This window comes from Gaetbulibacter aestuarii, assembly GCF_039537665.1.
Classification (GTDB): Bacteria; Bacteroidota; Bacteroidia; order Flavobacteriales; family Flavobacteriaceae; genus Gaetbulibacter_A; species Gaetbulibacter_A aestuarii.
In genome coordinates this window covers 288,357-346,027 of sequence record NZ_BAABAY010000002.1, presented here as the reverse complement: position 1 = coordinate 346,027, position 57,671 = coordinate 288,357, and the positions used below count along the sequence as shown (strand labels likewise).

Genomic DNA, 57,671 nt, shown 5'->3' with positions numbered 1-57,671 from the left:
ATCATCTTTACAGCATCATCCATAGAATCTACCGTACCAATGATACATTTCATTTCTAAGAATTCTTCAAACCAGATGGAGCGATTCTCAATCTGTTTATCATCAATTAGTACTTTATGTGTAGTTTCATCAACTAAAACCTTAACGCCATTGGTTTTAAGCACATTATCAAGATCTCGAAGTTTATCTTCATAATCCTCGATATTTTTATTGATCAGAATTTTATCCAGGGCGTTACAAGCAGAAATTTTATCTGTTTTGGCATTCAATATAACATTGATGGTTTTCTTCCAATCGGTATTTTCATCGATGTATAAAAAATTGTTACCACGACCACTCACAAGTACAGCGCATTCAGCGTGATCCTTCACAAATTTGATCAGGCGTTCTCCTCCTCTGGGAACGATAAGGTCGAGCTGTTCGGTTGGATTTTTTAGGAATTCCTGAGTTTCCGCACGACTTAACTCGAGCATTTTTATATAATCCGTACTCAAGCCATTTTCTTCAAGGGCCTTATGCCAGAGTTTTACAATAGCTCTATTACTGTGTACCGCTTCCTTACCGCCTTTTAACAAGATCTTGTTATTGGCTTTAAAAGCTAAAACGGTAGCTTCAACAGTAACATCGGGTCTGGATTCATAAATGATCATAATGGTTCCAAATGGTGCTGTTTTATTCACCACTTTAAGACCACTATTCAATTCATTTTGGCTAATGATCTTATTCACAGGATCATCCTGCACTTTAACATCATTAATAGCTTTGATCATACCTCGAACTTTCTTTTCATTCAAGATCAAGCGATCGTACATCGCCTGATCATCCCGATCAAAAGCCTCTATATCTTTTTTATTAGCGTCTAAGATTTCCTTTTCGTTTAAATTAATAAGGGCAATCATAGACTCTAAAACATCATTCTTTTTATTTTCTGGTAATAATTTCATTGTTCTTTCTTTCTTTTTAAAGTGATACTTTAGTTCCTACTGCTTTACCATCTATAATATCGATAATGGTATTATCTTTTTTTCCATTGGCGATGAACGTTGGGATATTTTTAGCAGCTGCCTGTTGGGCATAATCTAATTTTGATCCCATACCGCCACGGCCTTCTTCTTCGGCCTTGTTGTTATCCTTAATGAATTTGTCTAGATCATCATCGGGATTTACATTTTTAATCAAATCACTGTCTGATTCTTCAGGATGACCCGTATAAAGACCATCAATATCTGTTAAAATAATGAGCTTATCTGCATCAAGCAGCTGGGCGATCAAACTCGCCAACTCGTCATTATCTGAGAACATCGACATGGTTACCGAAACAGCATCATCCTCATTAGCAATTGGAATAACGCCTTCAGATAATAAGCCTTCACAGCAATTAATCATGTTTTGTCGGTGTAAGCCCGGGCTAAAATCTCGTTTAGTAGGCAACACCTGGGCACATTTCATTCCAAAATCATGAAATATGTTATAGTACAAACGCATCATTCGAGGTTGGCCTATGGCCGAATATACCTGACGACGTTGCGTTCTATCTTTAATTTTCGATTTTCCCAGAACTTCCTTTCCTGCGATCACGGAACCTGACGACACTAAAATGGTCATGATATCCCGTTCATAAAGTTCTGCAATTTGTTTTACCAGTCTTCTTAATACCGGTCTTACGATACGATTATCGCGGTTGGTCATTACATTTGTTCCAACTTTGATAACGATTCTTTGTTTTGACATGTTAGTATTCTTTTCCTAATTCTACTGCACGTCCAAATGCAGCAAAAGCAGCTTCTTTAATTAATTCGTTTACTTTGTTGTCTTGCATGGAGTCTAATGCGGCGCGGGTGGTTCCACCTTTTGAGGCCACTTTGTCCATCCAGGAGTTTGGTGTTAAATTATTTTGATTGAAGAGTTCCACAGCACCGGTGAACGTTTGACTTACGAGAACTGTAGAATCTTGTTTTGAAAAGCCCATTTCAAGTGCAGCTTCCATCATACTTTGCATAAAGTAGAATACATAAGCCGGACCACTACCGGAAATTCCCGTAGAAGCATCAATGAACTTTTCGCTGGAAACACGCACTGATTTACCAGTGGTATCCAAAAGACTTTCAACAGTTAGCATCTCAACTCTTGAAACGTCTTCTGACGTTACATAAGAAGTTAAGCCCTTACCTATTTGTGCCGGTAAATTTGGCATGGCTCGAACCACTTTTTTCAATCCGGTAATATCTCTAATCTTGGCTATGGTTACACCTGCCATGATCGAAATAATAATTTGCTGAGGCTTCACCAGCGTTCTTATTGTTTTGAAAACCCCCTCTGCATGATAGGGCTTTACGGCCACAACGATAATATCGGCCTTTGGAACGCATTCATCTAATTCCTTAAAGGCATCGAAATGCGCTATTTGATTGAGTTCTTCTAATTTTTCCTCGGATTTGTCCACGACCATAATGTTCCTCTTTTTGAGGAGTTTCGATTTGGACATCCCTTGAGCATATGTAAGGCCCATGTTACCGGCACCTATTACTAATACTTTCATTTATTGGTTTTTAAGAGTTAATGGTGTTTTGCTTCTTTTAAATACTAAACAAATAGCATACAGTCTTTACTATCCTTAACTTCACCATAATAAGTTTCACGATACTTGTGAAGTGTTTTAACAGGCAAACCTAAAACGTGTTTTTTAATATACGTCACTTTGGTTGTTAATTCACCCATCCTTATGGTGTGTCTTTTTTCTACTATTGTTTTTCGTCTTACTGAGATAATTTTCATTCTTAAATGTTATATATAATTAATTCAATTTTTTGATCGTTTTAGCGCTCTAAACGCATTTCTATATTTCGGGATTTGAATCCTTGTTTTTCAAATAATTTTTTTACCGGATCGTCTATACTGACATGGGTTGCAATATCCCCTTTACAATATCGAACGGTGTGTTTAATTAACTTTTTGGCTATACCTTTTTGTCTGAATCCTTTCTTTACAGCGAGGTATACCAAAATATTCTCTGATAAATACTCGTTCATTCCCGTTCTGTTTACTACAACAGCGCCAATCACCTCTCCTTTTTCCTCCATGATAAAAACATAACCACCAAGTCCCGGCATCTCCTTGGCCGCATACATAATAGATTTTCGAATAGCACTTTTCTTATCTTTAAACTCACCTAAATTGGCATGTAAAAAGTTGGTTATTCGGTTGATATCCATTATGGATAATCTGGTAAAGGCATCAAATGTTTTAATTGTCATGTGTTGGTGGCGTCTAAATTTTAAGTAATTTCTTACAAAAATAATTTTCCTGATTTCAATAGAAATCACGGAAGTCCTTAAATCTCAAATAAAATTAAAGGCACTAAGAGAGATAGGGGTATAGGAACAGTGTTATACTGCTGGTGGAATAAATTTTTTAGATTGGTTTCTAAACACTAAAAAATTAAAGCTGAAGATTCTATGATTTTGGATCACACCCATTTTCGTTCCCATTTTTGCAAAGATAGGAAATGAAGCCGCTTTTCACAAGTTACAGATGTTAAGATAATTACAATTTTTAATAAGAAAAGTCCTATAATTTCTTAGCTTCCTCCCAAAAAACATCCATTTCTGCAAGGGTCATTTCCTTAAGAGGTTTGTTTAAACTTTGGGCTTTAGACTCCAGATATTGGAATCGTTTTGAAAATTTTTTGTTGGTTCGCTCTAAAGCATTTTCCGGATTGATATTCAGAAAACGTGCGTAGTTTATTAAGGAGAAAAGGACATCGCCAAATTCACTTTCAATAGCATCCTGATTCTTGGTTTTTACCTCCGCTTGAAATTCATGTAACTCCTCCTGAACTTTTTCCCAAACCTGATGAGGCGCCTCCCAATCAAAACCAACACCTGCTACCTTATCCTGAATTCTATTGGCTTTTACCAAAGCAGGTAGGCTTCTTGGAACACCTTCCAATACACTTTTTTTGCCTTCTTTCAACTTTAAATTTTCCCAGTTGCGTTTTACATCTTCCTCATTTTCTACCTTAACATCACCATAAATATGCGGATGTCTCGCAACCAATTTATTACAGATACTATGGCATACATCTGCGATATCAAAATCTTTCGTTTCACTTCCAATTTTTGCATAGAATACAATATGCAACAAAACATCACCTAATTCCTTTTTAACCTCTTCCAAATCATGATCCAAAATAGCATCACCTAGCTCATAGGTTTCTTCAATGGTTAAATGCCTTAAGGTTTCCATGGTTTGCTTTTTATCCCAGGGACATTGGGCACGTAGCTCATCCATAATGGTTAATAATCGGTCGAAGGCTTTTAATTGATCTTGTCTGGAATTCATTTTGAGGTATTTTTATAAAAATACAATTATTAGGATTTAAATAAATTATACTGAAACAAAAAATCCAGCAAAGGCGCTGGATTTTTCGATATTCAAGTTTCGTAATTAATTACGCGTTTTGTTTTTTGATTAAGTTCAAAGCAGAACCCTCTTTGTACCATTTGATTTGAGCATCATTGTAGGTGTGTTCTACTTTAATTTCATCTTTAGAACCATTACTATGAACCACTTCAATAGTTAACGGTGTATCAGGAGCGAACTTATTCAAATCTAAAAAGTTGAACGTATCATCTTCCTGAATCAGATCATAATCATTTTCATTCTTAAAGGTCAAGGCTAACATACCTTGTTTCTTAAGGTTCGTTTCGTGAATACGCGCGAACGATTTTACGATCACCGCTGCAACACCAAGATGTCTTGGTTGCATAGCTGCGTGCTCGCGTGAAGACCCTTCACCATAATTATGATCACCAACGACTACTGTTTTGATACCGGCTTTCTTATATTCTCTTTGAACATCCGGAACACCACCATATTCTCCAGTAAGTTGATTTTTTACAAAATTGGTCTTTTTATTGAAGGCATTCACAGCACCAATCAAGGTGTTATTGGAAATATTATCTAGATGACCTCTGAAACGTAACCACGGACCAGCCATTGAAATGTGATCTGTTGTACATTTTCCAAAGGCTTTAATCAATAATTTAGCACCTTCAATATGATCCCCAATAGGTTCAAAAGGTGTTAATAATTGTAAACGCTCGGAGTTGTTTGCTACCTTCACTTCAACACTACTTCCATCTTCTCTTGGTTCGATGTATCCATTATCCTTAACCTCGAAACCTTTTGGAGGTAATTCCCATCCTGTTGGTTCCTCAAGCATCACTTCCTGGCCATCTTCATTAATCAATTTATCCGTCATCGGATTAAAATCCAAACGACCGGCAATAGCAATGGCAGCAACAATTTCAGGAGAGGCTACAAAAGCATGCGTGTTCGGGTTTCCATCGGCACGTTTCGCAAAGTTTCGGTTAAATGAGTGTACAATACTATTCTTAGGAGCGTTCTTAGGATCACTATAACGTGCCCACTGACCAATACATGGTCCGCAAGCATTCGTAAATATCTTGGCATCCAGTTTTTCAAAAACTTCTAATATACCATCACGCTCCGTTGTATAACGTACTTTTTCAGAACCCGGGTTAATACCAAATTCAGATTTTGTTTTTAAATTTTTATCCAGAGCTTGTTGCGCGATTGATGCAGCACGGGATAAATCTTCATAAGATGAGTTGGTACAAGAACCTATCAAGCCCCACTCTACCTTCACCGGCCAATCATTTTTCTTTGCTTTTTCAGTCATATCAGAACCAACTTCTGTAGATAAATCAGGAGTAAAAGGTCCGTTAAGCATTGGTTTTAATTCAGAAAGATTAATATCAATCACCTGATCGAAATAATCTTCGGGGTTGGCATAAACCTCATCATCTGCTGTTAAGTACGATCTGATTTCATTAGCAGCATCAGCTACTTCTTCTCTTTCGGTGGCTCGTAAGTAACGCTCCATAGAATCGTCATAACCAAACGTAGATGTGGTTGCACCAATTTCAGCACCCATGTTACAAATCGTACCTTTTCCTGTGCAGGACATTGATTTTGCACCAGGACCAAAATATTCTACAATGGCTCCTGTACCCCCTTTTACGGTAAGAATCTCAGCTACTTTTAGAATCACGTCTTTAGGAGCTGTCCAACCTGATAATTTACCGGTTAATCTTACTCCGATCAATTTTGGAAATTTTAATTCCCACGCCATTCCGGCCATGACATCTACAGCATCAGCACCGCCAACACCAATTGCAACCATACCTAATCCACCGGCGTTTACGGTATGCGAATCAGTACCGATCATCATTCCTCCCGGAAAAGCATAATTCTCTAAAACTACCTGGTGAATAATTCCGGCTCCTGGTTTCCAGAAACCAATTCCATATTTATTTGAAACCGACTCCAGAAAATCGAATACTTCACTACTCACATCATTAGCATGTCTTAAATCGTTCGCAGCACCATCTTTAGCCTGGATCAAGTGATCACAGTGCACTGTTGTTGGAACAGCAACTTTAGGTTTTCCTGCCTGCATAAATTGTAACAAAGCCATTTGTGCGGTAGCATCCTGACACGCAATGCGGTCTGGAGCAAATTCTACATAATCTTTTCCGCGGACAAAAGCTTTATCGGGATTACCATCCCATAAATGTGAGTATAATATTTTTTCTGAAAGTGTAAGAGGTTTTCCCACAATGTCTCGAGCCTTATCTACACGCTCTGCCATTTTGGAATAAACATCTTTTATCATGTCGATATCAAATGCCATATAGTTTGATTTTAAAGGTTATTCTAAGGTTTCGCAAAATTACGAAATATATATAAAGATGTGAAAATTATACCAATATTATCCGATGAAAAGATATTATTTAATTATGGCGTTATTGGTCATAAATATACCTTCGGAAAAAGAGATAAAAAAGCCGGGGGTTTGGGCTTTTAAAATAAACTTTGAATGATCTGAATTTCGGAAATACCTTCAGCTTCAGCTTTGTAGTTTTTAATAATTCTGTGACGTAAAATACTTGGAGCAACGGCCTGAACATCTTCCATATCTGGTGAAAATTTACCTCGCGTAGCCGCATAGGTCTTAGCCGCTAAGATCAGGTTTTGCGACGCTCTTGGTCCCGCACCCCAATCCACATAAGTTTTTACTAAATCTGTAGCCGCTTCACTTTCCGGTCTGGTTTTACCAACTATGGAAACGGCGTATTCTACAACATTATCAGGTACAGGAATACGGCGGATAAGATGTTGGAAATCGATGATCTGTTGTGCAGTGAACAGCGGATTGATGGTTGCCTGCACATCATTGGTTGTAGCTTTTACAACCTGAACTTCTTCTTTAAAGGAAGGATAATCCAAATTTATAGCAAACATGAATCGGTCTAATTGTGCTTCCGGCAAAGGATACGTTCCCTCCTGCTCAATGGGGTTTTGAGTGGCAAGCACAAAATAAGGCAAATTTAATTTGTAGTGATGTCCTGCAACCGTAACAGCGCGTTCCTGCATAGCCTCCAGCAAGGCAGCTTGTGTTTTTGGCGGTGTTCTGTTGATCTCATCCGCCAAAATAATATTGGCGAAAACGGGCCCTTTTATGAATTTAAAATGGCGATTTTCATCCAGAACTTCACTTCCCAAAATATCACTGGGCATAAGGTCGGGTGTAAACTGAATACGCTTAAAATCGAGTCCTAAAGCCTGGGCGATCGTATTCACCATTAACGTTTTAGCCAAACCGGGAACACCTATTAATAAGGAATGTCCACCGGAAAAAATTGAGATCAGGATCTGGTTTACAACATCATCCTGTCCAATAATTACTTTCGCAATTTCATTTTTTAGATCCTGGTATTGTTTAACCAGTTGTTTAATGGCTGCAACGTCCGACATACTTATTTTTTTAACCAGTTGCTTGAGAATTCGCAATTACGATAATCACCGTTAATTTTTATGTAAGTATCATTAATTTTTTCCTTTTGCCACTCCTCGATGGTCTTCAATTTCTTTTCCTCGAGCGCCAGATCTTTAATCTTGAGATAATCCCGAGCAAAATCGGCTTTATGCTCATCAATTCTTCCGGTAACCATTAAAATTTTGAATTTTGGTTTTCCGGTACGATCCTGCTCCGTAAAGATCTGACTAACTTCACCATCTTTCAAATTTTGAATTTGCGTATACAACTCTGTATCCATTCGGGTTAGTTCGAAATTGTAATCCTGCGTTTGCGGGTTGATCAACTGACCGCCATCCGCGCGCGTTTCTTTTTCGTCACTAGCCTCTCTCGCTGCGTCAGCAAATGAAATATCGCCATCAACAATACGCTTTCTTATTTTTTCCAGACGTTCTCGGGCTTCATCGATCTCTTTTTGAGATGGTTTTGGAATCAATAATATATGACTCACATCGTATTCCTGACCACGAATTTTATCAACCTTCAGAATATGGTATCCAAATTCAGTTTCAAATGGATCGGAGACCTCTCCTTCCTGCATTGAAAACGCCACCTGACGGAATTCTTTCGCCATTCGAGGTTGTTTTTTGTTCAAGGTATAACGTCCACCACGACTTGCAGAACCCGGGTCTTCAGAATACAACACTGCTTTAGAACGGAAACTGGCACCATTTTCAACAATATCTTCTTTAAATTCCTTCAAGCGATTAATGACGCGTTGTTTTTCTTCCTCAGAAATCTTTGGAATGGCTACAATTTGAGCAACTTTCAGTTCAGTACCAAACGTTGGTCGCTGATCTTTCGGGATTTTATTAAAAAATATACGAACTTCTTCCGGTGTAATTTCTAGATCTTTAATAATATTTTCCTGCTCTTTCGCAGAAAGTTCATTGCTTTTATTAATTTCAAACATTTCATCACGCAGTGACTTCTCGTCTTCTTTTCCGTAAAGCTTTAGTAATCGCTCCATAGAACCGTCTACTTGCTGCAAGAATTGCTCAATTTGATAATCCACTTTACTGCGTATCTCCGCATCCGAGACTACAATACTATCCTGAACGGCCTGGTGCGCATACAGCTTATCTTCGAGCAATTTACCAAACAGCTGACAACGGGTAATTTCTTTGGTATTCACACCTTGAGCTTCTAACTGACGGAACGCTCGATTAACATCGGAATCAAGTACAATATAATCACCAACCACAGCAGCCACACCATCCACTTTTCTTGCTTGATAAGCAGCTGTAGAATCCTTCATTTTAGTGGTCTCCACTACCGTACTATCAGAAGGCGTTGGCTCATCTTCAATAATTTCCTGAGCAACGCTTAAATGTACATTTACCAGCAATAAACCTAGGAAGGTTAAATATTTAAGATTAGTTATAAATTTCAAATTGTTTGTTTTTAATTGCATCCTTTGTAATATCCTTTTCTAATTGTTTTATCAATTCAAGTTTTCGTTTGTTGATAACGATTTGCCTGATGGTAGGCTTCACGTATTCCAGCGGCGCAGTATCGTTCCTTAATAAAACATCGTTAATTTGCATCAAATATACTCCTAATGAATCTTTGAGTTGTATAAAATTAGATTTTTTTAACAGTTGATCTTTATTTTCAGCCGTGATCGCTGGAATTTTTTCAATAGCCTGACTTACCTTAATCCAAATGGAATCATTTAGAGAATATGATTTGAATTGAATTGACAGTGAATCCAGAGTCTTTTTATCCTCGTTATCAAACCGTTTGAACATTTTCTCGATGTCGTTGTAATTGTTCATCTTTTCATCAACATGAACATAGCGAAACTTTATCAATGGCTCATTAAGTTTGAAGGCTTCCTTGTTATTCTCGTAATAATCGGTCATGGCCTGAGGCGCTATCGTAGTATCAATATTCTTTTTTACCAAAGCTTCAAGATAAGCCTTAGTATATAGGTCGGTTTTATATTGATCCACAAGTTTGTTGAACTCTTCTTGCTTGTCTTCACCCAGATTGAGCAATGCTCCGTCTAGAAGCAGTTGCTTTGTAGCCCATTTGGTAATGAAATTTTGAACACGCAGGGTACTGTCATCTTTAGAATTGGCATCTGAAACGAGCTCTTTGATATCGCTTTCATAAAGATATGAGTCGTTAACGCGTGCAATAGGAACCTTATCGACATCTTTTTTGAAGAACTGACAAGATTGCGCCAGCAGTATTATGAAGCATCCAAATATGATAGAACTGTTACGCATTTATTGTGATTGTAATTGTGTTTTAACCGCTTGTAAAACGTCTTGATTAATAGATACTTTATATTTTTTCTTGAGGGATTCTAACCATTCCTTTTCTTTCACTGCCTGAAAATCACTTTGAACTAAACCTCGAACTTCATCAAATGGCTTTTGAGTCTCCGGTTTTACTTCATTTATTTTAAAAATAAAAAATGATTCGTCTTTCTTAAATATCTTAGATATACCTGGATTCATTTTTAAGTTTTCGGGAAATATTGGATCATCTTTAGAGAACAGACCAGTTTTAAATATAACATCCGGTGTATTTGGGTTACTGGTTAAGGCTTTCACGTGTTCCAAATCCATCCCGGATTTCCATAATCGCACCACCTTTTTCAATACCGTTGTGTTTGTAGATTGGGCCATTGTGGCATCGATCTGTTCAGGCGTTCTGTACTTGTCCAAATGCTTTTCATAATAAGCCTTCATTTCAGTAGAATCAGAACTTGATAGATTCCATATTTTTTTATCCATCAAATCGAATAATAATAATCCATCTCTGTACTCCTGCAGAATAGCAGCATACTCCGGATTAATATGTTCTAAATTTGACTTATGATAAGCTACTAATTTAGTGTTTAAAAATTTATCATAAAATTCCTGAATAAAAGGCGTTGCATCTTGCGTATTCTCCGGAATCAGAGCATAGGTTTCCAAATACATACCAAAATCACGGTAGGTATAGGTTCTGTCTCCCAGAGTGAATAAGGGTTTTACCTTAATATAATTGTCCGGCAACACAACCTTTTTACTGTTTGAAGGTTTTATCAATTTCGAAAAATATTGAACGGCAACAGGGTTATTATCCACATCGTATTGCTTTCGAAGTTTGGCGTATAAGGCATCATCAATTAACTTGGAACGACTATCACGTTTGATCTTTTCCACGAGTTCCGGTTTCATACTCTCAAAAGGTTCTACAGGCTCTTTTCGAATTAATTTAATAATATGCCAACCGAATTTTGATTTTACAGGTTCGGAAATATCCCCCGGATTTTTAAGTGCGAAGGCAGCATCTTCAAATTTAGGAACGCTAAGTTGTCCGCTTGTGAATTCTGCTAGCTTTCCGCCATTAGCAGCCGTATTTTTATCTTCGGAATATTGTTTGGCCAATGCATCAAACGACGCTCCATTTGTAAGTTTTTTATAGATATCATTGATCTTCAATTCCTGAACAGCCGAAACTGAATCGTTATCTTTCGTAAGCAGCATAATGTGGGCCACGGTTACTTTACCACGAGCCGGACGTTTATCCAGAACCTTTAAAATATGGTAACCGAATTGTGTTCTGAACGGTTGAGAAATATTGCCCACGGGCGTATTATAGGCAACCGTTTCAAAAGGATACACCATTTTAAAGCCTGAAAAATATCCTAAGGCTTCACCATAAATAGTCTTTCCATTATGAACTTCTTTGCGTACCTTATCAAAACCTTCTTTGAGCGTACGGTCACGGATGTCCATTATTTTATTGTAAGCGGCCAAGGTATCCTGTGGACTGGCGTCTTCTGCGAGACGGACCAAAATATGATCCACATTAACTTCCTGAGAGACCCGATCGTAAGCTTCTTTCACAAGAGCATCGGTTACTTTAGAATCCGTGATGTAATTTTTTGCTAATTGTTCAGTATAGGTTCGTAATTCCCTTAAATAACTTGTCTTTTTATCAAGACCCTCTGTTTTTGCTTCCTGAAGTTTCAGTTTATAATCGATAAATCGCTGCAGGTAATTTTCGACCTCTTTTTCCGATTCATCCTGAACCAGATTCAAATTCTTATTGTACAATCTAATAAATTCTGACGCCTTAACGGGTGTGGAATCGATGGTGAAAAGAATAGCTTCATTTGAAACCTGCGCCGTGGCACTAAAAAAGAAAACACTAAAAATTAATACAAAGAATAACCTAACACTCATTAAAAATCAATTATGGAATTGGACAAAAATACTAATATAAAGCTACAATGCAAGCTGGTTTAACAAACGTTTAATTTTATACAATATTACCTTAAATTAGATGAAAATTACAGTATCTTTCAATCGATTTAATGGCTATGATATGCGAAAAATAAAATTGATCTGGGACTTTAGGGGTCCGGATGCCCAAAAAATTGCCGAACATCACGAAATTCATCTCAAAGATTATATGTTGCGGGAAAAACTCGGTGATCTTACTACAGGAGTAGAAGCGCTAAATGACCATCATGTTTTAGCCTTTTTGGTTGTTAATGAAGATCAAATGATCTCTGTGAGAGATGCTTTAAAACCTCATCGTGGCGTTTTTACGGATTAACAAATTTCCTTTCATTGGTTACAATTATTTGGAAAATTTCTCACAAAACATTAGTTTAGAGCGATTTACACCACCAACCAATGAAAAAATACAAAACCCTATACCTGTGGATGTTTATCCCCATGGCGTTCATGCAACTGGGTATATTCCGCGACTATTGGGGAGATTTTACTGATAACGCCTGGTCTGTTCACGTGCATTACTGGACCGGAACCGTTTGGTATTTATACCTTATTATTCAACCTTATTTAGCCACCCACGGTAAACTTGAACAACACAGAACCAATGGTATTATAGGCATGTTTTTGGCCGGTGGTGTTTGCCTTACCGCTTTGAGTATGATGTATCGCGATCTTAACACAGCTCATTTAGCCATGGAAAATGTTGAGCGCTTCGGTCCATTCCAACCTTACTTTTTCTACGGTGTAGCCGCCATTGAGATACCCTTGATGTTAGCCTTTGGTTTTGCGGTGATTAAAAGTATTATTCATCGAAAGGAATTGGAAAATCACGCGTGGTGGCTTATTTCAACGGTTTTTATTATCATGTTTCCAGCCGTTGGACGGGGTGTTCAAAACACCTATATTGGTATGCACGCCTCGGAATGGCCGAATATTGATATTATTTTTCCAACCTACCTCGGGGTTGGATTCATCATTTTACTCTTATTTCTTGCGGCCTGGAAATATAAAAAACTAAAACACCCGGCAACCTATCTGGCTGCGGGTGCTAATCTTTATGTTTGTTTTATGGAACCCCTTGGGAAATCTGAAACCGTTCAAGCTTTCTTAGAAACCTTTATAAAGGGTTAAAATATTATCGAGAATAGTTCGGAGACTCTTTCGTGATCGTTACATCATGAGGGTGACTTTCATGAATACCACTGGATGTTATTTTCACAAACTTCGCGTTTTCCTTCAGACTTTGGATGTCTTTGGCTCCGCAATACCCCATTCCGGCACGAAGACCACCAATAAACTGATGGATACTTTCGTATAAATCGCCTTTGTAAGGAACGCGACCTACGATACCTTCAGGAACCAGTTTTTTAATGTCGTCTTCCACATCTTGAAAATAGCGATCTTTACTACCCTGTTTCATAGCTTCAACGGAACCCATGCCACGGTAGGTTTTAAATTTACGTCCTTCGTAAATAATGGTTTCACCCGGGGATTCTTTGGTTCCTGCCAAAAGTGAGCCCAGCATCACTGAATCTGCTCCGGCTGCAATAGCTTTTGGAATATCTCCGGTATACCGTATCCCACCATCAGCAATCACAGGAACACCTGAACCTTTAATAGCAGCGGCAACCTCTAATACAGCAGAGAATTGCGGGAATCCAACACCGGCGATCACACGGGTAGTGCAAATAGACCCGGGACCAATACCCACTTTTACGGCATCAGCACCGGCTTTTACTAAATATTTTGCGGCCTCGGCTGTTGCAATATTACCTACGATAACATCTAAATCCGGAAATTTTGCTTTAACGTCCTTTAAAACTTTTACTACGCCTTGTGTATGTCCGTGTGCTGTATCGATAACCACGGCATCGACACCGGCATTTACCAGGGCTTCTGCTCGTTCCACGGCATCAGCGGTAACACCAAGAGCTGCTGCAACACGCAAACGACCATATTCGTCTTTATTAGCAATAGGTTTCTGACTTAACTTCGTGATATCTCTAAAGGTAATTAAACCTGAAAGTTTGTAATTATCGTCTACAATGAGGAGTTTCTCAATTTTGTGCTGCTGAAGAATTTTTTCAGCATCCTGAAGCGATGTTCCAACACCGGCCGTTACCAAATTATCTTTGGTCATTACCTCTGAAATCGGTTTGGAATTTTGTTTTTCAAAACGCAAATCACGATTCGTTACGATTCCTTTTAGAATACCTTTGTCATCCACAATAGGAATGCCGCCAATACTATGCTCTGCCATATTTTGTTTGGCATCTAGAACAGTAGCGTTTAGAGGAAGAGTAACCGGATCGATGATCATACCACTTTCCGCACGTTTTACACGCCTCACTTTTAGGGCCTGTTCTTCGATGGTCATGTTCTTGTGAAGCACGCCAATACCACCTTCCTGAGCCATAGCAATAGCCATTTTACTTTCGGTAACGGTATCCATAGCCGCCGAAATAATAGGCACATTAATAGTAATGTTTCGTGTAAATTTTGTTTGAATGTTTACTTCTCTGGGTAGTACTTCTGAATAGGCTGGTACCAGTAGGACATCATCGTAAGTTAGCCCTTCTCCCAGAATTTTGTTTTGATGTGCAGTCATAGTGCAATTACGATTATAATTGCGTGCAAATATACAACTTAATTAGGAATTACGTACTATGGTGTTGCGGCGATTTTAATTTGAAAAAAAGCCGGGATTTCACTTTTAATTTCCTGGCTTTTGAAAGAGCTGAACAAAAATAATAAAGGTAGCAGCCACAAAGGAAAGCGTCATAAGCATACCGGAGATCATTACGATATAGGTCATCCAGGTGATGCCTGTCCACAACAAATAGAGTCCGCCGAACGTCGTGATCACCGAAACAAAGGGTTCAAAAATCAGAAAGCGTTTCAGTTTTTTATTCAGTCTTGTTATGGAAACCAAACCGCCAACCAAAAAGAAAATTAGGGCCATAGACAGGATATGGTTATGAACTAAGGTGAGCATTTCCTGATCACTTTTTTTGAAATGCATGACCTCAGCATTTTCATCATCCTCATTGCCGAGATATTGTTGTTCAATACCGCTGGGCTTTGCTGAAGAGGTCTCTCCTACAAACAGCAAACCTGTGTAGAACCCAACACTTAAAACAATAACAAAAGCACCGATAAGGATTTTAAGTTCTTTTGGAAGGGTTTGTATCAGGCCGTTGATTTGCATTTATAGTACGTTATTGGTGTGTAATATTTTTACAGATTCCAGAAGATCTTCCATAGCGTTGGTCATGGAACGAACGGAAATGGTTGCCCCGGAAATGGCTGACACATTATCCCCGTATTTTAGATCGTCGCCCGGTTTTTTACCAATAAATTGTTTTAGCCAACGGGTACTTCCAATTTCACCACCGTATTCTTCGCGGTAAATGAGCACTTTAGAGCCCGCTACCGTTAGATCCGGATTTAACAGCACCAAATAATCGAACTGTGCTGTTTTACTGGGTGCTTGCGCTACATATGCATAGCAGATAAGCTTTTCTCCGGATTGAATTTTAAAAAGATTATCGTTGTTGAATTTTGAAGGGACTTGTTTTTGAAGTTCCGCTGAAATGGTAATCTCAGACATATCAAATTTTTCAATTTCGAAGGTTTTCTCAATTTCTTTATCCACCCGTTTTTGAATGTATTTGGGTAAGCCATTGAACATGAATGTGACGGCTAAAGTGAGAATGTAAAGTTGTTTTAAAATCATACTACAAAAGTATTGGTTTTTTTATTAAGTGCTACTTTAAAACCCATTGGGCAAACAACAACCTTTTATGGAAGCCATCTGCCCATTGGGATGTGCGTTAGGCCTGCCTGCCGGCAGGCAGGGATTGGAGCAAGCTACCGTGTAGCGCGGAAAGCCCGACCCGTAGGGTAACGCCCAAATTATTTTAGAACCAAACGCCGATACCGAAGTTTAACTGGTTTGGCACATCAACGCCCGATTGTGCATTGTCGCGGAACTGGTAATCGCCTTTAACCACAACACCAGGTGCAATGTGATAACTTAAACCTGTGGTAAGTACCGTACGATTGTATGCGTCGTTCTCGGCTAAATTCCCGGCAGTTTCTGCATGGGTATCGTATTGCGAGTAGCGGGCGAAGGCGAACAAACGTTGCGCATTACCCTGAGGTAATAAATTGTAGGCACCTTCGATGTAGTACCCTTGTAAAACACTTCCAAGATCGCGACCGGTTAAATCGTTATAAGCATCGGTACCTGATAAATTTCCGCGTACAAATTGTCCGCGTGCTGTGAAACGCTGGTAAAGGTAACGGGCATCCAAAGCGAACATTGAAACACCAACGGTTGCTCCGGGAATATCTTCAATTTGATCTTCTGATTGGGTATCGCCGAAATAACCTGATAAACCTAAACGAAGACCCGGAATACCGTAGTAATCGAACTTCACAGATAGATTTGGACTGCTTACGGTAGACTCGATACCTTTTTGACGTCCGCCCCGTAATGCTGAAGCACCGCCCAAATTACCGTCGATACCACCCTGACCGTCTAAAGCGGTAGATTTAAATCCGTTGAAAACGTAGGCCTGATACCCTAAAGATAAGCTGTTGAAACGACCTGTTACACCGAAACCAAGCTCACGCCAGGTTGTTGGGACGATAGCACCATCCATAGCGGGACGATCTACACCATTAAAGGTTGTTGGTTCGTGAAACTCGTTGATGATTCCGAATGGCACTAACATAAGTCCACCACGAAGGTTTACATTAGGAGCCACATTATAGTTTACAAAGGCCTGCTCTACATATACTTCTTCAACGTGTTCGAACTCGATCTCTGTTACAAACTGTGTTTTATCATTGAATTTATAACCAAAAAGTAAAACGATTCGGTGTACATCCAATTGGCCATTTAAAGCCTCTGGCTGATTGTAAGTTAACTCACCATATGCTCCAACGGTAACTGATTTTCCGTAATTACCGGAAAGGATACGTTGTGCCGCGTTTAATTGTTTCTGCGGATCGAATGTAATGGAGTCTTGAACAGTTTGTGCACTGACTACAGTACCGATGAATAGAGCAAAGATTAAAGATAATTTTTTCATTACTAAGTGTTGATTTCTATTTTTATTTAGACTTATTATAAATAAACAATTGTTTGAGGTGGCAAATATAAAACACAAAATTGTTTGTCCAAAGTTTATTTAGATTAAATTTAAATAAACTTTTTAACAGGTTTTTAACGTCTTGTTTTTTAGCTGATTACAGACTAAAAAATTTAATGATAAACGGAGAAAATTTTTGAGGCTTCATTGTAAGCGCTTTCAAAACTAAGGGCATTGAGGCCGTTCGCTTTCTGTGTAGTGAAGTAAGATAATAACTTTTCAGTTGGCATATTCCCTACCAATTCATCCTTGGCCATAGGACAGCCTCCAAAACCTTGAATGGCGCCATCGAATCGTTTACAACCGGCTTTGTAGGCCGCGTCGATCTTTTCGAACCAGGATGACGGTGTGGTGTGTAAATGTGCTCCAAATTCAACGTCAGGGTATTTCGGAATTAAATTTGAAAACAAATACGTAATATTCTCCGGATTGGAAGTCCCAACAGTATCACTTAATGATAGGATCTTTACGCCCATATTAGCTAGTTTTTCGGTCCACTCCCCTACGATCTCCACATTCCAGGGATCGCCATAAGGGTTTCCAAAGCCCATGGAAATATATACGACAACTTCTTTATTGGCTTTGTCGGCAATATTCAGGATTTCCGAAAGGGTTTCTACCGATTGTGCAATGGTTTTGTGTGTATTACGCATCTGAAAGTTTTCAGAAATAGAAAAGGGATACCCCAGGTAGTCGATTTCCGGATGTTTACCGGCATCTTCTGCACCACGGATATTAGCAATGATAGCTAATAGTTTACTACTTGTTTTGCTCAAATCAAGTTGCGACAAAACCTCAGCAGTATCCACCATTTGCGGAATGGCTTTGGGCGATACAAAACTCCCGAAATCGATGGTATCAAAACCAACCCGCAACAGCGACTGAATATACTGCACTTTTTTCGCGGTAGGAATAAAGGTTTTTATTCCCTGCATCGCATCACGAGGACATTCTATGATTTTTACCGGGTTTGACATGCGTTTCGTTTGTGCTTAAAAATACTATTAATTTTTGTAAGCGCCGTAACTGTGAATTGTAATTTGGTTCAGGATTTGCTACTTAATTGGTTTTGTTTAAAATAGCTTTATTGATTGCTTTAATAAGTTTCGGACCTTCATAAATGAATCCGGTATAGATCTGAACCAGATCGGCTCCTGCTTCAAGTTTTTCAAGGGCATCTTCTGCAGAATGAATACCTCCTACACCAATGATTGGGAACGCTTTTCCACTTTTTTCTGAAAGGTATTTAATAACACGGGTGCTTCTTGCTTTGATCGGCTGACCACTTAAACCACCTTTTCCGATCGCATCAAGCTGCTCTTTTGAAGCCTTAAGTCCATCACGAAATACAGAAGTATTGCTGGCAATAACCCCATCCAGTTTCGTGGTTTTTACTAGATCGACGATCTCATCTAACTGACCATCGTTTAGATCTGGTGCGATTTTGAGTAGAATTGGTTTTTGTTTATCGAACTTTTTATTGGCTTTTTGAACGGCCGAAATGAGTTCTTGCAAATAATCCTTGTCATTTAATTTCGCGTGACTATTCACATTCGGACAGCTTACATTAAGTACAAAATAATCCACAAAAGGATGTAGCGCATTAAAACATGTTAGATAATCATCTGTATACCCTTCTTGCGGTGTTTCAGTATTTTTACCAATGTTACCGCCAATAATAATATTTCCTTTATTTTTTTTGAGTTGTTCTATGGCCGCTTGAACACCTTCATTATTAAAACCCATCCGGTTGATGATACCTTGATCATCCTTAAGTCTGAATAAACGTTTTTTCGGATTCCCTTGCTGAGCTTTTGGTGTAACTGTGCCTATTTCAATAAAACCAAATCCAAACGACGCCAATTCATTATATAACAAAGCATTCTTATCGAAGCCGGCTGCGAGCCCTACGGGATTTTTAAAGGTAAGTCCGAACAATTTCCGCTCCAGACGTTTATCTTCAACATCGTAAATGGCGCGCATTGAAGCTTTAAATCCGGGTATCTTCGAGAAAAATTTAATTAAGGAAAAAGTGAAATGATGAATCTTTTCGGGGTCGAATAAAAAGAATATTGGACGAAGAAGTGATTTGTACATCTGTTTGATTTGTGCAAAAGTACTTCGAAATAAAAAATTGAGCAATTCAAATGAAAAAAATCTCAATAGTTGTAACTTTAGAGCAAAATAAGCTATTAAAAACTACCTTATGATTTCGAAAGATCACCTTATAAAACGCTTCATCAGTTATGTAACCGTTGACACCCAATCCGATCCTAAATCTGAAACCACGCCAAGTACTGAAAAACAATGGGATTTAGCCCGAAAACTAGCAAAGGAATTAGAGACTATTGGTATGGAAGATGTGAGTATTGATGACAATGCTTATATCATGGCAACCTTACCAAGTAATGTGGATAAAGAGGTTCCTACGATTGGTTTCATCTCGCATTTTGATACCTCTCCTGATTTTAGCGGTAAAGATGTAAAACCACAAATTCATGAGAATTATTTAGGTGGCGATCTTTTGTTGAATAAAAAAGAAAACATTGTATTATCACCTGATTATTTTGAAGATTTGAGACAATATACCGGTCAGACCTTAATAACTACTGATGGTACTACCCTTCTGGGAGCAGATGACAAAGCCGGGGTTTGTGAAATTGTAACGGCTATGGAATACCTGATCCAGCATCCTGAAATTAAACACGGAAAAATTAGGGTTGGATTTACGCCCGATGAAGAAATAGGTCGTGGCGCCCACAAATTCGATGTGAAGAAATTCGCAGCCGACTGGGCTTATACTATGGATGGTAGCCAGATTGGTGAACTGGAATATGAGAACTTCAATGCAGCAGGTGTGGAGATCACGATAAAAGGAAAGATCGTTCACCCGGGTTATGCCAAAGGAAAGATGATCAATTCCATGTATATCGCCACGGAATTTATCAATTCATTACCCCGGATGGAAACTCCGGAACATACCGAGGGCTATCAAGGTTTCTTTCATTTAACTCAAATTAAAGGCGATGTTGACGAAACGAAACTTGAATATATTATTCGCGATCATGATCGCAAACACTTTGAAGCGCGAAAAGAAGTTATGATGAATCTTACTGAAGACATTAACTCCCGATACGATCATGACGTGGTTTTCACAGAGATCAAAGATCAGTATTACAATATGCGGGAGAAAATTGAACCTGTTATGCACATTGTGGATATTGCAGAAAAAGCTATGAAAGAATTGCACATTAAACCCCATATCAAAGCTATTCGAGGTGGCACAGATGGTTCGCAGTTAAGCTATATGGGACTACCCTGTCCCAATATTTTTGCAGGAGGGCACAATTTCCACGGGCGTTATGAATACGTGCCTGTCGAAAGCATGATCAAGGCTACGGAAGTTATTTGCAAGATCGCAGAATTAACTGCAAAACAATAAATTGAAAAAATAGAGCATAAAAAAAGCTTCCGTTAGGGAAGCTTTTTTTTATTCGTTTACTTTAACTTATTTTTTTAAAGCATTGAGTTTCTGACTCATTTCCATAGAAATAGATGAGCGTTCGAATTTGATCTTTCCAGACATGGTTTCGATCACACAACTATTATCATTTAGCTCAATTACTTTACCGTGCATACCACTCTTGGTAACCACTTTGTCGCCGCGTTTTAATTCTGCGTTGAACTTTTTTTCTTTTTTGGCACGTTTCATTTGCGGAGCGATCATAAAGAAATAGATCACCACAAACATTAGTATAAACGGTAAAAATTGGCCAATTCCTCCTTCCATTAGGTTTGTTTTTTAGCTGTTAGTATCTTCAGGTTTCACAAAAGCAGTGATTTTCACGACTTCCTTACCTTTTTCTGTATTTGCTGTTACTGTGATAGTTTTAGTAATTTTATTCATACCACTTGCATTGTAACGTACAGTAAACTGCCCTGATTCACCAGGTGCTAAAGGATCTCTACTCCAATTTTGAGGTACAGTACATCCGCAAGATGTTTTGATATCAGTAATTACCAAAGGTGCATCACCAGTGTTTTTGTATGAAAATGTTGTTTCAACAGGTTTTCCTTTTTCAATTTCACCAAAATCGTATTCGGTTTGGTCAAATTGCATTACAGGAAATTTTGAAGCAACTGCATCACGCTCTGCTGCAGCGCTTAAGTTAGCAGCATCTATTTTTTTAGCTGCATTTTGCTTGCATGATGTAAATGACACCAGGCAAATTGCACTTAATACTACAAGTATTTTTTTCATGTTAGAATGTGGTTTATAATTAACTAGGTAAAAGTAATAATTATTTAAAGGATTAAAAATTTTTGTTAAACCCTTAACATAATATTAGAGTAATCCGCGTCCGATTTTATTTAAAGCGTCGTTTTCGGTGTATTCTTTTACAAGTTTGTCTAAAATACCATTAATAAAGATACTGCTTTTTGGGGTTGAATATTCCTTCGCGATTTCAAGATATTCATTAATGGTTACTTTTACCGGAATGGTCGGGAAATTTTTCAATTCACAAATAGCCATTTGCAAAAGTATATTGTCAACTGTAGCAATACGATCGGCTTCCCAATTTTGCGTTTTCTCTTCTATTATTTTATTTAGATTAGAACGATTTAAAAGTGTTTTCTTGAAAAGGTCGATGGCAAACTGTTTATCATCGATGTCTTTGTATAACTTCGGAACGAACAAGGCGTCTCCACTGGATGATTTTAATTTACGCAATTGCTTCAAAATGTTTGTATTCACTATAGGGAGATCGTCCAACCACGTCAAATTTTTATCTTCCAGATAATCATACAACTTGTCATTTGGCGCGATAATTTCTTTATAAATATCTATAATGAAGGTTTTATCTTCCTTAAAATCTGAGGTTCTGGTTTGCATATATTCAGCATACAAATCACTCGATACAATAGCTTTAAAAAGGATATCAACATATTCGTTATCCAATTCCCAGTTATTGATCTTATGTGTTTCGAACTGATTTTTTAATTGTGTATTTTCAGCTAGATATTCAAAGACCTGATTATTTACGAATTTTCGGTTAGGGTTTTTATCCTCTGAAGTAGCCAGGAATTTTTTCAGTTTCTTTTGTAGATCGGAATCTGCACGTTTTTGAATCTCGAGCAATAATAAGATAAGCATCAGGTACAGTTTGTACATATTCTCAATGCTAAACAGTAAAAATTTTTGGTCTTTGGAGAAATCATCACTTTCGCCTCCTTTAAAAGCGTAAAGCGTTTGCATAACTTTAATGCGAATATGTCTTCTGTTCAGCATAATGAGTAAGAACGGTTTTTTATAGTTTTGATGCTAATATTTTCCGGGGCAAAAATACTATTATTTTAAAAATAACATGCTTTTTTAAATGGAATTGTCAGTTATATTTTAAAGTATATTTAACATTCTAAAATTCAAAGACTTCTTAAAAGTTGGTTTTAATATGTATCTTTGCTACCCTATTTGGATATGGTGAATGAAAGAACTAAAACACTTAAATAAGTACCTTTATAAATACAAAACCCATCTTATTGCCGGTATAATTATTACCATAGTTGCGCGTATATTTTTACTGTTTACCCCGCGCTATGTTAAGGCTATATTTTCGACAATTGAAAGGTATATGAATGGTGAAATTACCAAAGCGGTATTTAGAACCGAATTATTACATGACATTTTGGTTATTATTGGAGCCGCACTCGTTGGAGCCATTCTAACATTTTTTATGCGGCAAACCATTATTATCGTTTCGCGTTATGTGGAATATGATCTTAAAAATGAGGTTTATCAGCAGTATCAAAAGCTATCACTTAATTTTTATAAAAAGAATCGAACCGGAGACCTGATGAACCGCATCAGTGAAGATGTTAGTAGAGTTCGCATGTACTTTGGTCCGGCCATTATGTATAGCATTAATACGATTACACTTTTTGTAATCGCGCTTATTTACATGTTCAAAGATGCACCTAAGCTTGCAACGTACATTATTATCCCCTTACCTATCCTATCGGTAATCATTTATAAGCTAAGTAGAGAGATCCATCGTAGAAGTACTATTGTACAACAATTTTTATCGACCATTTCGGGTTTTACGCAAGAATCATTTAGTGGTATTTCAGTAATAAAAGCATATGGCATTGAAAATAAAACAGCTCATGATTTTACAGAGCTTGCCGCAGACGGAAAGCATAAACAAGTAAGTTTAGCGCGTGTTCAAGCCTGGTTCTTCCCCATGATGGTGTTGCTTATAGGAACGAGTAACCTTTTGGTTATTTACGTGGGCGGGATGCAATACATTAATGGTACGATAACCAGTTTAGGTACCATTGCTGAATTTATTATTTATGTGAATATGCTTACCTGGCCGGTAGCTACCGTTGGTTGGGTAACCTCTATTGTGCAACAAGCTGAAGCCTCTCAGAAGCGAATCAATGAATTTTTAAAAATTGAGCCCGAAATTCAAAATACTGTTACCGAACCGACAGACATTCATGGCGACATCGTTTTTAAAAATGTTTCGTTTACCTATGACGATACTAATATCCAGGCTTTACATGATGTAAGTTTCACCTTAAAGGAAGGACAAACCCTTGCTATTTTAGGAAAAACAGGTTCAGGTAAATCTACAATTCTAGACTTGATCGGACGTTTGTATGATATCGATCAAGGCGAAATCACAATTAACGGAACGCCTATTGAAAACCATAACCTGAATACCTTAAGAAGTCATATTGGCTATGTTCCTCAGGATGCCTTTCTGTTCTCTGATACCATCAAGAATAATATTAAATTCGGGAAATCTGATGCTACCGATGACGAAGTTGTTGAAGCTGCAAAAAATGCTCATGTTCATAAAAATATAGTTAAATTCAGTAAAGGCTACGATACGATTCTTGGTGAGCGTGGTATAACCCTTTCCGGCGGACAAAAACAGCGTGTCTCTATTGCCCGAGCCATTATAAAATCGCCAAAAATTCTTCTTTTTGATGATTGTTTATCTGCTGTGGATACAGAAACTGAGGAAAAGATCCTAAATAACCTTAAAAAAATCCTTATTGGAAAAACTGCAATTATCGTGAGCCATCGTGTTTCATCTGCTAAAAATGCTGATAAAATCATTGTTCTTGAGGATGGTAAGATTATTCAGGAAGGAACGCATGACTCCCTAGTAAACGCTGAAGGTCATTATAAAGATTTGTATTTAAAGCAACTCAGTAAAACGGAGTAGATCGCCATAATCTCAATGCGCTATTCTTTTAATAAATCTCAATAATCAAGTTCAAAAGAAAAAGAAAATTAATAAAATGTTGGTTAATTTCACTTTTTTTTAGATTTTTGGTACAACACATAAAACACTAACGCATAATTAATGACATATTGATATGATGGAGAAAGAGGAGATATTTTCTAAGGTATTAAGAGCCGGAAGACGGACCTATTTTTTTGATGTAAGAGCGACCAAAGCGGATGATTATTATTTGACCATTACAGAAAGTAAAAAGTTTACAAATGATGATGGTTCATTTCACTACAAAAAACACAAAATTTACATTTACAAAGAGGATTTTGCTGAATTTAAAGAAATTCTTGCTGAAATGACTGATTTCATCATCAATGAAAAAGGTCAGGAAGTGATTAGTGAACGTCATCAAAAGAATTTCAAAAAAGAAACGGAGGATGCTCCTGAGGTCGCTGAAGCTGATGTTAATAAATCGGCTGAAAGCTTTACTGATATAGATTTTGAAGATATATAACTGAAGGCTCTAAAATAACTTAAACCGTTACATTTCATGTAGCGGTTTTTTATATTTTAACAGTAAGCAGATCCAGAGTGAGAATCACAAGAAAAAATAATAAACCAACGGCTAGATTAAAATAAACCGTTAACAAAATAATTCCAAAAATTATCCAAACAGGCACTAAACTAATGCCTATGGCAAAGCGGAAGGTTCCAATGAACTCGGGTGAAGCCACCTTTGGTTTTACCAACAAATGCCAAACCAGATAAGGCCCAAAAAGTAACATAGCTAAAAGCCATTTAAAAACGTGCTTAATGAAAAATGATTTCTTAACTGTTTTTATTTCGGATGTGATTCTGTTAGTAGAAATCACGTCATTCACATGTTTGGGGTTTAAATAAGAAATTCTGTGCTTCTCTAATATTTTCAAGGTCGTGTCATAAGAATCGGGCGGAATATGCGTAGTTAAATTTATAAGTTCCTCATGTACCTTGACTTTAAGATCTAACACCGATTTATTTTTATCCTCTGAAATAATAGATTTAGCTTCAAACGATGCTCCAAAAAATATGGCAGCGGAATCACCAAAAGCTGTAGCCTTTTGATAATTAACACCCACTGGAATCATTTTTATATCGGTCTCCGGGTAACGCTCTAAGGTCTCGAATATAATTCGGGTAAACCCTTTACTTAAAGGTCTAACGGTGCGGTTTAAATTATGATTCCCTTCAGGAAAAAGGGCAATGGCTTCATTGTTATGCAACAACTCAGTACAATTTTCGAATATAGCCGCATTGTTTGATAAATTAGACCAACCGTCCCTGATTCGGTATATTGGGATCAATTGCAAACTTTTCAACGCTCTGGTAGCTATCTTATTCTGAAATACACTGGCTCGCGTTAAAAAATAACAAAACCGCTTTGTACTAACCGCAATTAACAGGGCGTCTAACAAGGCATTTTGATGATTTCCTAAAAACATCAGTGGTTCATTAGCTGGAATATCTCCCTTTTTTACAACTTCAATCTTCTTATAATAGAAAAATAAAGCCAGCTTCAAATATAACCGAACGCTATGTAACCACAATGTTTTCAAATATTATGTTTTTTTAGACCAGTAGGTTGCTAGAGTTAAACCTGAAATAATATGCCATATTCCCCAAAAAGCAACTAGAATAGCCATCCCGCCCAGACCTTGAAAGAATGTAAATATCAACAAAAGACCAAGACCAGAATTTTGAATACCGGTTTCTATAGCGATTGTTTTCCTGTCTTTTAAATTTAATTTGAACAAATAGGCAACAGCCAATCCAAGCACAATGGCCAAAATATTATGACTAATACCTAAAACCAATACATGCTGAACATAATTGTAAAAAACATCTAAATTATTCATAAAAGCGATCACAACGATAGCAATAAAAATAAGTATTGAAATTGGTTTTAAAAACTTAGAACATTTTACGGCGAATACCGGTTTCTTAAATCGGATAAACATGCCTAATATCAAAGGGATGCCAAGAATAAGCGACACCACTTTTAATAATTCCCAGGGATTTAATTCTACAGATTTTAAAATTATCGCTGTTGGTTTATATAATTGTCCGTAAAGCTCAAAATTAAAAGGCGTCATGATCACTGCCAATGCTGTTGCAAAAGCAGTTAAACTTACGGATAAAGCTGTGTTCCCCTTGGCTAAATGCGTCATAAAATTAGAAATATTACCGCCCGGACATGCGGCAACCATGATCATTCCTAAGGCAATACTAGGTTGAGGATTCACCAAACTTACCAGTAAAAAGGTGAAAAATGGAAGTAATACAAATTGAGATAATAAACCCACCAGAACTAATTTGGGTTGTCTCATCAAAATTTTAAAATCATTTAAGGTAATATTCAAAGCCACACCAAACATAACAATGGCCAGAGCAATATTTAAGCCCAAAAGCGCACCGGCATCAAAATTTATCTTTACGGCATCAAGGTCCATCATCGGCTTAGGAAACGACACTGCCGTTTTTTACTTTGTTTTCAGGATGAAGTAGGATTACCTTTTTGTTATTAACGGCGCCTAAAACCAGGCATTCGCTCATAAAGTTGGCTATTTGCTTCTTTTCAAAATTCACAACGGCAACAATTTGGCGATTCAGCAGATCCTCTTTCGTGTAAAGGTCGGTAATCTGGGCTGAAGATTTTTTCACTCCTAAAGACCCAAAATCGATGGTGAGTTGATAGGCAGGTCTACGTGCTTCAGGGAAATCATTAACTTCAATAATAGTACCTACGCGAAGGTCAACTTTAGAAAAATCGTCGAAAGATAAGGTTGGATTCATTTTTTAAAAATACAAATTATGCCGAAATTTGAATAAACTTTTTATTATGGCGAATACTCCATCGAATATGCTTCCTTTGGGAACCAAAGCACCAACATTCCATTTACCTGATACAATCTCTCAAAAAACAATATCCTTCGAAGCCATTAAAGGCCCAAAAGGCACCGTGGTAATGTTTATTTGTAACCACTGCCCTTTTGTACTCCATGTAAATGAGGCTTTGGTTTCAATAGCAAAATCCTATCGCGATAAAGGTATTAGTTTTGTGGCTATTTCGAGTAATGATGTGGAAAATTATCCTCAGGACGGACCTGATAAAATGAAAGAACACGCCGAAACTGTTGGCTATCCATTTCCTTATTTATACGATGAAACACAAGAAATTGCCAAAGCCTATGACGCGGCTTGTACGCCGGACATCTATGTTTTTGATGCGGAAGATAAATTAGTGTATCGCGGCCAATTGGATGACTCGCGGCCAGGTAATGGCATTCCGGTTTCCGGAAACGATCTAAAACATGCCCTGGATTGTGTATTGAACGGCGAGGAGAACAAAGCTTTACAAAAGCCAAGTATTGGTTGTAATATTAAATGGAAATCCTAGTACAGGTCTAATTGGTAAAAACCTACATCAAGCCAGGTATCAAATTTATACCCAACCTGCTTCAAGTATCCTACCTGCTTAAACCCGAACTTTTCATGCAACCTGACACTGGCATCATTCGGTAAGGTTAAAACACCAAGAACAACATGGAACTTAGCGTCTTTTAATTGCTTTAATAATGCTTCGTACAGTAAACTTCCTATTTTTTTGCGATGCGTATTTTGTTTCACATAAACAGTAGATTCAACAGTTGTGTTATACGCCGGTTTGGGCCGAAATTTACTTCCATAGGCATAGCCCAAAATTTCATTGTTCTCCTCAAAAACAAGAAACGGATACTCTTTATCGATACGGGTTACTTTTTCAGTAAATGCATCAAGCGATAAAGGTTCAATATCAAAAGTGGCTGTGGAGTTTAAAACAAAGTAGTTATACATCTCCAACAACTCAGGAATATCATTGATTTTGAAAGGTCTGATCATAAAAAATCACCAATTATTTCGGTTTAAAAGATTTTCAATATGTGCACAATGATGTTCGCTGTGCCAGGCATACATACCAGTCAATTGTTTCAAATTGAAGGTCTTGTTGGTTTCGGGATGAATGAAATCGGCATTTAAATCTTCAAAGGTAAGCCCTTTCAAAAGGTAGACCAGCTTTGCATGAACTGCGCTTAAATGACTCAAAGAAAGATCAATTGGTGCCGTTTTTGAGTCAAATAATTCACACCAATCGGCTTCGTTATACGCTTTAATAACAGGTGTGGGCTCTGTTAATGCCCATTTAAAGCGTATGTAGCTGTGATGATGGCTATCGGCTAAATGATGCACAACCTGCCTGATGGTCCATCCTCCGGATCTGTAAGGCGTATTTAGTTGTTCTTCATTTAAGGGGCTTACCAAGTTCTTCAAACGAGCCGGTAATTCCTCTAAAACCTGGATCCAATCCTTAATATGATTGGTGTTAATCGGATCAGGACAATCAAATTGTCCGATAGGATATTTCAATTTTTGTAAGTCCACTGCTTCCATAATCAAATATAAAAAAACACCTCCAATGGAGGTGTTCTTCAGTTCGTATATTTTTTTTAAAAAATGAATTATTTTACATCCATCAATTCTACATCGAAAACCAGATTAGCATCAGGTGGAATAACGCCTCCAGCACCTCGACTACCATACGCCAAATGACTAGGAATAACCAAACGGGCTTTATCACCTACTGAAAGTAAACTGATACCTTCATCCCAACCCAGGATCACCTGACCCATTCCTAGAGGGAAATCAATAGGTTCCTTGCGTTTGTAAGATGAATCGAACACCGTACCATCTGCCAACTGGCCTTTATAATGTACAGATACTGTTTTTCCTTTTTCCGCTTTCTTGCCACTTCCTTTTTGAATAATTTTATAGCGTAATCCGCTATCGGTAGTATCGAAGCCTTGAGCTAATTTATCCAACTCCTTTTCCGCTGCTTTTTTAGCCTCTTCAATGCGCTTTTCACGCGCACCTTCGAAGTTTCTGAAGGCTTCAACCGCGTTAAAGTTTTCAGCATCCTGGCCTTCTCTGAGGATTTCTAAAGTTTCAATAATATCACCCTGCTCAATAGCATCAACAACGTCTTGTCCTTCAACCACATTTCCAAAAACGGTATGTTTGTTATCTAACCACGGTGTTTCCACATGTGTGATAAAAAATTGACTTCCGTTCGTTCCGGGTCCGGCATTAGCCATGGAAAGAACTCCGGGACCAGTATGTTTCAGATCGGGATGAAATTCATCATCAAATTGATACCCCGGATTTCCGGATCCGGTACCTTGTGGACATCCGCCCTGAATCATAAAATCAGGAATCACACGATGAAATTTTAACCCATCGTAATAAGGTTTTCCCTGAGGTTTTGCTGAATTTTCTAAATTTCCTTCAGCTAAAGCCACAAAATTACCAACTGTTCCGGGTGTTTTTTGGAATTCTAAATTTACAAGGATTTCTCCTTTTGAAGTATTAAATTTTGCGTATAAACCGTCTTTCATTGTTCTATTTTTTAAGCCCTGCAAATATAGAAAACAAAGTTCGAAGTCTGTTGTTTTACTTTACTAAGGATTTCTTAAAAAAGATAATTATTGAAAATTAAGACCAGATTTACTTGAAGAGTCTATACTAATTAGCCACTTCACTTATAAATTTTATGCGGTACAAACGAAGTTCTTCATCATCATAATCACCATCAAACTCATCAATAGCCAGATCTATACTATCTGAATTCGATTCCATAAAATAATCATGAATTTCTTCTTGCTGGTCTTCATCAAGGATCTCATCGATCCAATAATCAATATTCAATTTAGTACCTGAATAAACGATGGCTTCCATTTCCTTGATGAATTCTTCCATGCTCATTCCTTTTGAAGAAGCGATGTCATCCAAAGGTAATTTACGGTCGATATTTTGAATGATGTATAATTTATTTGCAGAATTACTTCCCGTGGATTTCACAACCAAATCATCCGGGCGAACAATATCGTTGTCTTCAACATATTTGGCGATCAAGGCCACAAAATCTTTACCGTATTTTTTTGCTTTTCCATCACCAACACCGTGAACATTGGCCAATTCAGAAATAGTGGTTGGATATTTCAAAGCCATATCCTCCAAGGAAGGATCCTGAAAAATAACAAATGGAGGAACACCTAATTTCTTGGCATTTTTCTTTCGAAGATCTTTCAGCATACCCATAAGAACCTCATCGGCCACCGCACCACTACCTTTAGCTGCAGTAACAATGGCATCGTCATTTTCCGAATCATAAACATGATCTTCGGTCATCATAAAGGAACTTGGACTTTTCAAAAAGGCTTTTCCTGCCGATCGCAATTTTATCACGCCGTAAGTTTCAATATCTTTTTTAAGAAGACCCGCAACTAAGGCTTGTCGTAATAAAGCCATCCAATACCCCTTCTCTTTGTCTTTACCACGACCAAAAAAGGGTTGTTCATTTGTTTTATGCGAATTGATTAGGGCGTTTTCCTTCCCAAAAATCACATTAACAAGGTCTTTAGCTTTATATTTTTGATTGGTTTTTGCAATGGTATCCAAAAGGATCACCACATCATCTTTAGCCTCATGTTTCTTTTTAGGATTCCGAACATTGTCATCCATATCGCCACCTTCACCGGTTTCATTATCAAAATCTTCACCAAAATAATGCAGGATAAATTTTCTACGCGATACGGAAGTTTCTGCAAAAGCAACCACTTCCTGTAACAAAGCATGTCCAATTTCCTGCTCGGCTACAGGTTTTCCCGACATAAATTTCTCCAGTTTTTCAATGTCTTTATAAGAATAGAACGCCAGACAATGACCTTCACCACCATCGCGACCTGCGCGACCAGTTTCCTGATAGTAACTTTCAATACTTTTTGGAATATCATGATGAATTACAAAGCGAACATCAGGTTTATCGATACCCATACCAAAAGCGATCGTAGCAACCACAACATCAACTTCTTCCATCAGGAACATATCCTGATAACTTGAACGTGATTTCGCATCAAGTCCAGCATGATATGGTACAGCTTTAATACCATTTACCTGAAGTACCTGAGCCAATTCTTCCACGCGTTTACGACTCAAACAATAAACAATTCCAGATTTACCTTCATTTTGTTTGATGAACCGAATAATATCAGCATCTACGTTTTTGGTTTTAGGGCGCACTTCATAAAATAGATTCGGTCTGTTAAAAGAGGCTTTAAATGTATTTGCACCGGTAATTCCCAGATTTTTTATGATGTCTTCCTGAACTTTTGGAGTGGCCGTAGCAGTTAGCCCTATAATAGGAATATTGTCGCCAATCCGCCCGATAATCTGCCTCAAATTACGATATTCCGGACGAAAATCATGACCCCATTCACTGATACAATGTGCTTCATCAACGGCCATGAATGATATTTTAACCGATCGTAAAAAATCAACATTTTCTTCCTTAGTTAACGATTCGGGAGCAACATATAATAATTTGGTTATCCCGTTTTTAATATCTTGTTTAACCCGCTTAACTTCGGTTTTATTTAAAGATGAATTGAGTACATGAGCCACACCGTCATCATTCGAAAGTCCACGAATGGCATCTACCTGATTTTTCATCAGGGCAATAAGAGGTGAAACAACAATGGCGGTGCCATCTTGCATGAGAGCCGGCAATTGGTAACATAAAGATTTACCTCCGCCGGTAGGCATTATAACAAAGGTGTGATGTTTGTTTAAAATACTTTCTATAACAGCTTCTTGAAGTCCTTTGAATTTATCAAACCCAAAATGTTTCTTCAAGGCAGCTTGTAAGTCACTTTTAGCTATCAAGATTAATTCTTTTTTACGTTTAGAGGTGACTATTTAAATCAAAAATTTGAAATAGTGCTATTAAAGATATCCCTCATCTTTTTTTTCGTTAGTTTTGTAACGAAATTCAAATTACAATAAAAATTTAATTTCAGTATCTCTAAAGATATAAAATTCTTTAGAAGCATCAAATTTAAACAAAGTACATTTTGAATAGTAAAAATTCGATTATTGAAAAGGCCAAACAAACCATTGCCTCGGAAAGTGAGGCTATTTTTAATTTAACGAATCTCGTTGATGCCGATTTTGCCGACGCAGTAAATCTTATCTATAATTCAAAAGGCCGTGTAGTGATCACCGGAATAGGAAAAAGTGCCATTATTGCCAATAAAATTGTGGCCACACTGAATTCTACAGGAACTCCAGCTATTTTTATGCATGCTGCAGATGCCATTCATGGTGATCTGGGACTTATTCTTAAAGACGATGTGGTTATTTGTATTTCAAAAAGTGGCAATACGCCGGAGATCAAGGTTTTAATTCCTCTTATTAAAAGTGGTAAGAATAAGATCATCGCGATTACCGGAAATAAAAAATCATTTTTAGGTGAACAGGCCGATTTTATTTTGGATGCTTATGTTGAAAAAGAAGCTTGCCCTAACAATTTGGCACCTACAACAAGTACTACAGCGCAATTGGTAATTGGTGATGCACTAGCCGTATGCTTATTGGATATTCGCGGATTTTCAAGTCGGGATTTCGCCAAATATCATCCCGGTGGCGCCCTTGGTAAAAAACTTTATTTGAGAGTTGAAGATATTGCCTCGGTAAATGAAAAACCTAAAGTAACGCCCTCCACCTCCATTAAAGATGTTATTATTGAAATCACTGAAAAAATGTTAGGTGTAACTGCGGTGGTAGAAGACCATAAAATTATCGGAATTATTACTGATGGCGATTTACGTCGGATGCTTTCCAAAGTAGACGATTTTTCAAAGCTTTCAGCCAAAGATATAATGAGTATTAACCCAAAACGAATCGCTACACAAGCCATGGCTGTCGACGCTCTCGAAATTATGGAAACCCATGATATTTCGCAGTTACTGGTTGAAAATGATGGCAAATATGCCGGTGTAGTGCATTTACATGACTTAATTAAAGAAGGAATCATATAATGGCAAAAAAAAATGTGAATGAGATGTCGTTCTTAGACCATCTCGAAGATTTACGTTGGCATTTAATACGCATTGTGGTTGCAGTTGTTATTGTGGCTACACTCGCTTTTATTTTTAGTCGCTACATCTTTCAGGATATTATTTTCGCTCCTATTTATATGAATTTCCCAACCTATCATTATTTGTGTGAAATGTCGCAGCTACTGGGCATCGATTCCACTTTTTGTAATGATAAGATGCCTCTTATTTTACAAAATAGAACAATGGCCGGGCAGTTTTCTGCTGATATTTGGACTGCTATGTTAGGTGGTGTGGTTATTTCATTCCCTTACATTATTTACCAGCTTTGGAAATTTATTAGTCCCGGGTTACATGAAGAGGAACGCAAACATTCCAGAGGTTTTATTATTGTTTCCTCTTTGTTATTCTTTTTAGGAATCCTTTTTGGATATTATGTTATCACGCCATTATCCATTAACTTTTTAGCTAATTATAGTATTTCGCCTCTCGTAGAAAATCAAATTGATGTAGGGTCTTTTATTGCGCTTGTACGTTCTTCAGTGCTTGCTTCAGGTTTGGTGTTTGAACTTCCTATCATCATTTATTTTTTAACAAAAGTTGGATTGATCACGCCTCAAATTTTGAAAAAATACAGGAAGTATGCCCTGGTAATTGTGTTGGTAATCTCGGCCATTATTACCCCTCCGGATATTGCCAGTCAGGTTATTGTGGCCATCCCAATTTTAATATTATATCAAATTAGTATCTATATTTCTCGAATTGTAGTTCGAAATCAAAAAAGAAAACAAGCATAACATGTCAGATATCGTAAACGACTTTAACGCCTACCGTTCTAAAATGAACGCAGAAATTATGGCTGATAATAATAAAGTTATCAAGCGCATATTCAATTTAGATACCAATGCTTATGCTCCCGGAGCTTTGGATGTTAAAACCAAAGAACTTTTGGGTTTAGTAGCTTCAACTGTTTTACGTTGTGATGATTGCGTAAAATATCATTTAGAATCCAGTCACAAAGCGGGATTGAGTAAGGCCGAAGTGGTAGAAGCCTTAAGTATCGCAACTTTAATTGGTGGAACCATTGTGATTCCGCATTTGCGTCGGGCTTACGAATTCTGGGATGCCCTGGAAAATCAGAAATAAAAAATACAAATTATGTGTTTCAGCCTTGATTCGCATATGATTTTACTAATTTTAGCGTTCAGATAACGTATTATGATTTTAGAAGCCAAAAATTTAATGAAGTCCTACAGCGGACGTAAAGTGGTAAAAGATGTTTCCCTGAAGGTAGAACAAGGTGAAATTGTGGGTCTTTTAGGTCCGAATGGTGCCGGTAAAACAACGTCGTTTTATATGATCGTTGGACTCATTAAGCCTAACGGCGGAAATATTTTTCTGGACAAAACAGATATTACAAAATACCCGATGTATAAACGCGCTCAGAATGGGATTGGATATTTGGCACAGGAAGCATCGGTATTTAGAAAATTAAGTATAGAAGATAATATTTTGAGCGTTCTACAAATGACCAAACTGAGTAAAAAAGAGCAACACATGAAAATGGAGTCTCTTATTGAAGAATTTGGTTTGGGACACATTCGTAAAAATCGTGGCGACCTGTTATCCGGTGGGGAACGCAGACGTACAGAAATTGCGCGCGCCCTGGCAACCGATCCTAATTTTATTTTACTAGATGAACCTTTTGCCGGTGTTGACCCCGTTGCAGTTGAAGATATTCAGCGTATTGTGGCGCAACTAACCAAAAAGAATATTGGCATCCTCATTACCGATCACAACGTTCAGGAAACTTTGGCCATCACAGACCGAACCTATTTGATGTTTGAAGGAAGTATTTTGAAAGCCGGCGAACCGGAAGAATTAGCCAACGATAGTATGGTTCGTAAAGTTTATCTGGGTCAGAATTTCGAATTACGCAAAAAGAAAATTCGCGATTAATCAGTTCTTCTTAGTGCTTTCGAAGCGAAACCGGTAAAACTTTTTTAACCAAATTTACTATTCCCAGACATAAAGATCCTATTACTATCCCGAATAAAGCATCTCGCAAGAATCCCGGTATGTCTTCAAGAATATGATGAAGAAAAGGAATATTATGTGAAAAAATACCTCCGGCTACAAGGATTAAGGCTATGGTTCCAATAACTGATAACCCTTTTATAACCTTGGGAAGTGCCCTGATTAAAAAATTACCAAACTTGTGTAACAATCCTTTTGAACCATTACTCAGCTTTACCAGTTTATAACCGATATCATCCATTCTCACAATTAAAGCTACGATGCCATAAACCCCAACAGTAGCCAGTAAGGAGACCACCGAAACCACCAATATCTGGAATAACAGGGATTCCTCGAGCACAGTTCCTAAGGCAATAATGACAATTTCAATCGATAAAATAAAATCTGTAATAATGGCCGACTTGATTTTTTCTTTTTCACGGATCAAGGTCTCTTCCTTAGTTAGTGGTTCGTTTTCAGTATCCATTTCCTCTTCATGGGGAAAAAAGAATTCGTAGATCTTTTCTGCCCCTTCATAAGCCAAATACAAGCCACCCAAAACAAGTACAACCTTGATAGCACCATGAGCGAAGGCACTTAACAAAAAAGCTATAGGTAAAATAATAAGTTTATTTCTCAGTGATCCCTTGGTAATTGCCCAGAGTACCGGTAATTCTCTCGAAGCTACAAATCCTGTAGCCTTTTCGGCGTTTACGGCCAGATCATCGCCTAAAATAGCCGCCGTTTTTTTAGTGCTGATTTTACTCATTACCACAACATCGTCCATCAAACTGGCAATATCATCAAGTAGGGCAAAAAATCCTGAAGCCATTTTAAAATCTTATTGAATTCTTTTTCGATCTAAAGCCGATAAACCCAGATACATGAAAATAATAACGGGAATTGAGGCAAATTGAAGTATGATAATAAAAATAATACTCAGAATTAAAAAGATATAACGCACTTCATTACCCTTAAAACCATAAGTTTTGAATTTCAAGGCGAATAATTTCATGTTGGCGTTAAGCAAATAAGCACTTAATAATGTAACCACTATCAAAAATCCTTTATTTAAAATAATGGCGTTGATATTATCATTTTCCTGAAATTCCAAAATTAAAGGAAGCGACATGATAAGCAGGTTATTGGCGGGCGTTGGTAAGCCTTTAAAATAACTTTGCTGTTCATCATCTAAATTGAATCGTGCCAACCTTACAGCAGATGCAAGTGTAATTGCAAAACCTATTAAAGGAAGAAATTCCACCTCAAACCCGGAAAGCTTTACATTTGATCCCCATTGCGGAAAAATATCCTGCATAAAGGATTTATTTGTGGTTAGCGATAGCATTTTATACATCACCAATCCGGGAACCACACCACTGGTAACCATATCTGCCAGTGAATCTAACTGGAGTCCAAATTCACTTTGCACCTCCAATTTTCGAGCTGCAAATCCATCAAAAAAATCAAATAGAATTCCCAGAAACACAAATTGCGCGGCACCCACATAATTGTTGTTAATTACATAAAGAATAGCAATACTTCCGCTGAGTAAATTCAAAAGGGTTAAAGCACTGGGAATATATTTTTTCATAAGTATACTTTTAATATGGTAAAAATAAGAAACAATTTTTCTCTGTGGCAATATCTAAAGGTTTTTGAAGTTTTAAAGCTTACAAATTATGCGCATATTTGTAAAAAAATTAGCCATTTGAAACCTTACATCACGGCATTCTTCTTAATTAGTGTTCTTCTGGGATCAGGTCAAACCACCAGAAAATACTCTAATGCCTTTATGGATATTGGTGTTGGTGCCCGCGCACTTGGTATGAGCAGTGCAGTTACTGCAAACACAAACGACGTTAATGCCGGGTATTGGAATCCTGCCGGATTAGTGAATCTGGAAGACAATCAGCTCGCTTTAATGCACTCCAGTTATTTCGCAAATATCGCTAATTACGATTACGCCGGATTTGCCATGCCTTTAGATGATGAAAGTGCCATTGGCCTTTCTCTAATTCGTTTTGGTGTTGATGATATTTTGAATACCACGCAACTTATTGATGCTCAAGGAAACATAAATTATGATCGCATTAGTTTATTTTCTACCGCCGACTATGGGGTAACCTTTTCTTATGCCCGAAAATTACCTGTAGAAGGTTTGAATTACGGTATAAATGCTAAAATAATTCGTAGGATCATTGGAGATTTCGCTTCTTCATGGGGTTTTGGTTTGGATTTAGGAATCCAATTTGAAACAAAAAATCAGTGGAAATTCGGCCTAATGGCACGCGACATAACAACAACCTACAATGCCTGGGCTATTGATGAAACCCAGTTTGCTACCATTAGTAATGCGGTAGCCGGGCAAAATCAAGAATTACCTGATAAAACAGAAATTACCATTCCTAAATTACAATTAGGGGTTTCAAAACTCATTGAATTTCATGCTGATTATACGCTGCTCGTAGCAACTAATTTAAATGTACGTTTCGAACAGACAAATGACGTTATTTCATCATCTTTCGCTAGTATTAGTCCGGCTCTTGGTCTAGAGTTTGGCTATTTGAATATGGTTCATTTACGAGCCGGCCTGGGTAACTTTCAGAATGAATTACAGTTTGACAATTCGGAACAATTAACCTTTCAACCAAGCTTTGGTGTGGGCTTCCAATACCAAGGTATTGCTATCGATTATGCATTTACAGATATAGGCGACCAAAGTGTAGCTTTATACTCGAATGTGTTTTCATTGAAACTGGATTTTAGTATCTTTCGGTAATTAAATTTTTTATGAGGAATTCACTCTTTTTTCTACTTATTTTATTGACGCTTCAAGTAGGAACAGCACAAGAAATAACATTATCAAATCAGGCACAAATTAGTGTTCTAACTATTGCTCCGGGAGCTTCTCTCAATGATGCTTTTGGTCATAATGCTTTCAGAATAAAAGATCCTTCTAATTTTTTAGATATAACCTACGATTTTGGACGTTATGATTTTGACGCACCTAATTTCTACTTGAATTTTGCACGCGGAAAATTAAATTATTCCATAGGAAAAGATAATTACAATACTTTTTTAAGCTATTATATCTACACCAATCGCACCGTTCGCGAACAGGTTCTAAATTTAAAGCAAAGCGAAAAGCAAAGTCTATACAACGATCTGGTTATAAACTACAAACCTGAGAACCGCGAATATTTATATGACTTTTTTTATAATAATTGCGCCACAAAAATTGAGGATGTGGTTAATAAAACCTTTAAAAATCAAGTACAATATCACGATCCCAAAGATTTTGAACCGGAAACTTTCAGAGAACTCATTCATGATAAGGTCAAACTTAATTCCTGGGGTAGTCTGGGAATTGATATCGCTTTAGGAAGTGTCATTGATGTTCAGGCCACCCCTGTGCAACACATGTTCTTACCAAGTAATATTTATAATTTTTTCGCTGCAGCTACAATACCCGGAAATCAACCATTAGTTACTGAGAGTCATGTTATTTTTCAGGAAAAACCGGTTAAAGAACCCAATATGTTTTTTACCAGTCCGTTATTTATTTTTGGAGTTATTGGTTTGCTGATCATTTATATAACTTACCGGGACTCAAAACGTGGAAAGCGATCAAAATGGCTTGATTTTATTTTATTCCTTTTTACAGGAATTATAGGTATTGGGATCTTGTTACTTTGGTTTGCCACAGACCATTCGGCTACGCAACAAAATTACAATCTGCTTTGGGCTTTTGCTTTAAATATCCTGATGATCGATGTGGTATTACGCGAAAATATAAAACGCTGGTTTTTAGGCTATGTTAAGTTTTTGATCATCATGCTTTGCCTGTTAACCTTACACTGGCTTATTGGCGTTCAGGTATTTGCTATAGGGCTAATTCCACTATTAATAGCATTATTTGTGCGTTACGTATTTTTATCACGTTACCTGAAAAAACAACTGCCTACAACCTAAAACCTTATTTGAAATAATAATCGCAATTCTTTAATTCGGGCTTTTTATCTCATCTTTGCAAAAATATTTCCTGTGAATTATTTAACTGTTGAAAATATTACGAAATCGTATGGCGAACTGGTGTTGTTCGAAAACCTGTCGTTTAGTGTACACAAAGATCAAAAGATCGCTTTTGTGGCCAAGAATGGTACAGGAAAAACCTCGATTTTAAATATTTTATCGGGTGATGACCAACCCGACAGTGGGAATGTTATTTACCGAAAAGGCATTAAAGTTGCATTTCTGTCGCAAGATCCAAAATTCAATGCAGATCTTACGGTAGAAGAAACCATTTTTGAAGGCGATAATCCCATCCTGAAAGTGATTCAGAATTATGAAAAAGCCCTTCAAAATCCCGAAGATACAGAAGGGTACCAGAAAGCTTTTGACGCCATGGAGCGTCATCAGGCCTGGGATTTCGAAACTTTATACAAGCAAATTCTTTTCAAACTAAAACTTGATGATCTTGAGCAATTGGTAGGTACACTTTCGGGCGGACAAAAAAAACGTTTAGCGCTTGCCCATGCACTGATTACCAAACCGGATCTACTCATCCTGGATGAGCCTACCAACCATTTGGATCTGGAAATGATCGAATGGCTGGAAGATTTCTTTGCTAAAGAACAATTTACACTCTTTATGGTGACGCACGACCGGTATTTTCTGGAACGTGTGTGTAATGAAATCATCGAATTGGATGCAGGGGAATTGTTTACCTACAAAGGCAATTACGCCTATTATTTAGAGCAACGTGATGCCCGCATTGAACGCGAGGCTGTTGAAACCGGGAAGGCCAAACAGCTATTTAAAAAAGAACTGGAATGGATGCGCCGGCAACCCAAGGCCAGAACTACAAAATCGAAATCACGCATTGATGATTTTGCCGATATCAAACACCGGGCGCATCAACGAAGAAAAGACCATGAGATCCAGTTGGAACTCAATATGGAACGTTTGGGTAGTAAGATCATTGAGTGTCATAATGTTGGTAAAAGCTTTGGAGATAAAACCATTTTAGAGCAGTTTCATTATACTTTTAAAAAAGGAGAACGCGTAGGTATAATTGGTAAAAATGGTACAGGAAAGACCACGTTTTTGAATATCCTCACAAAGGCTATAAAACCTGACACCGGAAAGGTGGTTATTGGCGAAACTGTAAAATTTGGATACTACACGCAGGGCGGAATCAAAATTAAACCCGGACAAAAAGTTATCGAAGTGATTCGAGAATTTGGCGATTATATTCCATTGAAAAAAGGCCGGCAAATCAGTGCTCAGCAACTTCTTGAACGCTTTTTATTCAGCAGAAAGAAACAGTACGATTTTGTGGAAAAGTTGAGTGGAGGAGAACGTAAACGACTTTATTTGTGCACCGTGCTGATACAAAATCCAAATTTCTTAATTTTGGATGAGCCCACTAATGATCTGGATATTGTAACTTTGAATGTCTTGGAAAGCTTTTTACTCGATTTTCCAGGGTGCATCATTGTGGTATCGCACGACCGTTATTTTATGGATAAGGTGGTAGACCATCTTTTTGTTTTTAAAGGTGAAGGCGTGGTTGAAGATTTCCCGGGGAATTATACCGACTACAGGGTTTACGAAGATAGTTTACCTCAGGAATCATCAAAAGAAACCACTGAAAAAACCCCTGAATCTATGGTTGAAAATGAAGCTGCAAAGTTATCTTATAATGAAGAAAAAGAACTTCGGAATATTGAAAGTAAATTAAATTCCTTGGCATTTGATAAGAAAGCTTTGGAAGAAAAATTCAATGATCCGGAGTTAACACAAGAACAAATCAATGAACTCTCGCAAGAATTACAGGATATTTTAGATGCTATTGAAGCTAAAGAAACCCGTTGGTTTGAATTATCGGCAAAATTGGAGGAGTAAAAAATGAATCTTAAAAGCTGGCACTACATAAAATTTCTATTGAAGGCCACGAATCAGCATGGTGTGCACTCCCCTTTTGTGTATAATCTGGTTACAAAATGTTTTTATGATAAAACGAAATATACAGACTACAAGACCTTAGATAAAATCCGTAAGGGAAAAGTTTCCAGAAAAAAAAGTCGCTTGTTATATCGCATTGTCCGGTATTTTAACCCACAATCTGTAGTGATTTTTGGTAGCACAAAGGATGCTATTAACAAAACCATTTTGTTAGCCCAACCTGAGGTAAAACTCTTGGAAGAACATGATTGGCCGGATTATGAAGTTAGAAAACCATTTGACCTTATTTATTTTGACAGTTCGGATAAAGCCGATTATTTAAAGGCCTTGGTTTATCTTCTGGAAACTACTACGAATGACACCGTTTGGATTTTTAATCATATTCATAATGACCCTGAGTTTTCTGCAGTCTGGAAAACCATAAAGCGCCATAAAAAGGTGCGGGTAACGATTGATCTGTTTTTTTGGGGCTTGGTATTTTTTAGGGGTGAGCAGGTTAAGGAGCATTTTAGGATTCGGGTTTGATTTTTTGTCATTACGAGGAGCATAGCGACGTGGTAATCTCATGGATAGAATTATTAAGAGACAGATTGCTTCGCCACGCTCGCGATGACGGTCCATTAGAGTTTTTGCATCCGGATGGTCCTTCCTGCGAAGACAAGAATCCATGAAAAAGTTTGCTTCACTTTGTTCATAATTTTGGAAGGAAGGAGATTCCCACCTCCGCGGGAATGACAAATCGATATTCTTGCAATGACGGTAACAGCCTTTATTATATTCCAAAAAACCGTTACCTTGCAGTATCATTACATTGCGACTGAAAAAGAATAACAAAACATGAAAGTATATACAAAAACAGGAGACGCCGGAACCACAGCTTTATTTGGTGGAACACGCGTTTCAAAACATCATATCCGGATCGAAAGTTACGGTACCTTGGACGAACTAAACTCCCATCTGGGTTTATTACGCGATCAGGAAATAAATAACGATTACAAGGATGTTCTAATTGAGGTTCAAAATAAATTATTTACCATAGGAGCCATTATGGCTACCGATCCTGAAAAAGCGGTATTAAAAAATGGTAAAGAACGTTTGAATATTGAAAAGATCTCTGCTGCAGATATTGAGCGATTGGAAACCGAAATGGACACCATGAACGCCGAACTTCCTGAAATGACGCACTTCGTTTTACCGGGTGGCCATCAAACGGTGTCATTCTGTCACATTGCCCGCTGTGTGTGCCGTAGAGCCGAACGTTTAGCTGTGGCACTCTTCGAATTAGAACCCTTTGAAGCGAATGCTTTGAAGTACTTAAACCGCCTTTCTGACTACCTTTTTGTGTTGGCACGGAAGTTGTCTAAAGACTTGCAAGCTGATGAAGTTAAGTGGATTCCTGAGAAAAAATAAATTTTAAGGAGAAACTGGAAGCCGCGTTAGGGATTGAAGCTAGCTACCGTGTAGCGCGAAAAGCCCGACCCGCAGGGTAACGCCCAAAAATAAAGCGTAGAGTTCCCTTAATTTCAAAGGTTTAGCGTGTTAAAACGGAGGTTCTTAAGATTATTGATAAATATTTCATTTTTTTCTTGGTGGTTTGCCTTAAAAATATATTTTTGCAGGAAATTTAAAACCTATAAGTTATGTATTGGACTTTAGAATTAGCATCATATTTAAGTGATGCACCCTGGCCAGCGACGAAGGATGAATTGATAGATTACGCGATTAGAACGGGGGCGCCTTTAGAGGTTGTTGAGAATTTACAGTCGATTGAGGATGAAGGTGATTCTTATGATTCGATTGAAGAAATCTGGTCTGATTATCCAACCGACGAGGATTACCTCTGGAATGAAGATGAATATTAGAAAGCATAAAGAATAGTTAAAAAGTCTCGATTTGAGGCTTTTTTTTTGTCTTAATCTTTAAATAGTACATTTCATAATGTATCTTTGATACCACTTAACACTGCATAAAAAATAAACCATAAATAACGGGTTTGTTTTAAGACTTACAAACAAACCTTTTAAAACAAAAACACATGAGTTTTTTAGATTCTGTATTGAAAGTATTTGTTGGCGATAAATCTAAACAAGACGTAAAAGCACTTTCCCCTCTAGTTAATGAAATTAAAGCTTTTGAAGCCTCTCTGGAAGGCTTGTCGCATGACGAATTACGAGCAAAAACGGCTGAATTTAAAGCGAAAATAGCTGAAGCAAATGCCGAGATTGATGCTAAAATAGCCGACTTATTACAACGCGCTGATGCCACTGAAGATATTGATGAACGTGAGGAATATTACGAAGAAATTGACAAACTGAGAGATGATGCCTACGAGATTACTGAAGGCGTTTTAAACGATATACTACCTGAAGCTTTTGCAGTAATGAAAGAAACTGCAAAACGCTTTGTAAACAACACCTCTATTGAGGTTACGGCCAACGAAACCGACCGTAGTTTTTCCGGGGAAAAAGATTATATCACTCTGGAAGGTGATAAAGCCATTTGGGCCAATTCCTGGGATGCCGCCGGAAAACCTATTACCTGGGACATGGTGCACTACGATGTGCAGTTAATTGGTGGTATTGCTTTACATCAAGGAAAAATTGCCGAGATGCAAACGGGTGAAGGTAAAACGCTGGTAGCCACTTTACCTGTATATCTGAACGCCCTTGCCGGAAAAGGGGTGCATTTGGTAACTGTAAACGATTACTTAGCAAAACGAGATAGTGCCTGGATGGCTCCGTTATTTGAGTTCCACGGTTTGAGTGTAGACTGTATTGATTACCACCAACCCAACTCGGCTGCACGCAAAAAAGCTTACAATGCTGATATTACCTACGGAACCAACAACGAATTTGGTTTTGATTACCTAAGAGACAACATGGCGCATGCGCCGGATGATCTGGTGCAGCGTCCGCACCATTACGCCATTGTGGATGAGGTGGATTCCGTATTAATCGATGACGCTCGTACGCCGTTGATTATTTCCGGTCCTATTCCAAAAGGGGATCACCATGAATTTAACGAACTAAAACCTAAGGTTGACGATATCGTAGCCGTGCAACGTAAATATCTTACCGGGGTACTGGCCGAAGCGAAAAAATTAATTGCTGAGGGCGATACCAAAGAGGGTGGATTTAAATTATTACGAGTATTCCGGGGTATTCCTAAAAACAAAGCTCTTATTAAGTTCTTATCTGAAGAAGGTGTTAAGCAGTTACTTCAAAAAACTGAGAACTATTACATGCAGGATAACAACCGCGAAATGCCAAAGGTTGATGCGGAGTTGTACTATGTAATTGATGAAAAGAACAATCAGATCGAGCTCACGGATAAAGGTGTTGAATATTTATCCGGTAAAGATGATCCGAACTTCTTCGTGATGCCTGAAATCGGTGTGGAGATCGCTAAAATTGAAAAGGAAAATTTATCTTCTGAAGAAGAAGCTAATAAGAAAGAAGAATTATTCAAGGAGTTTGGCGTGAAATCAGAACGAATTCACACCCTGAACCAATTACTTAAAGCCTATGCCTTATTTGAAAAAGATACGCAATATGTGGTCATAGATAATAAGGTCATGATCGTAGATGAACAAACCGGTCGTATTATGGATGGTCGTCGTTATAGTGACGGTTTACACCAGGCAATCGAGGCTAAGGAAAATGTAAAAATTGAAGATGCTACGCAAACTTTCGCCACAGTAACGTTACAGAATTACTTTAGAATGTACCGCAAATTATCCGGTATGACGGGTACAGCGGTTACAGAAGCCGGAGAATTCTGGGAAATTTACGAATTGGATGTGGTTGAAATACCAACCAATCGCCCAATTGCCCGTGATGACCGCGATGATCTAGTTTATAAAACAAAACGCGAAAAATACAATGCCGTAATTGACGAGGTTACAAAATTATCGCAAGCCGGTCGTCCGGTATTGATCGGTACGACCTCCGTTGAAATTTCGGAGTTGTTGAGCAAAATGCTTAACATTCGAAAAATAGATCACAACGTTTTGAACGCGAAACAACACAAACGTGAGGCGAATATTGTTGCTGAAGCCGGCCAGCCCGGACAGGTAACCATTGCAACGAATATGGCGGGTCGTGGTACGGATATTAAACTTTCCAAGGAAGTGATTGCAGCCGGTGGTTTAGCTATTGTTGGTACAGAGCGTCATGATTCCCGTCGTGTAGACCGCCAGTTACGTGGTCGTGCAGGACGTCAGGGAGACCCGGGAAGTTCGCAGTTCTATGTTTCACTTGAAGATAACCTGATGCGTTTATTTGGTAGCGAACGAATCGCTAAAATGATGGACCGCATGGGCTTAAAAGAAGGTGAAGTGATCCAGCATTCCATGATCTCAAAATCTATTGAGCGTGCTCAGAAAAAAGTAGAGGAAAACAACTTTGGTGTACGTAAGCGTTTATTAGAATATGATGATGTCATGAATGCGCAACGTGAGGTAGTTTACAAGCGCCGTCACCATGCCTTACACGGTGAACGTTTAAGAGTAGATCTTGCCAATATGATATTCGATACCTCTGAGGGTATTGCAGAAACTAATAAAGGTGCAGGAGATTATAAAAATTTCGAATTTGAATTAATCCGCTATTTCTCGATGAGCTCACCGGTTTCTGAGGAGGAATTCAATAAATTATCAGAACAGGAATTAACTGCTAAAGTATATAAAGCGGCCTTTGCGCATTATAAGGATAAAATGACACGTAATGCAGATCTGGCTTTCCCTGTGATCAAGAACGTTTATGAAAATCAGCGCGATAAGTTCAAACGAATCGTAGTGCCATTTACAGACGGTGTGAAAACCCTGAATGTGGTTACCGATCTGGAAAAAGCATATAACACCAATGGTAAGCAGCTGATAACGGATTTCGAAAAGAATATCGCACTAGCTATTATTGATGATGCCTGGAAAACGCATTTGCGTAAAATGGACGAATTAAAACAATCTGTGCAATTAGCGGTACACGAGCAAAAAGATCCCTTATTGATCTATAAGTTCGAAGCCTTTGAATTGTTCAAATCGATGATCGATCAGGTGAATAAAGATGTGATCGCCTTCTTATTTAAAGGTGAATTACCTCAGGAAACCCAGAATACCATTCAGGAAGCACGCCAAACACGTAGAAAAGAAAATCTAAAAATCCAGAAGGATGAAATTCCTAATTTAGATGAACGTTCTGCTCAAAACCGTGCTGCCGGTAACAGACAGCGTCAACAGGAAATTGTGGAAACCATTGTGAGAGATCGTCCAAAAATTGGTCGAAATGACCGTGTGACCATAAAACACGTTATGAATGGTGAAAACAAGACCTTGAAATACAAACAAGCACAACCTTTAATTGATAAAGGCGACTGGGTTTTGGTAGAAGATGAATAAGTGATGAAAAAGTTGCATTTTAGCATGCGACTGTGAATCAATAAATTAGAAATCCCGATAGTTTTATCGGGATTTTTTTTATTACATTTAAAGAGGTTTCATAATATTTTTTGAATGATCATCATTATGGGTGTTAGCGGTTGCGGAAAAACGACAGTGGGTAAAACCCTTTCGGAAAAAACCGGTATTCCATTTTTTGATGCAGATGATTTTCATCCTCAGGAGAACATTGAAAAAATGAAACACAACATTCCCCTGAATGATCGCGATCGCGAACCCTGGTTGAAAACCTTAGCAGATCAAATCGCTATCTGGGAAAAAGAAGGCGGAGCCATTTTAGGATGTTCCGCATTAAAAGAATCCTATCGAAAATTATTAAGTTCAAAAGAAAAAAATATCCATTGGGTGTATTTAAACGCCCCTTTTGAGGTGATCCAATCACGTTTAGAGTCCCGCTCGGGTCATTATATGAAATCCGAAATGTTGCAATCTCAATACGATACTTTGGAACCACCTGATTATGGTTTACATCTTTCTTCTGAAGCATCAGTTGAGGCTATTGTAGGTCAGATCACATCAAAATTCTTTAGTATGAATACATCAGAATTTGGAATTATTGGTTTAGGTGTCATGGGTAAAAGCCTGAGTTTGAACATTGCTGAAAAAGGGTTTTCCCTTTCAGTTTTTAATCGTTCCGAAGGTGACGAGGCAGACGTTGTAAATGATTTCATAAAAGATCCGGAAACATTTGATTCCATTTCCGGTTTTACAGATTTAAAAGCGTTTACGCAATCGCTGGAATCTCCCAGAAAAATTCTGATCATGATTAAGTCGGGAGCACCGGTTGATGCTGTTATTGCACAACTTCAACCCCTACTCGATCCGGGAGATATTATTATCGATGGTGGCAACTCTTATTTTAAAGACACGCAAAGCCGTTTTGATTCTTTGGAAAAGGCAGGTATCCATTTTATTGGTTGCGGTATTTCAGGCGGTGAACAAGGCGCCAGAAACGGACCGTCCTTAATGCCCGGTGGCTCTCCTGAAGCCTATAAACAGGTTCAAGTAATTCTCGAGGCTATTGCTGCAAAAGATAAAAACAACGGTCCTTGCTGTACGCATGTTGGCAATAACGGTGCCGGTCATTTTGTAAAAATGATTCATAACGGAATAGAATATGCTGAAATGCAATTACTGGCAGAACTCTATGCATTACTTCGCCTTGGTATGGATAATGAGGCCATCTCTGCTTTATTTTCAGAATGGCAAAAAACGGAACACGAAAGTTTCTTGCTGGATATCACTAAAAGCATACTTTTAAAAAAAGATGGAGCGGGTTATTTATTAGACCATATTTTAGACAAGGCAGGGAATAAAGGGACCGGCAGCTGGTCCAGTGAAACGGCCCTGGATTTAGGACAACCAACAACTATGATGACCTCAGCAGTGTTTTCACGATATATCTCAGCTTTCAAAGAAAAACGAGTGGCTCTTTCTAAGCGCCTGGGACCTCAAAGTGAAGCTTTCCAAAAACCTGATTTAGTAAGCTTGAAAAACGCTTATTACTTTGCACGTTTGGTAAATCATTATCAGGGTTTTGAATTGATCAAAGAAGCGAGTATTTTATACCATTGGAATATTAACCTGTCAGAATTAGCGCGAATTTGGACCGGAGGTTGCATCATTCAATCAGAATTAATGGTGAATCTATCCAAGTGGTTTGAAACCGGTGATGACTTGTTAAAAAATGACGTTGTATTTGAAGCTCTTAAATCTCGGGAATCGGTAATGGTAACATTAATCCAAAATGGTTTGGAAAACCGCGTTCCGGTTGATTGTTTTTACCAGGCTTATCATTACTGGATTTCATTGACTTCGGAAAACTTATCAGCCAATCTCATTCAGGCGCAGCGTGATTATTTCGGAGCCCACACCTACCAACGCAACGACGTTCAAAATTCAAAACATTATCATACCAACTGGCAAGATTCATGATCGACTATACTTTAATTTCAGCCGTAATTATAGGCATTGGCATATTATTATTTTTAGTATTAAAATTTAAAATTCAAGCGTTTATCGCCTTGCTAATTGCAAGTATCACCGTTGGAATTATCGCCGGAATGCCACCGCTAACCATTATTAAAACCATGCAGGAAGGCATGGGGAATACCCTGGGATTTGTCGCTTTAGTTGTGGGCCTTGGAGCCATTTTTGGAGCGATTCTTGAACATTCCGGTGGCGCCGAGGCTTTGGCGAATTATTTATTACGGAAATTTGGAAATAAGCGCGCGTCATGGGCGCTTTTGTTCACAGGTTTTTTGGTGGCCATTCCTGTTTTTTTTGACGTTGCTTTTATTCTTTTAGTCCCATTAATTTATTCCATTCAACGCCAAACCAAACAGTCCTTATTACTTTATGCCATTCCGCTTTTGGCAGGTTTAGCGATAACACACACGTTTATCCCACCAACGCCCGGGCCCATTGCCGTCGCTGATATTTTAAAAGCCGATCTGGGCTGGGTTATTTTATTTGGGTTTATTGTTGGCATTCCCACGGCAATTATCAGTGGCCCTTTATTTGGAAAATACATCGCTAAAAAAATTCATATCAATGCTCCCGAATTACAGGAGGACAGCAAAATTCATGATTCCTATCCCGCTGTTTGGTTAGTCACTACAATAATTGGGATTCCTATTATTTTGATCATTAGTAATACCTTATTGAATAGTCCGCTTTTAAGTTCCTTGCAAATTTCAGAAACGGTAAAACGATGGTTACAAATGATCGGTCATCCGTTCACAGCTTTAATTCTGGCGAATCTAATTGCCTGGTATGTTTTGGGAATTAAGCGAAAAACCAGTAAATCAAAATTACTTGAAATTAGCACAGCCTCATTAGGTCCTGCAGGGGTTATTATCTTACTAACAGGTGCCGGTGGCGTTTTCAAACAAATGCTTATCAATACAAAAACCGGTGAAATGTTGGCTCATTATTTTGCCGATAAAGGTGTGAGTATATTAGTATTCGCCTTTATAGCTGCTGCGTTAGTAAGGATTTTACAGGGTTCGTCTACCGTCGCCATGATCACTTCGGCAGGACTAACGGCCCCGTTACTTGTACCCGAAACCGCACCAATTTATAAAGCCTTATTAGTAATTGCTATAGCCTCAGGAGCATTGATTCTTTCTCATGTAAACGATAGCGGGTTTTGGCTCGTAAGCAAGTATTTAGGTCTTACAGAAAAGCAAACCTTTAAAAGCTGGACGGTCATGACGACCATTATGGCCTTAGTTGGATTTAGCACTGTTTTTGTGCTATCTCAATTTGTTTAGGGTAAGGAAACCACCTCAGCATACAAATCAAAATCCTCTGCATCGGTAATTTTCACAGTAGCGTATTCCCCTGTTTTTAAATAGGTTGTTGAAGCATCGATCAAAACCTCATTATCCACGTCGGGAGAATCAAATTCGGTTCTGCCAATAAAATAATTACCTTCTTTACGATCAATAACAATTCGGTAAGTTTCTCCTATCTTCGCTTGATTAAGCTCCCAGGAAATCTGCGATTGAATTTCCATAATTTGGTTCGCACGGTCAATTTTTACTTCTTCAGGAACATCATCTTCCAAATTAAAAGCATGCGTATTTTCTTCATGGCTATAAGTAAAACAGCCCAAACGTTCAAAACGCATGGCTTTTACCCATTGTTTTAATTCCTGGAAATCGTCTTCCGTTTCACCGGGGTAACCCACAATTAAAGTAGTTCTTATGGCCATTTCAGGAACTTTAGCACGAAAGGCTTGAAGTAACTTTGTAGTTTTTTCTTTGGTTGTTCCGCGACGCATACTTTTTAAAATATGATCTGAAATATGTTGCAGCGGAATGTCTATGTAATTACAGATTTTAGGTTCCCGATTCATCACATCAAGAACATCCATCGGGAAGCCGGTAGGGAACGCATAATGCAAACGGATCCATTCGATTCCGTCCACTTTTACAAGAGCTTCCAGTAATTCTGCCAGGTTCCGTTTTTTGTAAAGATCAAGTCCGTAATACGTGAGATCTTGAGCAATTAAAATAAGTTCTTTAACCCCTTTTACAGCTAAATTTTCAGCTTCCTTTACGATATCCTCGATAGGTGTGCTACGGTGTTTTCCGCGCATTAAAGGAATCGCGCAAAACGAACATGGCCTGTCGCAACCTTCAGCAATTTTTAAATAGGCGTAGTTCTTTGGCGTTGTGGTTAAACGTTCGCCTATGAGTTCGTGTTTATAATCGGCACCAAGTGCTTTTAATAAGCTGGGCAATTCAGTAGTTCCAAAGTAGGCATCCACATTGGGAATTTCTTTTTGCAAATCAGGTTTATAGCGCTCACTCAAACAACCAGTAACAAACACTTTATCAACTTGCCCGGCTTCCTTTTGTTGCATGTACTCCAAAATGGTATTCACACTTTCCTCCTTGGCATTATTTATAAATCCGCAGGTATTAATCACCACGATATTGCCATCTTCTTCATGAGCCACCTCTTTACCATTAGCCTTGAGCTGTCCCATAAGAACCTCACTGTCGTAAACATTTTTACTACAGCCTAGTGTCACTACATTTATTTTATTTTTTTTGAGCGTTTTTGTGCGCATATTCTTTTACAAATCAGGGCGCAAAGATACGGAATCATTTAGGATTTATTATTGAAATAATTTAAAGTTCCGCAATGACAATCAAAGCTTTTTAGTAAAGACATTAAACCTTTTACTATATTTGAGAGTCTTAAATCCAAATCTACCACCATGAAAATCAATAGATTCCTATGCCTTTTGAGTATCATTTTAACCTACGGATGCTCTTCCGAAAACCCTGATAGCTCTAATATTTCTGTAGATTCATTGTACTTTCCTGAAAATAATTCAACCGTTTGGGAGAAAGAATCGCCTTCAAATTTGGGTTGGAATGATGCAGAGTTACAGCCCTTACTTGACTTTCTTCAACAGAAAAACAGCAAAAGTTTTATGATACTTCATAAAGGAAAAATTGTAGTTGAAGCATATTTTAATGGTCATAAGACACAAAGTTTATGGTATTGGGCGAGTGCAGGAAAAACACTTACTTCAACAGTATCGGGAATAGCACAGGATGAAGGCTTCATAAACATAACCAATAAGGTTTCTGATTATTTGGGAAACGGTTGGACCAGTGCACCACTTGATAAAGAAAACCTGATTACTTGTAAAAATCTTCTATCTATGGATTCTGGTTTAGATGACAGCCTGGGAGATAATGTAGCTAAAGAAAATTTACAATATCTAGCAGACGCCGGAACGCGTTGGGCCTATCACAACGTTTATGTGAAAATGCAAGATGTGGTGGCCACCGCAAGCGGGATGGATTGGAGCACTTATTTTAACACTCGGTTGAAAGATAAATTAGGAATGAGCGGTGCCTGGATCCAAAATGGCGATTTCAGTGTGTATTGGAGCGATACCAGGAGTATGGCGCGATTTGGGTTGATGATATTGGCAAAAGGACTTTGGAAGGATACTCGTATCGTTTCTGAGACTTATTTGCAGGAAGCGACAAACACGTCTCAGGATATTAACAAATCATATGGCTATTTATGGTGGCTCAATGGGAAAGCAAGTTATCATTTACCTTCGTTACAAACCGAATTTCAGGGACCACTCATCCCGAATGCTCCAAACGATATGTATGCTGCTTTGGGTAAAAACGATCAGAAAATCTACATTGTACCAAGTAAGGATCTTGTTATTGTTCGGATGGGTGATACCGCGGACGGTGTTAATTTTGCTTTGTCGACATTCGACAATGACCTTTGGGGAAAAATAAATGCTTTTATAGGGCTATAAAAAAACTCCCAAACTAAACGTTCAGGAGTTCTATATTCACAAGAAATAATTAAATTATTCTTTAACCTCTTTCATCAATTCCTTAACAGCGGCTTGAATTTGAGTATCCTTACCACTTAAGAAGTCAATGTAAGGTAGATCCACCCTAATATCCGGTTCAACCTGTAAGTTCTCGGTAGGACGACCTTCTTCTCCGATGGTTGCAACCATTGGAATACCAAACACGATGGTTGGGTCGATTTGACGTTCCCACCAAACTGCAGTTCCCGTACCGGGAACCGGCATACCTACTAATTTACCCAAACCATTTTGTTTATAAATGTAAGGAAAAATGAAGGCGTCGCTGTAATTGGACTCGCTCATAACAACAATACTAGGTTTGTTCCATCTGTTCAAAGACTCACCTCCCTTTAGAACATGTCCTTGCGGTGCCAGTTTCAGGTATAAATTACCCGATAAAAAAGTATTTAAATCATCGTGTAACCATCCACCACCATTAAAACGTGTATCAACTACAAGTGCCTTTTTATCAACATCTTTACCCATTACATCCTCAAAAACATCACGGTAACTACCATCATTCATACCGCGAACATGAACATAACCTAAAGTACCTCCACTTAATGAATCAACCTTATGTTCCATAATGTTCACCCAACGTTTATACATTAAACCGGATGCTGCACCGGTAGAGATCGGTAATACTTTTTGATCGAAGGTTGTATTGCCTCGTTTAATGGTTAACAAAGTATTTTTATCTGTAATGTTATTTAGAAATTTATTCCAGTTTACTCCGGCGGGAATATCCTGATCATTGATTTTAATAATCACATCTCCTGACATCACTTTACTATCGGCATTATCCAAAGGTCCGCCGGAAATCACTTCACTAACTTTGATTCCGTTTCCGGTGTAAGTCTCATCAAATAACAACCCTAAAGAAGCCGTCACATCTCCATTTTCAGCTCTATGATAGTAACGACCACCCGTATGAGAAGCATTTAATTCGCCGAGCAATTCACTTAATAATTCCTGGAAATCATAATTATTGGTAATGTAAGGCAAGAACTTGGCATATTCATCATGATACATTTTCCAATCAATTCCGTGGATCGTAGGATCGTAAAATTTCTTTTTAACCTGACGCCATGCGTGATCAAAAATATAACTACGTTCACCGGCTGTATCCAATAACATATCCCCATCAATGTCGATATTTGATATTTTCCCTGAATCGGTGTCTACTTTTACTAAACGCCCTCTGTTACTTAAGAACAGGTATTTATCATCATCACTAATTTGAATGCCACTTGGGGAACCACTTAGTTTAGCAAGAATTTTGGTTTCTTTTGTTCGTGGTTCAGTCACCCAAACGTCATAACCTTTTTCAAATTGAGCTAAATAGAAAACTTTGCTGGCATCTTTGGTTAAAGCATAACCACTCATACTTGAACTATTAATGGTAAGCTTAACTTTTCTGTAATCCAGATTTTTAAGATTGATAGTAATCGGTTTCACCTCTTTTTTCTCCGATTTTTTCTTATCGTCCTTGGCATCCGAATCCTCTTTTTTATCAGCCTTCTCTCTTTCTTTGAAGAGTTCATATTCCTCTTTACTCAACGTATACGTATCATAGGCCATTTGATCAAAGAAAACGGCAAACAAGTCACTTTCTTCCGGTCCTTGAATTGCAAACGATTTCTTCCCATCGCGTGAGCTTCGGTATACCATCATCTCTCCATCGAGTGCCCAGGTAGCCTGGCTTTCTCCGAAACCACTATTCACAGGATGAATAAAGTCGCCTGTTCCATCAGCTTTTAATAAGGCCGTATTTTCTTTAAAACCATGACCTTTTTGATCATCAACAAACAACCATTTGCTATCAGGACTCCATTGGTAATCCCAATCGCCATCACTGTAAGAGAATGTGCGTCCATAAGGTAGAACGGTAACTTCATTATTCGTTTTTAAATCTCTTACGATTAAGATATTTCGATCTTTTATATAGGCTAATTTATTGCCATCAGGAGCATATTTAGCTTGAAATTCTTCAGCATCTGTTGCTACCAAAGGTTCTGTTTTCAAGGCTGTACTCGCATAAAAATATTTTTCCTCAGGTCGAACCAATGTAGTTTTATATATATTCCAGCTTCCTTCACGCTCCCCTGAAAAGATCAAAGTTTTTCCGTCAGGCGACCAACTTACCATGCGTTCTTGTTCGGGTGTGTTGGTGATGCGTTTGGTTCTGGAATCATCAGTACCCGTAACGAAAACCTCTCCACGATTTACAAAGGCAATTTCTTTACCGTTTGGACTTACTTTAAACTCACTAACGTTCTTTATGTCAACATTTTTTACCGCTTCAAAAGCCGAATCATCGCGAACATTTATTGAAAGTTTAGTAGGCTCCTCACCTTCTACCAAAGTATAAATATCTCCTTTCCAGGTAAAAGACATTTTGTTGTTCTTCGCAATACTGAGATGGCGAACAGGAAAATCTTTAAAATGCGTTAAAGCATTTTCACCATTGGCACCAATAGTTTTTTTATACAGATTCATCGTACCATCTTCTTCATTTAAATAAAAAATATCGGAATCGTTATTACTAAAAACCGGCGCTCTGTTCTCTCCTTTAAAATTTGAAATTTGGGTGTAGGTGTTGTCCTTTAAATTATAAATCCAAACATCGCGAGTTACAGAAGAGGTGTGATGTTTACGTAATGCATCCTCATAGCCTTTACGATCTTGAAAAACTATTTTAGTCCCGTCACTATTATATTTGGCATGTTCAGCTCCGGCAGCGGTTACAAGTACCGGTCTACCTCCATTTACAGGAACTGTATAAAGATTTAAGAATAATCTGGGTGATGGAAATCGCACACTTTTTGCAGGCGCGTCTCTTCCACTTCCAAATAGCACCTGTTTATTATCCACTGTAAAATCATCCGGATAATCATCAGCACTATTAAATGTTAACCGTGTTGGCATTCCGCCTTCGGCAGGAATCGTAAACACATCAAAATTTCCATAACGATCACTGGAATAAGCAATCATTTTACCATCGTGACTCCAAACGGGATAGCCGTCGTAAGCATCACCAGTGGTGATCGCAACAGCATTACCACCGTTGGCATTAACTGTGTATAAATTTCCGTGGTAACTAAATACGATTTTAGAACCATCGGGTGAAATACTCGGATAACGCAACCAATGCGCCTCATTTTGAGCAAATGTAATTAGGGAATAAATGCAAACCACAAGGGTTAGAACATATTTTTTCATAATATTTAGCTATTAGTTATTTATAATTTTTTGGTGATATTCTATTTTTGGATGCTTGTTCGTAAGCGTATGCCCAATCGAGTAACTGTTTTTCAGAACGAGGTTTACTAATAAAGGTTAAACCTTCCGGAGCCCCTGTATCATTATATCCCATGGGGACTGTAATCGCCGGATATTCTGCTACCGCTGCAAAGCCGGCATGATAATTATTAATACTTAAAATACCATCAAGATTGTTGGCTTTCATAGGAACATCGAAAAAGAGCCTTCCGTTAATTTTCAAGGAATCTTTTATGGTTTGAAATTCCTCCGGTGTCGCATGATCTGCAACTGCACCTAAGAATAAAGCCTGACCGTAAGGAATGGTATTAAGTGAATCCTTTTTATTGAAATCGATCACATCCTGCATATCTGAAACCGTAAGATCCTTACCCCCGAATTTAGAAAAATAAGCCGGCAGATCTTTTTGCATATCCAAATTGAGTAACCTTAAAAAATTAGGTAATTTAATGTCAGCTCCTTCAATCTCTACTACAGCTGCGCCCTGTGCTTTTAAATCGGTAACTGCTGCAACATACAAACTATCTTCCATAAGACTTTTAAGAGCTCCAAAACGCTTCCCTTTAAGGGCATCCATGGAGAGCCCTTTATAAAAAGGAGTTTCGTTATCCGGCCTCATAGATTTTGAGTCCTGAGGATCATAACCAAGCATCGCGTCAAGCATAATCGCATCATCCGTAACATTTCTGGCCATTGGCCCCGGAGTATCCAGGGTTGACGAAATGGGAACAATTCCTGATCTACTCAGCAAACCTATTGTGGGCTTTAACCCGACAACTGAATTTTGACTGGACGGTGATAAAATGGAACCGGCCGTTTCGCTTCCAACTGCTGCCGCACAAAAATTAGCCGCCACAGCAACGCCGCTACCTGAACTGGAACCACCGGTATCAATAACCCGTCGTCCGTAAGGATTAAGCGTCTGTCCGCCAACGGCACTGTAGCCGTTAGAAGAATTGGCACTCAAAAAATTCGCCCATTCACTTAAGTTGGTTTTTCCTAAAATAACAGCACCGTGCTTTTTAAGTTGTTTCGTAATGAAAGCATCACCGGTCATATTGTTAATCAAGGCCACAGCACCCGCCGTAGTTGGCATACCGGTTGCATTAATATTATCTTTTAAAAGCACCGGCATCCCAAAAATAGGATGCTTTAATTTTCTGTTCAAAAGCTCTCGATCCTTTTGTTTCGCATCTGCAATAGCATCAGGATTTATAGAGATCACAGAATTAAGTGACAAATCATTCTCCCGGTCGAATTTTCGAATGCGATATAAATAAAACTTTGTGAGTTTTTCATAGGATAATTTGCCGGTGTTGATACTCTTTTGAAGTGCTGGAATATCCTGGTCGATTATGAGCGGTTTTAGTACTTCATAATCCGATTCGGAAAAATCTGCAAGATCATCGTTGATTGGCGCCCAAAAAATATCGTTATTAATGTATTTTGAATCGAGAACTTTAAATTCTCTTAAATCTTTGGTGGCTACCGTAGTAGTATCTGAAGCGGATTGCTCCAAATTTGTAGACTTGTCAGCATCTTTTTTACAAGACAGAAAAG

The 57,671-nt window shown here is 38.0% G+C and carries 52 protein-coding genes (2 of these 52 cut by a window edge); 20 read left to right on the top strand and 32 right to left on the bottom strand.

Going from position 1 to position 57,671, the window contains the following annotated elements; translation table 11 throughout:
• The 11 genes from ABD682_RS10270 to ABD682_RS10220 form a co-directional block, all read right to left on the bottom strand.
• On the bottom strand, positions 1–944 hold the 5' portion of the coding sequence (locus ABD682_RS10270) for a glutamate-5-semialdehyde dehydrogenase (protein WP_344741218.1). Its footprint begins 256 nt before the window's first position; only the first 944 of its 1,200 coding nucleotides appear in the window; the start codon lies at positions 942–944; its stop codon lies off the left edge, out of view.
• Between the two features lie 16 nt (positions 945–960).
• Entirely contained in the window at positions 961–1,731 is a 771-nt protein-coding gene (proB, locus tag ABD682_RS10265; RefSeq protein ID WP_344741216.1) for a glutamate 5-kinase, read from the bottom strand.
• A gap of 1 nt (position 1,732) precedes the next feature.
• On the bottom strand, positions 1,733–2,539 hold the full coding sequence (proC, locus tag ABD682_RS10260; RefSeq protein WP_344741215.1) for a pyrroline-5-carboxylate reductase: 807 nt from the start codon (positions 2,537–2,539) through the stop codon (positions 1,733–1,735).
• Positions 2,540–2,583: 44 nt separating this feature from the next.
• Positions 2,584–2,718: a hypothetical protein gene (locus tag ABD682_RS10255; protein WP_344741213.1), complete on the bottom strand. Its 135-nt coding sequence runs from the start codon at positions 2,716–2,718 to the stop codon at positions 2,584–2,586.
• A gap of 98 nt (positions 2,719–2,816) precedes the next feature.
• Positions 2,817–3,254: a GNAT family N-acetyltransferase gene (locus ABD682_RS10250; protein WP_344741211.1), complete on the bottom strand. Its 438-nt coding sequence runs from the start codon at positions 3,252–3,254 to the stop codon at positions 2,817–2,819.
• A gap of 313 nt (positions 3,255–3,567) precedes the next feature.
• Positions 3,568–4,341, bottom strand: a complete 774-nt coding sequence (gene mazG / locus ABD682_RS10245; protein WP_344741209.1) for a nucleoside triphosphate pyrophosphohydrolase — start codon at positions 4,339–4,341, stop codon at positions 3,568–3,570.
• A 109-nt stretch (positions 4,342–4,450) separates the two neighbouring features.
• Positions 4,451–6,718 carry an aconitate hydratase gene (locus ABD682_RS10240; RefSeq protein ID WP_344741208.1) on the bottom strand — a complete coding sequence of 756 codons (2,268 nt, stop codon included), beginning with the start codon at positions 6,716–6,718 and terminating at the stop codon, positions 4,451–4,453.
• Between the two features lie 170 nt (positions 6,719–6,888).
• Complete coding sequence (locus tag ABD682_RS10235) at positions 6,889–7,842, bottom strand: AAA family ATPase (RefSeq protein WP_344741206.1); 954 nt, start codon at positions 7,840–7,842, stop codon at positions 6,889–6,891.
• A gap of 2 nt (positions 7,843–7,844) precedes the next feature.
• Positions 7,845–9,317 carry a peptidylprolyl isomerase gene (locus ABD682_RS10230; protein WP_395360702.1) on the bottom strand — a complete coding sequence of 491 codons (1,473 nt, stop codon included), beginning with the start codon at positions 9,315–9,317 and terminating at the stop codon, positions 7,845–7,847.
• On the bottom strand, positions 9,280–10,137 hold the full coding sequence (locus ABD682_RS10225) for a peptidyl-prolyl cis-trans isomerase (RefSeq protein WP_344741204.1): 858 nt from the start codon (positions 10,135–10,137) through the stop codon (positions 9,280–9,282). The genes ABD682_RS10230 and ABD682_RS10225 overlap by 38 nt, the downstream gene beginning before the upstream one ends.
• Entirely contained in the window at positions 10,138–12,090 is a 1,953-nt protein-coding gene (locus tag ABD682_RS10220; protein WP_344741202.1) for a peptidylprolyl isomerase, read from the bottom strand.
• A 100-nt stretch (positions 12,091–12,190) separates the two neighbouring features.
• On the opposite strand from ABD682_RS10220, the gene ABD682_RS10215 reads away from it, so the two are divergent.
• Together ABD682_RS10215 and ABD682_RS10210 are read left to right on the top strand one after the other, a co-directional pair.
• The gene (locus ABD682_RS10215) at positions 12,191–12,466 is read left to right on the top strand and encodes a hypothetical protein (RefSeq protein WP_344741201.1); all 276 of its coding nucleotides are present in this window, start codon (positions 12,191–12,193) and stop codon (positions 12,464–12,466) included.
• 80 nt (positions 12,467–12,546) lie between these two features.
• The gene (locus tag ABD682_RS10210) at positions 12,547–13,278 is read left to right on the top strand and encodes a hypothetical protein (RefSeq protein WP_344741200.1); all 732 of its coding nucleotides are present in this window, start codon (positions 12,547–12,549) and stop codon (positions 13,276–13,278) included.
• A gap of 4 nt (positions 13,279–13,282) precedes the next feature.
• Here ABD682_RS10210 and guaB read toward each other — a convergent pair whose 3' ends face one another.
• From guaB to ABD682_RS10180, 6 genes are all read right to left on the bottom strand, one after another.
• Positions 13,283–14,755, bottom strand: a complete 1,473-nt coding sequence (gene guaB / locus ABD682_RS10205; protein ID WP_344741199.1) for an IMP dehydrogenase — start codon at positions 14,753–14,755, stop codon at positions 13,283–13,285.
• A gap of 105 nt (positions 14,756–14,860) precedes the next feature.
• Complete coding sequence (locus tag ABD682_RS10200) at positions 14,861–15,355, bottom strand: hypothetical protein (protein ID WP_344741198.1); 495 nt, start codon at positions 15,353–15,355, stop codon at positions 14,861–14,863.
• The gene (locus tag ABD682_RS10195) at positions 15,356–15,883 is read right to left on the bottom strand and encodes an FMN-binding protein (RefSeq protein WP_344741197.1); all 528 of its coding nucleotides are present in this window, start codon (positions 15,881–15,883) and stop codon (positions 15,356–15,358) included. It abuts the gene before it with no gap.
• Positions 15,884–16,067: 184 nt separating this feature from the next.
• The gene (locus tag ABD682_RS10190; protein ID WP_344741196.1) at positions 16,068–17,246 is read right to left on the bottom strand and encodes a hypothetical protein; all 1,179 of its coding nucleotides are present in this window, start codon (positions 17,244–17,246) and stop codon (positions 16,068–16,070) included.
• A 173-nt stretch (positions 17,247–17,419) separates the two neighbouring features.
• Positions 17,420–18,283, bottom strand: coding sequence for a hydroxymethylglutaryl-CoA lyase (locus tag ABD682_RS10185; RefSeq protein ID WP_344741195.1), 864 nt, complete (start codon positions 18,281–18,283; stop codon positions 17,420–17,422).
• 82 nt (positions 18,284–18,365) lie between these two features.
• Complete coding sequence (locus ABD682_RS10180) at positions 18,366–19,403, bottom strand: quinone-dependent dihydroorotate dehydrogenase (protein ID WP_344741193.1); 1,038 nt, start codon at positions 19,401–19,403, stop codon at positions 18,366–18,368.
• Positions 19,404–19,512: 109 nt separating this feature from the next.
• Between ABD682_RS10180 and pepT the strand changes: the two genes are divergently transcribed.
• Positions 19,513–20,748 carry a peptidase T gene (gene pepT / locus ABD682_RS10175; protein WP_344741192.1) on the top strand — a complete coding sequence of 412 codons (1,236 nt, stop codon included), beginning with the start codon at positions 19,513–19,515 and terminating at the stop codon, positions 20,746–20,748.
• A gap of 66 nt (positions 20,749–20,814) precedes the next feature.
• Here pepT and yajC read toward each other — a convergent pair whose 3' ends face one another.
• The 3 genes from yajC to nusB all read right to left on the bottom strand — a co-directional run bounded on the left by yajC (position 20,815) and on the right by nusB (position 22,596).
• Complete coding sequence (gene yajC, locus ABD682_RS10170) at positions 20,815–21,096, bottom strand: preprotein translocase subunit YajC (RefSeq protein ID WP_344741191.1); 282 nt, start codon at positions 21,094–21,096, stop codon at positions 20,815–20,817.
• Positions 21,097–21,108: 12 nt separating this feature from the next.
• Positions 21,109–21,567 (bottom strand): DUF1573 domain-containing protein, encoded by a 459-nt coding sequence (locus ABD682_RS10165; protein ID WP_344741190.1) that lies wholly within the window; start codon positions 21,565–21,567, stop codon positions 21,109–21,111.
• An 84-nt stretch (positions 21,568–21,651) separates the two neighbouring features.
• Complete coding sequence (nusB, locus tag ABD682_RS10160) at positions 21,652–22,596, bottom strand: transcription antitermination factor NusB (protein ID WP_344741189.1); 945 nt, start codon at positions 22,594–22,596, stop codon at positions 21,652–21,654.
• 196 nt (positions 22,597–22,792) lie between these two features.
• Between nusB and ABD682_RS10155 the strand changes: the two genes are divergently transcribed.
• Together ABD682_RS10155 and ABD682_RS10150 are read left to right on the top strand one after the other, a co-directional pair.
• Positions 22,793–24,544, top strand: a complete 1,752-nt coding sequence (locus tag ABD682_RS10155) for an ABC transporter ATP-binding protein (protein ID WP_344741188.1) — start codon at positions 22,793–22,795, stop codon at positions 24,542–24,544.
• A 154-nt stretch (positions 24,545–24,698) separates the two neighbouring features.
• Positions 24,699–25,070: a PUR family DNA/RNA-binding protein gene (locus ABD682_RS10150; protein WP_344741187.1), complete on the top strand. Its 372-nt coding sequence runs from the start codon at positions 24,699–24,701 to the stop codon at positions 25,068–25,070.
• Positions 25,071–25,119: 49 nt separating this feature from the next.
• On the opposite strand, the gene ABD682_RS10145 is transcribed toward ABD682_RS10150, so the two are convergent.
• From ABD682_RS10145 to ABD682_RS10135, 3 genes are read right to left on the bottom strand one after another with little or no spacing between them, the layout of a single operon-like run.
• A complete protein-coding gene (locus ABD682_RS10145) occupies positions 25,120–26,151 on the bottom strand; it encodes a 1-acyl-sn-glycerol-3-phosphate acyltransferase (RefSeq protein ID WP_344741186.1) in 1,032 nt (343 codons plus the stop codon).
• A gap of 3 nt (positions 26,152–26,154) precedes the next feature.
• A complete protein-coding gene (locus ABD682_RS10140; protein ID WP_344741623.1) occupies positions 26,155–27,048 on the bottom strand; it encodes a bile acid:sodium symporter family protein in 894 nt (297 codons plus the stop codon).
• Positions 27,049–27,052: 4 nt separating this feature from the next.
• Positions 27,053–27,388: a tRNA-binding protein gene (locus tag ABD682_RS10135; RefSeq protein ID WP_344741185.1), complete on the bottom strand. Its 336-nt coding sequence runs from the start codon at positions 27,386–27,388 to the stop codon at positions 27,053–27,055.
• Positions 27,389–27,434: 46 nt separating this feature from the next.
• On the opposite strand from ABD682_RS10135, the gene ABD682_RS10130 reads away from it, so the two are divergent.
• Complete coding sequence (locus tag ABD682_RS10130) at positions 27,435–27,992, top strand: thioredoxin family protein (RefSeq protein ID WP_344741184.1); 558 nt, start codon at positions 27,435–27,437, stop codon at positions 27,990–27,992.
• On the opposite strand, the gene ABD682_RS10125 is transcribed toward ABD682_RS10130, so the two are convergent.
• From ABD682_RS10125 to ABD682_RS10110, 4 genes are all read right to left on the bottom strand, one after another.
• Complete coding sequence (locus ABD682_RS10125; RefSeq protein ID WP_344741183.1) at positions 27,989–28,474, bottom strand: GNAT family N-acetyltransferase; 486 nt, start codon at positions 28,472–28,474, stop codon at positions 27,989–27,991. The two genes, ABD682_RS10130 and ABD682_RS10125, sit on opposite strands and share 4 nt — an antisense overlap.
• Positions 28,475–28,480: 6 nt before the next feature.
• Entirely contained in the window at positions 28,481–29,023 is a 543-nt protein-coding gene (locus ABD682_RS10120; protein ID WP_344741181.1) for a YfiT family bacillithiol transferase, read from the bottom strand.
• Between the two features lie 68 nt (positions 29,024–29,091).
• Positions 29,092–30,024 (bottom strand): peptidylprolyl isomerase, encoded by a 933-nt coding sequence (locus ABD682_RS10115; RefSeq protein WP_344741180.1) that lies wholly within the window; start codon positions 30,022–30,024, stop codon positions 29,092–29,094.
• Between the two features lie 127 nt (positions 30,025–30,151).
• Positions 30,152–32,353, bottom strand: coding sequence for a RecQ family ATP-dependent DNA helicase (locus ABD682_RS10110; protein WP_344741622.1), 2,202 nt, complete (start codon positions 32,351–32,353; stop codon positions 30,152–30,154).
• A 185-nt stretch (positions 32,354–32,538) separates the two neighbouring features.
• On the opposite strand from ABD682_RS10110, the gene ABD682_RS10105 reads away from it, so the two are divergent.
• The 4 genes from ABD682_RS10105 to lptB all read left to right on the top strand — a co-directional run bounded on the left by ABD682_RS10105 (position 32,539) and on the right by lptB (position 35,481).
• On the top strand, positions 32,539–33,504 hold the full coding sequence (locus tag ABD682_RS10105; RefSeq protein ID WP_344741179.1) for a KpsF/GutQ family sugar-phosphate isomerase: 966 nt from the start codon (positions 32,539–32,541) through the stop codon (positions 33,502–33,504).
• Entirely contained in the window at positions 33,504–34,319 is an 816-nt protein-coding gene (gene tatC, locus ABD682_RS10100; protein WP_344741178.1) for a twin-arginine translocase subunit TatC, read from the top strand. The genes ABD682_RS10105 and tatC overlap by 1 nt, the downstream gene beginning before the upstream one ends.
• Position 34,320: 1 nt before the next feature.
• Positions 34,321–34,668, top strand: coding sequence for a carboxymuconolactone decarboxylase family protein (locus ABD682_RS10095; protein ID WP_344741177.1), 348 nt, complete (start codon positions 34,321–34,323; stop codon positions 34,666–34,668).
• A 72-nt stretch (positions 34,669–34,740) separates the two neighbouring features.
• The gene (gene lptB / locus ABD682_RS10090) at positions 34,741–35,481 is read left to right on the top strand and encodes an LPS export ABC transporter ATP-binding protein (RefSeq protein ID WP_344741175.1); all 741 of its coding nucleotides are present in this window, start codon (positions 34,741–34,743) and stop codon (positions 35,479–35,481) included.
• A gap of 10 nt (positions 35,482–35,491) precedes the next feature.
• Here the strand turns inward: lptB and ABD682_RS10085 are convergent, their stop codons facing one another.
• Positions 35,492–36,370 carry a DUF808 domain-containing protein gene (locus tag ABD682_RS10085; RefSeq protein WP_344741174.1) on the bottom strand — a complete coding sequence of 293 codons (879 nt, stop codon included), beginning with the start codon at positions 36,368–36,370 and terminating at the stop codon, positions 35,492–35,494.
• A 9-nt stretch (positions 36,371–36,379) separates the two neighbouring features.
• On the bottom strand, positions 36,380–37,132 hold the full coding sequence (locus tag ABD682_RS10080) for a CDP-alcohol phosphatidyltransferase family protein (protein WP_344741173.1): 753 nt from the start codon (positions 37,130–37,132) through the stop codon (positions 36,380–36,382).
• 117 nt (positions 37,133–37,249) lie between these two features.
• Here ABD682_RS10080 and ABD682_RS10075 point away from each other — a divergent pair, with 117 nt between their 5' ends.
• The 9 genes from ABD682_RS10075 (at position 37,250) to ABD682_RS10035 (ending at position 50,238) form a co-directional block, all read left to right on the top strand.
• A complete protein-coding gene (locus ABD682_RS10075; protein WP_455429221.1) occupies positions 37,250–38,320 on the top strand; it encodes a putative type IX sorting system protein PorV2 in 1,071 nt (356 codons plus the stop codon).
• Between the two features lie 11 nt (positions 38,321–38,331).
• The gene (locus ABD682_RS10070; protein WP_344741172.1) at positions 38,332–39,513 is read left to right on the top strand and encodes a lipoprotein N-acyltransferase Lnb domain-containing protein; all 1,182 of its coding nucleotides are present in this window, start codon (positions 38,332–38,334) and stop codon (positions 39,511–39,513) included.
• Between the two features lie 72 nt (positions 39,514–39,585).
• Positions 39,586–41,448, top strand: coding sequence for an ABC-F family ATP-binding cassette domain-containing protein (locus ABD682_RS10065; RefSeq protein ID WP_344741171.1), 1,863 nt, complete (start codon positions 39,586–39,588; stop codon positions 41,446–41,448).
• Positions 41,449–41,451: 3 nt separating this feature from the next.
• Complete coding sequence (locus tag ABD682_RS10060) at positions 41,452–42,033, top strand: hypothetical protein (RefSeq protein WP_344741170.1); 582 nt, start codon at positions 41,452–41,454, stop codon at positions 42,031–42,033.
• A gap of 312 nt (positions 42,034–42,345) precedes the next feature.
• Positions 42,346–42,918, top strand: coding sequence for a cob(I)yrinic acid a,c-diamide adenosyltransferase (locus ABD682_RS10055; protein ID WP_344741169.1), 573 nt, complete (start codon positions 42,346–42,348; stop codon positions 42,916–42,918).
• Positions 42,919–43,148: 230 nt separating this feature from the next.
• Positions 43,149–43,370 carry a DUF2795 domain-containing protein gene (locus ABD682_RS10050; protein ID WP_019387375.1) on the top strand — a complete coding sequence of 74 codons (222 nt, stop codon included), beginning with the start codon at positions 43,149–43,151 and terminating at the stop codon, positions 43,368–43,370.
• A gap of 173 nt (positions 43,371–43,543) precedes the next feature.
• Positions 43,544–46,903 (top strand): preprotein translocase subunit SecA, encoded by a 3,360-nt coding sequence (secA, locus tag ABD682_RS10045; RefSeq protein WP_344741168.1) that lies wholly within the window; start codon positions 43,544–43,546, stop codon positions 46,901–46,903.
• Positions 46,904–47,017: 114 nt separating this feature from the next.
• Positions 47,018–48,898: a decarboxylating NADP(+)-dependent phosphogluconate dehydrogenase gene (gene gnd / locus ABD682_RS10040; RefSeq protein ID WP_344741167.1), complete on the top strand. Its 1,881-nt coding sequence runs from the start codon at positions 47,018–47,020 to the stop codon at positions 48,896–48,898.
• Positions 48,895–50,238 carry a GntP family permease gene (locus ABD682_RS10035; protein WP_344741166.1) on the top strand — a complete coding sequence of 448 codons (1,344 nt, stop codon included), beginning with the start codon at positions 48,895–48,897 and terminating at the stop codon, positions 50,236–50,238. The genes gnd and ABD682_RS10035 overlap by 4 nt, the downstream gene beginning before the upstream one ends.
• Here the strand turns inward: ABD682_RS10035 and rimO are convergent.
• Entirely contained in the window at positions 50,235–51,545 is a 1,311-nt protein-coding gene (rimO, locus tag ABD682_RS10030) for a 30S ribosomal protein S12 methylthiotransferase RimO (protein WP_344741164.1), read from the bottom strand. The genes ABD682_RS10035 and rimO overlap by 4 nt on opposite strands.
• A 150-nt stretch (positions 51,546–51,695) precedes the next feature.
• Here rimO and ABD682_RS10025 point away from each other — a divergent pair, with 150 nt between their 5' ends.
• Positions 51,696–52,769 carry a serine hydrolase domain-containing protein gene (locus tag ABD682_RS10025; RefSeq protein WP_344741163.1) on the top strand — a complete coding sequence of 358 codons (1,074 nt, stop codon included), beginning with the start codon at positions 51,696–51,698 and terminating at the stop codon, positions 52,767–52,769.
• Positions 52,770–52,823: 54 nt separating this feature from the next.
• On the opposite strand, the gene ABD682_RS10020 is transcribed toward ABD682_RS10025, so the two are convergent.
• Complete coding sequence (locus tag ABD682_RS10020; RefSeq protein WP_344741162.1) at positions 52,824–56,051, bottom strand: S41 family peptidase; 3,228 nt, start codon at positions 56,049–56,051, stop codon at positions 52,824–52,826.
• A 16-nt stretch (positions 56,052–56,067) separates the two neighbouring features.
• A protein-coding gene (locus ABD682_RS10015) for an amidase family protein (protein ID WP_344741161.1) crosses the window boundary here: on the bottom strand, positions 56,068–57,671 show its 3' portion. Its footprint extends 34 nt past the window's final position; only the last 1,604 of its 1,638 coding nucleotides appear in the window; its start codon lies beyond the right edge, outside the window; it ends in the stop codon at positions 56,068–56,070.

Bases quoted from the DNA above. Each gene is read 5' to 3' on its own strand.
- proB (WP_344741216.1), bottom strand. From the start codon at position 1,731: ATGTCAAAACAAAGAATCGTTATCAAAGTTGGAACAAATGTAATGACC.
- proC (WP_344741215.1), bottom strand. From the start codon at position 2,539: ATGAAAGTATTAGTAATAGGTGCCGGTAACATGGGCCTTACATATGCT.
- ABD682_RS10255 (WP_344741213.1), bottom strand. From the start codon at position 2,718: ATGGGTGAATTAACAACCAAAGTGACGTATATTAAAAAACACGTTTTA.
- ABD682_RS10250 (WP_344741211.1), bottom strand. From the start codon at position 3,254: ATGACAATTAAAACATTTGATGCCTTTACCAGATTATCCATAATGGAT.
- mazG (WP_344741209.1), bottom strand. From the start codon at position 4,341: ATGAATTCCAGACAAGATCAATTAAAAGCCTTCGACCGATTATTAACC.
- ABD682_RS10240 (WP_344741208.1), bottom strand. From the start codon at position 6,718: ATGGCATTTGATATCGACATGATAAAAGATGTTTATTCCAAAATGGCA.
- ABD682_RS10235 (WP_344741206.1), bottom strand. From the start codon at position 7,842: ATGTCGGACGTTGCAGCCATTAAACAACTGGTTAAACAATACCAGGAT.
- ABD682_RS10230 (WP_395360702.1), bottom strand. From the start codon at position 9,317: ATGCAATTAAAAACAAACAATTTGAAATTTATAACTAATCTTAAATAT.
- ABD682_RS10225 (WP_344741204.1), bottom strand. From the start codon at position 10,137: ATGCGTAACAGTTCTATCATATTTGGATGCTTCATAATACTGCTGGCG.
- ABD682_RS10220 (WP_344741202.1), bottom strand. From the start codon at position 12,090: ATGAGTGTTAGGTTATTCTTTGTATTAATTTTTAGTGTTTTCTTTTTT.
- ABD682_RS10215 (WP_344741201.1), top strand. From the start codon at position 12,191: ATGAAAATTACAGTATCTTTCAATCGATTTAATGGCTATGATATGCGA.
- ABD682_RS10210 (WP_344741200.1), top strand. From the start codon at position 12,547: ATGAAAAAATACAAAACCCTATACCTGTGGATGTTTATCCCCATGGCG.
- guaB (WP_344741199.1), bottom strand. From the start codon at position 14,755: ATGACTGCACATCAAAACAAAATTCTGGGAGAAGGGCTAACTTACGAT.
- ABD682_RS10200 (WP_344741198.1), bottom strand. From the start codon at position 15,355: ATGCAAATCAACGGCCTGATACAAACCCTTCCAAAAGAACTTAAAATC.
- ABD682_RS10195 (WP_344741197.1), bottom strand. From the start codon at position 15,883: ATGATTTTAAAACAACTTTACATTCTCACTTTAGCCGTCACATTCATG.
- ABD682_RS10190 (WP_344741196.1), bottom strand. From the start codon at position 17,246: ATGAAAAAATTATCTTTAATCTTTGCTCTATTCATCGGTACTGTAGTC.
- ABD682_RS10185 (WP_344741195.1), bottom strand. From the start codon at position 18,283: ATGTCAAACCCGGTAAAAATCATAGAATGTCCTCGTGATGCGATGCAG.
- ABD682_RS10180 (WP_344741193.1), bottom strand. From the start codon at position 19,403: ATGTACAAATCACTTCTTCGTCCAATATTCTTTTTATTCGACCCCGAA.
- pepT (WP_344741192.1), top strand. From the start codon at position 19,513: ATGATTTCGAAAGATCACCTTATAAAACGCTTCATCAGTTATGTAACC.
- yajC (WP_344741191.1), bottom strand. From the start codon at position 21,096: ATGGAAGGAGGAATTGGCCAATTTTTACCGTTTATACTAATGTTTGTG.
- ABD682_RS10165 (WP_344741190.1), bottom strand. From the start codon at position 21,567: ATGAAAAAAATACTTGTAGTATTAAGTGCAATTTGCCTGGTGTCATTT.
- nusB (WP_344741189.1), bottom strand. From the start codon at position 22,596: ATGCTGAACAGAAGACATATTCGCATTAAAGTTATGCAAACGCTTTAC.
- ABD682_RS10155 (WP_344741188.1), top strand. From the start codon at position 22,793: ATGAAAGAACTAAAACACTTAAATAAGTACCTTTATAAATACAAAACC.
- ABD682_RS10150 (WP_344741187.1), top strand. From the start codon at position 24,699: ATGATGGAGAAAGAGGAGATATTTTCTAAGGTATTAAGAGCCGGAAGA.
- ABD682_RS10140 (WP_344741623.1), bottom strand. From the start codon at position 27,048: ATGATGGACCTTGATGCCGTAAAGATAAATTTTGATGCCGGTGCGCTT.
- ABD682_RS10135 (WP_344741185.1), bottom strand. From the start codon at position 27,388: ATGAATCCAACCTTATCTTTCGACGATTTTTCTAAAGTTGACCTTCGC.
- ABD682_RS10130 (WP_344741184.1), top strand. From the start codon at position 27,435: ATGGCGAATACTCCATCGAATATGCTTCCTTTGGGAACCAAAGCACCA.
- ABD682_RS10125 (WP_344741183.1), bottom strand. From the start codon at position 28,474: ATGATCAGACCTTTCAAAATCAATGATATTCCTGAGTTGTTGGAGATG.
- ABD682_RS10120 (WP_344741181.1), bottom strand. From the start codon at position 29,023: ATGGAAGCAGTGGACTTACAAAAATTGAAATATCCTATCGGACAATTT.
- ABD682_RS10115 (WP_344741180.1), bottom strand. From the start codon at position 30,024: ATGAAAGACGGTTTATACGCAAAATTTAATACTTCAAAAGGAGAAATC.
- tatC (WP_344741178.1), top strand. From the start codon at position 33,504: ATGGCAAAAAAAAATGTGAATGAGATGTCGTTCTTAGACCATCTCGAA.
- ABD682_RS10095 (WP_344741177.1), top strand. From the start codon at position 34,321: ATGTCAGATATCGTAAACGACTTTAACGCCTACCGTTCTAAAATGAAC.
- lptB (WP_344741175.1), top strand. From the start codon at position 34,741: ATGATTTTAGAAGCCAAAAATTTAATGAAGTCCTACAGCGGACGTAAA.
- ABD682_RS10085 (WP_344741174.1), bottom strand. From the start codon at position 36,370: ATGGCTTCAGGATTTTTTGCCCTACTTGATGATATTGCCAGTTTGATG.
- ABD682_RS10080 (WP_344741173.1), bottom strand. From the start codon at position 37,132: ATGAAAAAATATATTCCCAGTGCTTTAACCCTTTTGAATTTACTCAGC.
- ABD682_RS10070 (WP_344741172.1), top strand. From the start codon at position 38,332: ATGAGGAATTCACTCTTTTTTCTACTTATTTTATTGACGCTTCAAGTA.
- ABD682_RS10060 (WP_344741170.1), top strand. From the start codon at position 41,452: ATGAATCTTAAAAGCTGGCACTACATAAAATTTCTATTGAAGGCCACG.
- ABD682_RS10055 (WP_344741169.1), top strand. From the start codon at position 42,346: ATGAAAGTATATACAAAAACAGGAGACGCCGGAACCACAGCTTTATTT.
- ABD682_RS10050 (WP_019387375.1), top strand. From the start codon at position 43,149: ATGTATTGGACTTTAGAATTAGCATCATATTTAAGTGATGCACCCTGG.
- secA (WP_344741168.1), top strand. From the start codon at position 43,544: ATGAGTTTTTTAGATTCTGTATTGAAAGTATTTGTTGGCGATAAATCT.
- gnd (WP_344741167.1), top strand. From the start codon at position 47,018: ATGATCATCATTATGGGTGTTAGCGGTTGCGGAAAAACGACAGTGGGT.
- ABD682_RS10035 (WP_344741166.1), top strand. From the start codon at position 48,895: ATGATCGACTATACTTTAATTTCAGCCGTAATTATAGGCATTGGCATA.
- rimO (WP_344741164.1), bottom strand. From the start codon at position 51,545: ATGCGCACAAAAACGCTCAAAAAAAATAAAATAAATGTAGTGACACTA.
- ABD682_RS10025 (WP_344741163.1), top strand. From the start codon at position 51,696: ATGAAAATCAATAGATTCCTATGCCTTTTGAGTATCATTTTAACCTAC.
- ABD682_RS10020 (WP_344741162.1), bottom strand. From the start codon at position 56,051: ATGAAAAAATATGTTCTAACCCTTGTGGTTTGCATTTATTCCCTAATT.